This window comes from Stieleria tagensis, from assembly GCF_024129865.1.
GTDB classification, from domain to species: domain Bacteria; phylum Planctomycetota; class Planctomycetia; order Pirellulales; family Pirellulaceae; genus Stieleria; species Stieleria tagensis.
The window spans coordinates 1-49,071 of the sequence record NZ_JAMYFE010000092.1 but is presented as its reverse complement, the minus strand read 5'-3'; the positions used below and the strand labels follow the sequence as shown (position 1 = coordinate 49,071).

Here is a 49,071-nt window from a genome sequence, read left to right as displayed (position 1 = left end):
GAGTCGCGGAGCGACGGGAGTTGATAGCCTGGTGGCGTCAGCCCCAGGCATTGATCGTCAAAGAACATCAACAAGCCCCGGAGGGGCGGTAGAGAATGTCGTCGCTCCGCGACTGCGCGGTATGTCGTCCCTAAATCCAGGGGTTTCACCCCTGGCTAACGAATGACATCGCTCCGCGATTGAGAGCTGGTGGGGAACACGCGTGATTGAGTCGCCGAGCGACGGGAGTTGATAGCCTGGTGGCGTCAGCCCCAGGCATTGATCGTCAAAGAACATCAACAAGCCCCGGAGGGGCGGTAGAGAATATCGTCGCTCCGCGACTGCGCGGTATGTCGTCCCTAAATCCAGGGGTTTCACCCCTGGCTAACGAATGACATCGCTCCGCGATTGAGAGCTGGCGGGGAACACGCGCGATTGAGTCGCCGAGTGACGGGAGTTGGTTCAATCCGCCGCATGGCCAATCTCGACTTGCTGAAATTGTGCAGCGGTGGAAACAACAGAATCCAGAATCAATTATCATGGCGCCCCATACTCTGCACCCGTTTGAGAGACCAGGAAACAGCGACTTATGACAAAGTATTTTCTTTCGGCCCTCTTTTTGATGTTGGCGTCTACCGCCAAGGCCGATTCGCCACAAACGCCGACGACATCTCAAGAATCCAGTTCGTTCCAGCCGCTTATCTATGAAGGCGACAAGGGATTCGGCAAAGGCAAAGAGATCGTGTTGATTGCGAACGATCACGAGTATCGATCCGAGCAGACCTGTCCGGAATTGGGGAAGATGCTGGCCAAGCATTTCGGTTTTCGCTGCACGGTGATTTTTGGTTTGGATGACAACGGCGAAATCAAAGCCGGCGCGGGCGACATGCCGGGCATGGAAGCTCTGAAAACGGCGGACATGCTGTTCTTCTTCACACGCTTCATGAACCTGCCGGATCAACAGGTTGATTTGTTGGCGGACTACTTTGAACGCGGCGGCCCGGTCGTTGGCGTTCGCACTTCGACTCACTGTTTCAACGGACAACGCGGTAAGTGGTCCAAGTTGAATTACAACTACGGCGGCGCGGACTACCCCGGTGGTTTAGGCAAACAGGTCTTCGGCAACACTTGGGAAAAGGAGAACGGGCAAAGCCATTACGGTCAAAACCATGTGATGGGCAGTCGCATCACTGCTGTCGGATCCGCATTGGATCACCCGACCCTGCGCGGGGTCGGACCAATTCACGCCTATTCCGGTGCTTACAAATCACAGCCGCCGGCCGACGCGACTCCGCTGCTGGAAGTCCAAGTGTTGGATACCTTTCACCCCAGTGATCAACTGCGGACCGAGCTGCCGGTGGTCAACGCCGGTTGGAGCCGTGACGAGTATGTCGCGCCCTCGGGCGAGACCAAACAGGCACGTGTCGTGTACACATCGTTTGGTGCTTCGGAAGATCTGTTGGATGAAAACGCGCGACGGTTCTTGGTCAACGCCTGCCTGTGGGCTGGTGGCTGGGAAGACCAAATCACTGCCGATTTGGACGTCAGTCTGGTCGGCGAGTATCGCCCCAGTCCCTACACCAACACGACGTTTTCCTATGCCGGCGTCAAACCAGCCGACCTGTCCGGATTCGACAGCCAGATCATGCCCGACGACGCGACATTGATCGGCGTCGACGATGCAAAGTCCGCCAAGAAGCGAGCCAGCGTGTTGGCCAATCGACCAGAGTTCCGCAAGTTCCTGGAACTGAAGTATCCCAAGATCTATGGCACCGATGTCTTGAAGAAATAGTTGCCGCTGGGATCAATCACCCAGCGGCCGCAGATTCGTGCGGCCTGGGCTGGGCGGCACGGAAAATTCAGTCCACCGATCGGGCGCTGCGGGATCAAATTCATCGACGTCGTGTACTCGATGATCAGCCAACGTGACTCCGGCCCGACCGAGTCCTGTCATCACACAGTGTGCTAATTCATAGGCGCCGTACGAACTGTGGTGCGTGGCGTCAAAGTTCGGGTCGCCTTCATACCCGATGGCCGGGTCGTAGTGTTGGTCGGCCGGGACCAGCATGGCGCCAGGCACTGTCAGGTCCGCCCCAAACTGGATCTTCAATGGTGTCTTGCCGGCGGCATCTCCCGCGTTGGTTACAAACGCACCACAGTGATCCAGACCTCGATCGACCAAGCTGTTGCCAGCTGCAAGATGCAAAAACGCCATTTCCGGCAATCCGCCATCAGGCCGTCGGGGACCGAGCAGTTGGCTTTCTTCCAAACTTAGGAAATCAGCCGCGGTCAGCTCAATGTCGCTGTCGAACGAATTGCCGATGACATCGCAAGCCGTTCGATCCAACTTGGTCACCAAAGCTCGACTTCGATGACTCAAGTTGTTCCGCAACAGGTGGCCATACCCATCGACGTCCGTGACGTTGTCGTCTAACCGCGAGAGCATGTTGAAGTTGGCGCCGTTGGCATACGCGGTGTTATTGATCCAGTCGCTTCCGCCGATGTGATGGTTTGCATAAAAGCCACTGTTCTTGTTGTGCACCGCGACACAGAATCGCGTGGTATGACGTGGAATTGGAACAGGCAATCGATTCACCGAACGCGAACCGTAGCCACCGACTTTAAATCCATTGCCATCAGCGCGGCGTTTGAATTCGGGAGAATATCCATTCCAAAATGCCCAGCAGTTTTCAAAGGTCACCGATTCAAACGCGGAGATACAGTCGAAACCATCATCGCTGTTGAACCACGCGCGGCATCCGCGAAAGACATTTCCAGTGCTGCCTTTGTCTGGATGGCATCCGAAACCATCAACGTTGCCACCATGCCCGCCTTCGGAAACCGGATCGTCGTTGCGATAGGCATCACAATTTAGAAACAGGTTGTCGGAACCTTTCACGCTGTACAGACCAATTGCCTGGCCGTCATGCATGCTCAGTTGTTCATACAGGTTGTGGCTGCCGTCATTGGCAAAACAGATCGATTGGGTGTGACTTTTGATCGTGACCTGCACACCGACCACCTCCAATCCCTTGAGATGAATCCAAGATCCGCTGACGGAAAAAGCATGGACGCGCAATCCCGCTGGTTTGACGTTCGAAAAATCAAACACGGGCTGTTCGTCTGGATAGGCCCAATAGTTAATTCGCTTTCCCGGCGATCCACTCTTATCCAATCGAATGACATGTGCCCAGATTCGTCGCTTGAGCGCAATCTGAAAGGGCTGGATGATATAGCGCCCGCCGCGGATGAAGACCGTGTCGCCCGGGGAAACGTGCTGCTGAGCATGCTGGATCGTGGCGAACGGACGTTCGACGGTTCCCTCGAAACGGTCATCGCCATCGGTTGCGACGTAATAGGTTTCGGCGTTGGCAGCGGTCTTGAACCCTGCCAACACAATGAGAATCAGAACCAGCCATTGGGAAAGTGTGTATTTTGATGTTGGCATCATGGTCGAATTCATTCCTGCATTCACAATGGGGGCGACAGCCCCGTTTCAGCAGCCGTGCAAGACGGAGGGCTGACGCTTTGGTCGTAAAGGGGAAGTCGCGACTTGGCAGGGAGGGGAGGAAATGTGGCTGGACAATGTACCATTTCCGCAACAGGCCAACGCCACCGTCGCGAATGAGGCCCAGACATCGATTCGGGAAAGCCCGGTGGTGGAGCGTCACGCGGGGCGCTGCGACTTCTCGCGTTGCTGCAAATCTGATTCACCGCTTCGGCGTTCACAATTGTTATGACCGGAACTGCGACAGTCACGCGATGGTTGGTCATCGCAGACTTGGGGGGGGCTTGTCGTCGATTCGGCGATGATGGACTACAATCGTGGCGTGCAGTACGCTCTGGTACAGCACGCTGAGAATGCCTGCGGCTCTCGATCAAAGATTTCAGACACAGCCGCGTCTGGCAGCTTTCATCAGCTGAAACTCTTTTTCCCTGCAACGAATTGGTCACGAGAAACAACGTCATGTATGACGGCGCTACCTATTTTGCATGGTTCGTTATCGCACTGCTGTGCTCGATCGCAGTCGGCATGATTGTTTGGCTTGGATCACTGCCAAAGAAAATTGCAGATCGTCGCAATCACCCCCAAGCGGAAGCGATCAATGCACTCAGTTGGTTCGGGTTGTTTTTGGGTGGTTTCGGCTGGGTGGTCGCATTCGTCTGGGCTTTGTTGCGCTCGGACTCTTGGGGACATGCTGCGACACCCAACCCGCTGATTTCCAACAGCCGTGCCGATGCCCTGGCAAGTGAAAATGCGACGTTGCATGCCAAGATTGCTGAACTTGAAAAACGGCTCGCTGATGCCGAACGGACGGAGGATCAAACGTGATTGCTGTTGTCACCATTCTGTATATTTCGCTGATCATCCTGATCTACAAAATTTTGAAGATCCGTCCCAGACCCACCAACATTGCCGCGATGGTGGTGTTGGGCGTGCTGATGATTGGGGCCATCGTGATTGTCTGGCGTTTTTCTTCACCGATGGCAAACCGCTTGGTTGTTGGAAGGTACACCGTCGCCTTGGTCTCACAGGTCAAAGGCCCAATCACCAATATTTACGCTGAACCGAACACTCCGCTGAAAGCCGGCGTGGACAAACTGTACGATATCCAGCCCGATCTCTATCAATACACCGTCGACCAGATAGGCGAGCGACTCAAGGCAGCGGAACTCAATATTGACGCGCTCGAGGCAGCCGCCATCGCCGCTGACGCCGCGGTGAAACGAGCCGAGGCCAATCGGGCCGCCGCCGATGCCGAGCTGGCGGTGGCCAATGAGACGGCAGCAACGAATGCCGACGCCATTAGCAAACTTGCGATTCAACAGCTGACGCAGCAGTTGAACTCCGCCAGCGCGGCGGTCGACCAAGCCAACGCGACCGCCGTCCAAGCCAAAATCAGCCAGCGGGCTGCGAAGGACACGGCGGCCAGTATCAAGGCCGAATTGGCCGATGCCCAATTCGATTTGCAGCAGTGCACCGTTTACGCCCCGGCCGATGGCTTCGTCACCAACTGGGCGGTCCGCGAAGGCACGATGGCGGTGCCGCTTCCGCTGGCGCCGCTGGGAACATTTGTTGACACCAGTCGTGTTCTGATCGTCGCCAGTTTTCCTCAGAACCTGACCAAAAACGTGCAGCCGGGCGACGCCGCCGAGCTGACATTCAAAACCCGGCCCGGCGAAATATTTTCGGCCACTGTCGAATCGATTGTCGAAGCGACCGGCGAAGGGCAATTGAGTTTGGGCGGCACAGTCCCAAAGGCGACCGAAATCGGATCGAATGGATATCTGGCTGTCAAGTTCCGACTCGATGATGAATCGTTGGCCGATCAGTTGGCGATGGGGACCGCTGGTACCGTTGCCGTCTACACGCAAACCGGAAAGATGTTTCACGTGATCAGCAAAGTCACTGTGAGAATCAATGCCTGGATGTATTATCTGATTCCAGCCTAAATTTCGATGGCCTCCTGGCGAATTGAAAACGCAAATACAACAACGGAATTTGAACCTTCGGTTCTCTCAACAGGTGGTCAAATGCGAGTCGAATCCTTGCTGCGAAACAATGTCTGGCTGGGATGGTTGTTCTCGCTGCTAATATCTGCCAGCGGTTGCGATCGGCTCAAATCGGACACTGATCCATCCCAGCAACCGCCGCCTGCGCCGCCACTGGTCGACGTCATCAAGGCGCAAATGACATCGGTCCAGCCGAAATTCACAGTTCCCGGGGTCATCGAATCGATTGAAAACTCGCGGCTTCGCCCACGCGTTTCTGCGACGGTCATAGAGCGGACCATCATTCCTGGGAAAATCGTTGCCAAGGATGAATTGCTCTACAAATTGGATGATTCCGATTATGTGCTGGCGCTGAAACAGGCGGAGTCCAAGATGGCCCAGGCGCAAGCCAACCTGACCGACGCCAACGGCGAATGGGAGCGGGCGCAACGGTTGAAAGAAAAAGACGCGATCGCCCTGGCCGACTACGACGCCGCCAAAGCTGCTGCTCAGGTTGCTGCCGCGACGATCATGGAAATTGAATCGGAAATCGACCGCGCCAAACTTGATCAGCAACGGACTGAGATCCACGCGCCCTTCGCCGGGAAAATTAGCGTCGCCGGCTATGCCAAAGGTGACTACGTCACACCCAGTTCACCGGATCCGCTGTGCGAAATTGTTCGGCTTGACCCGATCTATGGCACCGCTCAAGTCAACCAAGACATGTATTTCAATTACCTCAGCCGTCATGAGGAATTGGAAGCGGCCGGACAGGACATCCCCGATTTGGTTTTGGATTTGTTGTTGCCGTCGGGAAAACCCTTCGCACACCAAGGCGTGTTCGAAAACTGGGACAACGCGGCAACCGCTAGCACGGGGACCATCTCCGCCCGGATTCGGTTCCCCAACCCCGACGGAACTTTACTGCCCGGGACCAATGTGATTCTGTCCGGCAGCATGATCTTCCAGGTACAGCGTGTCGTCGTTCCCCAGGCGGCGGTCGGCCAGGACCAACAGGGACACTATGTGATGGTCGTTGACGAAAATAGCGTTGTCCAACGGAAGAATGTCGACGTCGGACTTCGTATCGAATCCAATTGGGCGATTCGCTCGGGGTTGGACGAAGGCGAACAGGTCATCGTCCAGGGACTGCAAAAAGTCCGTCCCGGCGTCACCGTCCAAGTTCGATCCGAACCACAATCTGATCCGAAAATGGAATCGCCGGCCGCGGTGCCCGCAACGATCGATTCCCCGTCCAGACCGGCCGATGCCTCGTGACCCAGCCCCGATGACCAATTTGCTTTTCGTCCGTCGTCCACGATTCGCGTTTGTCATCTCATTGGTGATCACGCTGATGGGGCTGTTGGCAATGGGCGTCATCCCTATCGACCAATACCCAGACATCACCCCACCCAAGGTCACGGTCCGCGCGCTGTACCCCGGGGCGACCGCAGAAACACTCAACGACACAGTCGCTTCGCCGATTGAAAACGAAGTCAACGGCGCCGAGGGCATGGTCTACATGGACTCCAAATCGTCCAGCGACGGCGTCTACCTGCTGACCGTCACCTTCGATATCAGTCGAGACTCCGAACTGGCTCAGGTCGATGTGCAAAACCGCGTCCAGTTGGCTCTGCCGGAACTACCCGAAGACGTTCGCAAACGTGGCGTCGTCGTCAAAAAACAGTCGCCCGACCTGTTGATGGTTGCCAATCTGTTTTCACCGGACAATCGCTTTGACGAAATCTTTCTGTCCAATTATGCCACCCTTCAACTCGAAGGTGAACTCAGCCGCGTTCCGGGAGTCGGCGACGCCAGAGTCCTGGGGGCACTCGACTACGGCATGCGGGTTTGGTTGGATCCGTTGAAATTGAAAAGCCACCATGTCTCAGTTGCCGATGTGATCGGGGCGGTCGAGGAGCAAAATTTGCAAGCTGCGGTGGGTCAGCTTGGCGGGCCTCCCAACCCGGATTCGACACAGTTTCAATACGCACTGACGACCAAAGGCCGTTTGGACTCGCCCGAAGAATTTGGCGACATCGTAATCCGGGCCGACTCGGCTGGCGCAGTGACTCGACTGCGCGACGTCGCCCGTATCGAACTGGGCGCCGAATCCTACAAAGGATTTGGGGAATTCAATAACCAGCCGGGCGTCCTATTGGGCGTTTTTAAATTGGCCGAAGCCAATGCGGTCGACGTCGCCGCTGCGGTCCGTGCAAGAATCGCCGAGCTGGAGAAATATTTTCCCGACGGACTGGAATACACCATCGGTCACGACACCACCTTGTTCATCAAGGAATCGTTGCGCGAAACGGTGCTCACGTTGCTATTCACGATCGCGCTGGTGATCGTTGTGACCTATTTGTTCCTCGGCAGCGTCCGCGCGACGGTTATTCCAGCAATCGCTGTACCGGTCTCTCTGATTGGGACGGTCGCGGTGCTCTACGCCTTTGGCATGTCCATCAATACGATCACTCTTTTTGCGCTGCTACTGGCGATCGCGATCGTGGTCGATGACGCGATCATTGTGGTCGAGAATGTGGAGCGGTTGATCGAAGAAAATCAACTCGACGCCAAAGAAGCCACTCGCCGAGCGATGAAAGAAGTTTCAGCGCCGATCATTGCCACGTCGTTGGTGTTGGCCGCCGTGTTCGTTCCCACCATGTTTTTGCCTGGCATCACCGGCCAGATGTTCAAACAGTTTGGTGTGACGATTGTGGTGTCAGTCATCATTTCGATGATCAACGCAATGACGCTTAGCCCTGCCCTGGCATCAATCATTTTAAAACCCGGCTCACATCGAAAGAACTTGCTGGTTCGCGGATTTGACGCGGTGTTTGCCAAAATCACACAGGGATACTTGGCAACAGTGACCTGCATGACCAACCATTTGGTGGTGAGCTCTGCGCTCGTGTGCGGGCTATTTGCGCTCCTGTATGGACTGGCTTCTCTAACACCGGCTAGTTTCCTGCCCGATGAAGACAAGGGATTCTTTTTGGTCGATGTGCAGTTGCCGCCGGCTGCATCACTCAATCGGACCACCTTGGTGATGGACGAGATCACGGAAACATTGAAGAAAGACCCACACATCGAAAACGTGCTGTCGGTCAACGGCGTCAGTGCCGTCAATCATGCAATGCAGCCCAACACGGGGCTGGTGATCGTCAAATTAAAGCCGTGGTCCGAACGAACGACACCCGATGCCACACAGGCCTTTTTACAAAACAAATACCAACATCTGTTCAACAAGATTCCTGCCTGTCGCACACTGGTCTTTGGTGCCCCCGCCATCCCCGGGATGGGCGTGATCGCCGGGAACGCCTTTGTCATCGAAGACACCACCAGCCAGGGAGCCGAAAAGTTGGGCGAGACTATGAATCAGATGATTGCTGAATCAACGGCGCGTCCCGAAATCAGCCAAATCCTCAGTACCTTTCAATCCGCAACGCCGCAGATCGCGCTGGAAATCGATCGCATCAAAGCCAAGACGCTCGGCGTGGCGATTAGCGACGTGTTCACCGTCTTGCAGACGCAACTGGGTGGTTACTACGTCAATGATTTTAACCTTTACAACATGTCCTATCACGTCATGTTGCAAGCCGATTCGCAATTCCGGCAAACCGAACAAGACCTGAGTTCGCTGTATGTACAAAACAATTTGGGCAATCAAGTCCCGCTCAGCGTTTTTGTCACGGCGAAACCGTCGTTTGGACCAGACATCCTCTACAAGTACAACACCTATGACTCGGTGACAATCACCGGCGTCACCAATGCCGCCGACGGATACAGTTCCGGCGACGCGATGGACGCTATGCAGCAGGTTGCCGATTCTAACCTGCCGGATGGATACAAGTACGAGTGGACGGGGCAGAGCTACGAGGAACGCAAATCAGGGAACATGGCACCGATCGCGTTTGCACTCTCGTTGGTTTTCTCCTTCTTGTTTCTAGCCGCGTTGTACGAATCGTTTGTGACTCCCATTGCCATTTTGTTGTCGATTCCGGTCGCCATGTTCGGAGCCTTCTTGGCACTCACGTTAAGTGGGCAAGCACTCAGTCTGTACGGACAGATCGGGCTCGTGCTGCTGGTCGGGCTGTCCGCCAAAACCGCGATCTTGATCGTCGAGTTCGGCAAGATGCTCCGCGAACGCGACCAGCTTGATCTACAAGCGGCGACCGTCAAAGCCGCGCGATTGCGATTCCGTCCGGTGATGATGACCAGCATTGCATTCATCGTCGGCGTCTTCCCCTTAGTCACCGCTACGGGCGCTGGTGCCGGAGGCCGTGTTTCGCTGGGACTGGTGATCTTTGGCGGCACTCTCATGCTGGCCCTCGTCGGCACGCTGTTGATCCCAATCTTCTTTCGCCTGGTCCAATCCCTCCGCGAAGCCATCCACCGCGGCCCAACCACCGCTCCCTAAAAAGGGGAAAGGGGTTTTATTGCTGTTGCGAGGCCGATATCGTGGTGTCAATTCGATTGACCTCGATTGGAGAGTATCACCATGCCGCGTACCAAACGGCCGGATGAGGCCGGGAAGATCTATCACGTCGTCAACCGCGGGAATAATCGACAAGAGATTTTTCACAAGGCCGAGGACTACGAAGCATTTCTGCGAACTCTCGCCGAAGGACTGGGGAAATACCCGGTCGATTTATTCGCGTTTTGCTTACTACCAAATCATTGGCACCTCGTACTACGGCCGCGGAAAGACGGTAGCATGGGAAGACTTGGTGGATGGCTGGCGTCGACTCATACGCTGCTGTTACCACGCGCACAACCAGACGCGTGGGCGCGGTCACCTGTATCAGGGACCTTTCAAGAGCTTTCCCGTTCAAGACGATGCCCACTTTTTGACCGTTTGCCGTTACGTGGAACGCAATGCCCTGCGTGCCAAGCTCGTTAAACGTGCTGAAGACTGGAAGTTTGGCTCGCTTCACCGCTGGCAACACCATTGTGACCGAGAGCCAAAGTTGATTTCTACTTGGCCGATTCGACGGACCCAAGCGTGGACCACTCGGGTCAACACGCCGCTTTCCGTGCAAGAGATCAAGGCAATTCGAATGTCTGTCAAGCGAGGCCGTCCGTTCGGGAGTGAAGAGTGGGTTGAAGAGACTTGCGAACGTACCGGAACGTGGTCGACTATCCGTCCTCGAGGGCGTCCGAGGAAGCAACCGAAAACACCGCGGGTGCAACCTTTACCGACTGGCGATCAATAAAACCCCCTTCCCCTTTTTTTATGCTCGAGATTCACCAACCGATTCGATCGTTCATTCAAGCGAAGCTCGAGCAACAGCTTGGACTCTCGGAACAGCTTGCTTCGTTGTTGACCGCCGCGACCGGCTTTCTGGTCGTCTTGCTGATCGCGTTCGCAGTGGATCGCATGGCGAGTTGGGCCATTCGATCGCTGGTGCCATCGATCATTGCTCGACTCGCCGTCGAAAAGCATATCCAATGGGTCCAAGCGATTCGTCAACGCTTGGTCGCTCGCCGCAGTGCCCATGTGATCGCTGCTTTGACCGTTTACGCGTTGGTTCCGTATGCGCTCGATCAGCACCCCGATTTCCTGGCGCTCGTCAAGAATCTAATCGAATCCTATATGGTGATCGTGGTTGTGATCGCCCTCAACGCGATGCTGCGGGCTGGAAGTGACGTGATCGTTGACGAACGGTTGCCGTCTGGTGTCTCGTTGCGATTCGCCAGCCAGGCGGCTCAAATCGTGCTGTGGGTTGTCGGCTGCATCTTCATTGTTTCGGTCCTGTTCGATGTCTCGGTCACCGTGCTGCTAAGCGGTATGGCGGGAATGACCGCCATCCTCGTGCTGGTCTTCCGAGATTCGATCCTGGGATTTGTGGCCGGGATTCAACTCGCTGGCAATGATTTGTTGCGGATCGGCGACTGGATCGAAATGCCACAATTCGGAACCGATGGCGTGGTCACCGACATCGGCCTCACCACGGTCAAGGTCCAAAATTTTGACAAGACGATTTCAACCATCCCCTCCTATGCGTTGGTTAGTGAAAGCTTTCGCAACTGGAGGGGCATGAAAGAATCCGGCTCGCGACGAATCATGCGTTCGATCGCCATCGACATGGATGGGATTCGATTCTTAGATGACCAGATGCATGCCAGACTTAGCAAAATGCAACTGTTGCGTGACTATTTTGCGGCTAAAGAAAATCAGCTGACCGACTTCAACACTCAACTTGGAAGCACTCAACCCGATGGCTCCGAATGGTCAGCAGCCGACAAACGTCGACTGACCAATCTGGGGACATTTCGTGCCTATCTCGAACAGTACCTCCTGCACCATCCCGACATGCGAAGCGACATGACGGTGATTGTCCGCCAACTCCCACCCGGCCCCGATGGGTTGCCGATCCAGTTGTACGTGTTTTCCAAAGTCCAAGACTGGAACGAATACGAACGGATACAGGCCGATGTGTTTGATCACGTCATCGCCATCATGCCCGAGTTTGGACTACGTCACTTTCAATGGCCTAAAAGCAATCCCGTTACGCCATCAACCGACCAATAAAACCCCCTTCCCCTTTTACAGGTCTTGTTCGAGTAGCTCTTTGAGGCGCTGTTGGTCGTCGCTGGGGGAACTGGGTTTGTCGTTGACGTCAGCGTCCAATAATTCTTTGAGACGCTGGTTTTCCGGTTGGGTTGATTTGGGTGGCGCAGTGGTGGTCGGCGGTGCATCACTGGGATTTTTAGGTTCAACCCCTATGTCGCTTCGCGAATCATCCTCTTCAATCTCGGGGATCTCGCCGATCATTCCGCCATCGGCTTGGTCGGAGTAGGCTGCCAACGGGACATTGTCCTGCCCCGTGGGGCAACGGATTTGCCAGCCGCCGCCGAGTGATTTGTAGAGATTGATCAGGTTGAAAACGACACTGGCACGGCTGACCACAAGATCATCTTGCTGCGCGAACTGGAACGCCTGGATCACGAACACTCGGTTGAAATCCGTTGCTCCCGTTTGGTACAGCGTCTCGGCAATCTTTTCAGCTTCGTTGACCTGCGCGACCGCATCAGCCAATTCATCAGCTTGTTCCTGGGCTTTGAGAAAGCCGATCATGGCATCTTCGACTTCTTGCTGGGCCGTCAATACTGTCTGTTGATAGTTGTAGACGCTTTCCCGAAACCGCTGCTGTTCAAACTCGATGCCGTTGCGCAGTCTGCCATAATTCAAAACATTCCAACTGAAACCGGGGCCAATCAATCCGAAAATGCTACCGGAGTCGAACAAGTCGTCTGACGATTCGGCTTCCCACTCAAATGATCCGACCAGTGAAATGTGCGGATACAACTCGGCTTCGGCGATACCAATTTGCTCACTCTGAGCCTTCATCAAACGTTCCGTGCGCCGGACGTCGGGCCGCCTTCGCAACAAGTCCGCCGGAACGCCGACTTGAACGGAACGCGAGACCGTGGGGATCGAACCCGGCGACAACTCGGCAACCAAATCTTGAGGGGGGATTCCCAGCAAGACACACAGTCGGTTATTCGCCATCCGCAATTGTGATTCCAACGCCGGGATTGCTGCTTGAGTGACGTCGATATTGTTTTGGGCTTGAAGCACATCTAGCTTGTTCGTTTGATTTGCGGCGTAGCGGGCCTGAGCAATCGCCAAACTTCCCTGCTGGAACTCAATGATGGTTCGGGCGATCTGCAATCGTTCTTGAACGGTGCGGATTTCTACATAGCTGGCGGCGACGTTGGCCAGCAACAACACGGTGATTTCGTCATAGCCGGCGATGGACGCATCGAGTTGGGCATCGGCGACTTCGACACTGCGACGAAAGCGGCCCCAGAAATCCAGCTCCCATCCGGCCTGCATTCCCAGATCATGTTGGCCGAACCGCCGTACCGGCGATGGGACGGCAATGTTTTCACTGGTTCGAATCGATTGGATATCACCAACAGCTTGTTGAACCTGGGGAAACAGGTTGCCAACCGCGATGCCGCGGATCGCTTCCGCCTGTTGAATTCGTGTGCCAGCCTGACGGATTGTCAGGTTTTGCGCATAGGCCATTTCGATCAGACCATTCAGCGTCGGGTCGCCCAGCTGACGCCACCAGTTGGCGATGTCGGCCGTTTCGTCGATCAAACGTGGCTCGGATTGCATGTCGATCCATTGTGGCTCCAGCGGTGCCGAAGGACGACAGTATTCGGGACCGACTTTCAGACCGTTCTTCACCCAGCTGCTGCAAGTGGTCATCTGCGTGCAGGCCATGCTAGTGAACAAGCACAGGCTGAATAGCATCAACATTGCACCGCGCAGAGTCGCTGTGCGAACGGTTGCCCTGGCTTGAGCTGGCTGCATGAGACTTTCCCTCCCTGGAGAGTCCAACGGTGATTTTCTCAGACAATGAGTTTAATCGTCGTATCCGGTGCAGCAGTGCATTCCGACAGAACCATTCGCCAGCACCGTCACAACTGGTCTAGTTTACCAATTTCATTGCTCCCATCGAAATCGGATGTCATGTCGCTGCCAGGAAACACATCAAGTGGGTCAACGGATCCAGTCGATATCTGCCACTATTGGTGAACGAAAACTTCTGCCACCGGACCACAAGAGACACGATTCAAATGTCCGCTCTGTCAACCAGAATCACACTCGTTTTCAGCTGCTTGTGCCTGTTGTGTGGCATGCAACCCCGCTGCCTGGCACAGGGGGAGGGATTTGGTGGAACGGCAACGGACGAGATCGAAACGGACCGGGATTCGTTCACACCGGCGACCACCACCGCCGGTCCGGGACGCTGGATTCTCGAAGCGGCTTATTCGTTCATCGACAACCGCAGTGTTCCGGAAACGCACAGCTTTCCTGAAGTGCTGCTGCGACGCGGTATCGGCGAGAATCTGGAATTACGGTTTGGCTGGAACTACGAAGTCGGCGGCGCCGGCAACCCGGTGTCAGGCAACTCGGTCATTGTGCTACCCGACGAAGCGGAACTCGAACGTGAATCGAGAATGCTGTATGGAATGAAGGCACTGTTGCTGGATCAGGAGGGCTGGGTCCCGGCGAGTTCAGTGTTGCTGCAGGGGTTTACACCGACCAGCGGTGACACCAGCGACACCCAGATCTCGGCGACCTACATCTTTGGTTGGGAATTGCCCAGCAGCCTGTTGCTCGACTCCGCGATCCGCTACAGCACCAGCAGTTTGGACGAAGACCAGTTCAATGTCTGGTCACCCTCGACAGTCGTGAAAATTCCAATCGGTGATCAATGGAAAGCACACCTGGAGTACTTTGGCATTTACTCCGAAGGTCGCGCTCAGGAGACGGCTCAGTATTTTATCAGTCCCGGTGCACATTACTTGATCACATCCGATGTCGAAGTCGGTGTGCGAGTCGGCTGGGGACTCAACCAACAGTCACCCAACTTTTTCTCCAATGCCGGTTTGGGTTGGCGTTTCTAGACGGCAATCGGCATGGCTATGGCCAGCGACAAAGGCGACTGCAGGAGGCAGACAAATCGTCTAAACTTTAGCTTTTGATCGGCATGTGAATTTTCCATCACGATTGGGAGCAGCTTGAATGAATAGCCATCGTCTTTTCATCGCCACATTGATTTTTGTTGGGTTGCAATCGGTTGCCAGCGCGCAAACGGCTTGGAAAGACTACTATCAACGACGCGCGGAGCAGGACTATGAACTGGTTCTGGCCGACCAGCAGTCGCCGTTGGTCTTGAAACCGGAAGCGATCGTGAATTGGACAAATCCGTTGGAGCAAGGGCAAATCAACGGTTCCACATTCGTCTGGGAGAACGAGGGAAGGCCGATTGTTGTCGGACAACTCTTTTCCTACCTGATCGGTGACGACATCCGCAGTTTGTGTCACGTGTTCACAACGCTGTCGGACCGGCAGGTGACTGGGCGCCGAAACGGTGAGGTGTTCTGGCAACCGACTCCCAGTGAAAAATCCAGTTGGCACGCCTTCGAAACGGCTCCCGCGCCGGCATCCAATCGCGCCGCCAGGCTATTGCAAATGCGCAATCTTGCTCGCCAGTTCAGCGCTTACACCGACGAAGCGAGTCGAGGCAAACGCGACCTGCGGTTGTTGCCCCAACCGCTCTACCGCAGTGACGAGACGATAACGGACTACGACGCTGGCCTGTTCGCGTATGTGGTTGGCACCGACCCCGAGCTACTGATTTTGATCGAATGCGCTGCGACGCAGAAAGAATCGTCGTGGCGATATCGCTTCGTCCAGTCGACTCAAAGCACGACCGTCGCGACGCTGAAAAATGAACAGGTGTATCATTATGAAAAATCACGTCACGATCCTGGGTCTCCAAACGCAAGCTATCTGTCGCGTCACGGCATTGAAATCATTGATGCGGAGCTAAAATAGCAAAGGCCCGAATCAAGACTGATCCTCAACTAACCAACCAGGCGTTCTATGTGCGACCAAGACCACTTTGAAGAAGACCTAAAAAAGTACTCTCGCCGAGACATCGGCGCGCTCGCCGCGGTGGGTGTCGGTGCAGCCATGCTGCCCCGTTCCGCCAATGCGGCCGAAGTCAGCGAAAGCGATGTGAACATCACCACTCCCGACGGCGACTGCGATGCCTATTTTGTGACGCCCTCCAGCGGCGCTCACGCAGCCGTGCTGGTTTGGCCGGATATCTTTGGATTGCGACCGGCATTTCGCCAGATGGGTAAACGGCTGGCTGAATCAGGCTACAGCGTGTTGGTAGTCAACCCGTTTTATCGAACCAAGCGAGCGCCCACCGCGGCCAATGGTGCCAACACGCCGATTTCAGACGTACGTCCGTTGGCACAATCATTGACGCCGGCCACACAGACGACAGACGCCAAAGCGTTTATTGCTTGGTTGGACACCCAGCCGCAGGTCGACAAAAACAAAAAAGTCGGCACGACGGGCTACTGCATGGGCGGTCCGATCGTCTTTCGTACCGCGGCGGCTGTCGCTGACCGCGTCGGCGCCGCGGCGACGTTTCACGGTGGCGGATTGGTGAGCGATGCTCCGGACAGCCCTCACCTGTTGATCCCCGAGATGAAAGCGCAGTTCCTGATCGCGATCGCGGAAAACGATGATCAGCGTGACCCCGATGCAAAGGACGTGCTGAAACAATCGTTCGCACAAGCCAACCTGTCGGCCGAAATCGAGGTCTACCCGGCGGGGCATGGCTGGTGCCCGCCGGACACGCGGGTGCACAACCCGGATCAAGCCGAAAAGGCTTGGGGGCGGCAGTTGGCACTGTTTTCAAAAGCACTCGCCTAGCGGTCAGCCAGCTAGAGCGTGGTTGGACAGTCGCTAAACCGTCAGCACGATGACCGGCCCCAGCAGTGTCAACAGCACGTTGGAAATGGCATAGGGAACCGTGTAGCCCAACACCGGCATCTCACTCTCTGCCTCCGCCGCAGCCGCGTTAAGCGCTGCGGTGCAGGTCAACAGCCCACCCAGAGCGCCGGTGACCAGGACGGGGTCCATCCCAACGACCTTTCGGGCATAAATCATCGAAGCAATCATCGGCACCATCACGACGATGATCGATAGCACTGGCAACATCAGGCCCCTCTCACCGATGACATCCCACGCTTGGGGACCCGCCGCCAAACCGACGCTGGCGATGAAAATTGCCAATCCGAAATCACGCAAGTGCAACGCGGTGGCCGGTGGCAAGTTTCCAATCGACCGAATCCGGGACTGGAACCATCCGAAGACCAGTCCCGATATCAAACAACCGCCGCCGATTCCCAATGAAATCGGTGATCCGGCGATCGAGACAGTGCAGTCACCAACAAGTATTCCGGCGATGATCCCCAACGCCAAAAAGACATAATCCACCGCGTCGCTCGGCTCGAGGGCATACCCGAGTTCCTCGGTGACTCGGTCCACTGATTGCGGCAGTCCGATCAAGCGCACCACGTCGCCCCGCTGAACTTCCGTGCGGGGGTGAATGGGAATCTCGCGATTCAAACGAGTCAGTCGAATTGCAAAGGCACCGTGCGGTGCTACGGGCGAGATTTCTTCGCGCAGCATCGACACCGTTTTACCGCTTCGGTCCTCGCGGGTGACGACGACATCACGAATCTCGCCGACCAGTCCCTCGGCCAACCGCGTGTCGGTCGATTCACTGCCGAGCATCCTGCCGGCGGCCACCACGGCGGACGGCAGCCCGACCAAACTGATCAAATCGCCGGCCTGCAATCGCAACGAACCCGTGACCACCAGTGTCTGTCCCCCACGATCAATCGCTTGGATCGACACCGCCTGTTTGAACCGTCCGCTCACATCATCGATCGACAGGGAAGCCCCGGATCCCTCGTCGACCCGATAGACTCGCACCACCATGTCACGCAAAAATTCGAATTGCCCCGGCTCAAGCTGCGTCGACGCACCAAGTTTCTGCTCCAACGCCGCGGCCGCCTGCTTCAGGTCACCAACGCCCATCAACCGGGGCGCGATGCGGCTGGAAAAAGTGACAACCAGAATCAGGCCAAACAGGTACGTGACGGCATAGGTGACAGCGATGTTGTTTTGCAATTGTCGCACCTGGTCATCATCAAGACCCAGATTTTGCAACGCTTCGCTGGCGGTTCCGATCGATGCCGATTCTGTGGTCGCGCCCGCCAGCAGCCCCGCTGCGGTTCCCTTGTCCAGATCAAAGATCTGCGCCAACGTCCAAATGGTGAGGAAGATGACGAGGGTCGAAAACAGGGCAAGGTGGACCTGCCCCAAGGTCTCTCTGCCCAGGCTGCCAAAGAACTGTGGACCGCTGACATAGCCAAGTGAATAGATAAACAGAGCAAACGCAATCGTCTTGATGTTTTCGTCGACGTCGACACCCACCAAGCCAATCAAGATGGCTGCCACCAAGGTCCCGCCCAGACCGCCGAGTGAAAAGGGACCGATGCGAATTCGACCAATCCCGTAGCCGATCGCAACGGCCAAAAAGAGAGGCAGAATCGGGCTGTCGGCAATCAAATCGCGAATCAATTCCATCAGTTGCATCACCTCGGCTGGTTTCCTTTCCCGCTAGTTTACGAAAAAGTTGCCGTCGGAGGGGACGCGAGGTCACTGACGATCCGATTAGGTGATCCTGGGAAGCTCAAAGCGTTCACGACGCGGTCGATCCAGCAATGAATCAGCTTCCCTGTCGTCGACAAACTGTTCTTGATCCGGATCCCATTGGAGCGCGCGATCAAGTTCTCGGGCGATGTTGACCAGATGACACACGGTTACCGTACGGTGCCCGATTTCGACCGATGCATGTGGTTTTTGGCGAGACGCGATACAGTCGATCCAGTTCTGTAGGTGCGGCCGGGCAACGATTCCCTCTCCTTCCCACAGCGTTGCGGCGGATGGATCCGGCTCGTTCTTGACCAGACCCTGTGGATCACATTTGAAACGATTGCGGCTGATCCGCATTGATCCGCGTTCTCCGTAAAAAGTGGTTTCCTTAATGCCGGGCAAAAGACGGAGCGTGACTCCATTGGCATAAGTGACTTTCACGGGCATGAAACGTCGATCGTCGGCGAATCGTCCGCTTGGATAGGGAGTCTTGCGAAACCATTTCGTTTTCCAATCGGATGCCAATGCGGGTTCCGAAATGTTTCGAATCGGTTCAATGCGGACCGGTCCCGAACGATCCATACCCAGCGCGTATTGCACCATGTCGATGTTGTGGGCGCCCCAATTGGTCATTAAATGTCCCGAATAGTCGCGAAACAAATCCCATCCACGCCACATCAAATCACCGACTTTGAATTCGTCTTTGACCCATAGCTTTCGGTGATGTGGTCGCTGCGCCGTGGGACCCAGGAACAATTCCCAGTCCAATCCGTTCGGAATGGGTTGCGCGTCAAAGGATGGCGCAGTCATCGGCCCTGGGAAATTGGGAAAGTCGACATGCGAAACCTTTCCCAAGCCACCATCACGAATGAATTCACATGCAAACCGGTTCATTTCCATCGATCGTTGTTGACTGCCCACTTGCAACACTCGCCCGGTCGCTTGGACGGCATCGGCCAGCAAACGTCCTTCGCGAATCGTGACCGACAGCGGTTTCTCCAGATAGACATCCAGACCCGCTTGCAATGCCAACATCGCCGCCTGGACATGATGATGATCGGGTGTCGCGATGATGACGGCATCAAGTTGGGCGACGTCCAACATGCGGCGATAGTCTTGGTGCGTCGAACAATCAGCGGCCCGTTCCGATTGAAAGCTGGCCAACACCGTTTTGAATTTCCCGGTCGGTTGCAGCGTTTCCGCCATGCGCGAGGTCGCACAATCACAAATCGCTTGCACCTGCGCCGACGCTGGCAGGTCGCCGATCAATGACTTGCCGCGAACCCCCGTTCCGATCACACCGACACGAATCCGACTGGCGGGACTGTCGCCCCGAACCAGTGACGTCCAACCTTTAGCAGACAACCCGGCACCGGCGACAAAGCCGGATGAAAGCCACTGTCGACGGGAGAGTTTCATAGTCCAAGCTCCTGAGCCGCATACTGCAAACTTGCGCTGATATTGGTGTCTTCGATTTCGACCTGTTTTGGCAATGGCAGCGAACTGATCGTCTGTCCGCCCGCCTGGTGATCACGTGCAAACCGCAATGTGCGTGCTAAATCACTACCGCTCGCCTCGGGAACCGATTGCCAGTATTGGTCGGTCAGACACGGCACCTTCAATGCGTCGCGGGTGATGACCTCAAGCGAAAAATACAGTTCCGGTTTCTTCGCTTTCAGGATCGCGGCCATTCGTTTCAAATCGAAACTTCCTTGGCCGAGCGGAATATCGCCTAACAAGAAACCATCGTCATAGTGGGTGATTGCTTGATCTTTGAAGTGAACTGAAAATGCGTAGGGAGCGAGTGCTTCGATCGATCCGTAAAGATCATCGAGCAAGGCAAAGCTGTTTCCGGTGTCAACGCAGGCACCAACGAATTCACTGTCGATGTGTTCGTACAGACGCAAGCGATCCTCGATTCGTTGGTCCTTATGGTTTTCAATCGCCAACCGAACACGATGACGCTCGACAATCGGTGTCGCAATTTCGACCATCCGCCGGCCACGACGCTCAAACTCCTGAAACGCTTCAAAGGTCTTGAATCGTTCGTAACGGCGTCCGGGAATGATGACGGTCCTGGCGGATTGCACGCCCACCTCGCTGGCGGTTTTGATCTCTGCCTCGAAACGTTGCAGATCGTTTTCGTCGCCAGGTGGGCTCACGATTGCGTCCACAAACATTCCATACTGCTCGGCCTGCTCGCGAAATCTCCCGGCCTCAACCGGACTCATCACGCCCAGTGCCAGATGGGCGCCGCCGGCACCTAGCGACCGACAGTGGCTGAGAAATGAAAATGGGTGGTAGAGATCAAACGAACCGTCCTGCTCTTTCATTAAACTGCGCCGCAATTTGCAGTCGTACATCACGATCCCCAGTCCGGTCGTGGGTTTCGAATCAGCGGCCAGTGTTTTGTCAGCCCATGTTTCCTCAGCCAGTGTTTCATCAGCCAATGCGACCCCGGCGGTCAGAGCGCCCAACTGTGTGATGGCTGAGCGTCGGTCGATTTTGTTCATCGTGCTTCGTCGCCTAAGGTTAAAGTTGCAATCGCAGGGGCTTGGTCGATTGATCGGATCTCTACCGTGCCGTCCAGCCTCCATCCACGGTCAACAGGCTGCCGGTCATGTAACTTGACGCCGGACTGGCCAAGAAGATGGCGGCGCCTTGAATTTCATTCAGTTCGCCCCAGCGTTCCAACGCCGTGGCGCCAACAATGAACTTCTTTGCCTCTTCGCTCTCCGCAATCGGCACATTCATGGGGGTCAAAAAGGGGCCTGGGCAAATGGCATTGACCGTGATGTTGTCGGTAGCGAGTTCCAAACCCAAGGCCCGGGTCATCTGTACGACCGCACCTTTGCTGGTTGCGTACGGAGTCCGATTGGCCAAACCGACTAACCCAAGTGTGCTGGCCATGTTGATGATTCGGCCGTACCGGCGTTCTTTCATCACCGCGGAGACGTGTTTACAGCACAGCCACATCGCATCGACATTGATGCGTTGCACGCTACGAAAATCTTCCAATGAGAGTTCGTCGATCGGACCGCGGATATTGATTCCCGCGTTGTTGATCAGGATGTCGATGCGACCAAATTCTTCCATGCAACGTGCCACCATGCCCGTGACTTGATCTTCGCAGGAGACGTCCGCGGCCATGCCAGTCGCGTTGACGGCGTATTCATCGCTGATCGTCGCTGCAGCCGCTTTCGCTTCGTCTTCGTTGCGACTGACCAGCAATAGATTTGCACCAGCGGACGCCAACCCGGCGGCCATCGTCTCCCCCAGTCCTTTGGAACCACCGGTGACGATCGCGACGTTGCCGTCCAGTCGAAATTGAGAAATACCAGGCCATCGATTCATAACGGGTTTTTTGTTGAAAGGAAGTTCATCGGTTGCCACACACAGTCAAGCGGGCGCAATCATTCCGGGGAAATACAGCTGCTTCCCAGCGGATGACAGCCCGCTGAGCTGATCTCATGCAAATTCCAATCCCCGCATCGTGCCGGTACTGGTTGCGAACTGGTCGGTCTCGATTCCCATGCGTTGCAACACGCTGACGAACAGGTTTGGCAGCGGGTAGTCGTATCTGCCACCAAGGGCAAGATGCTGGGCGTGGCGAAAACCGCCGCCGGCAATCAGCACCGGCAAATTATTGTTCGCGTGTGAGTTGCCATTGCCAAGCGAAGTGCCATAGATCACGGACGTTTGATCCAGCAGCGATCCGGATCCGGCATCTGAATCTGCCAATCCGCCTAACAGGTTTGCGAGCTCTCTGAACTGAGCCTCCTCGATGCGACGAAGCTGATCCAGTTTCTCCGGTTGGTTGCCATGGTGGGTTAACGGATGAGTCCCCGTGTCGACTCCGGCAATGTTTGGTTTGGCATCGTTTTGATGGATGTAGATCGAGATCAAGCGAGTGGAATCGGTCTGCATCGCGATCCGAGCAAGGTCGAACATCACGCGTGTTCGCTCGATCAACGCGCCGGGGTCGTCATAGTCTCGCGGCGGTTGCATCGCGACGGAAGTCTTCGGTTGCTGTTCCCACTGTTCGGACTTGTGCAGACGCTTTTCCAAATCGCGCACTCCTGCGAAAAACTGGTCCAGTTTCTCGCGGTCCGAGGGCCCCACGCGGCGACCCAACTGGCGGGCCCGTTCACCGACAGAATCCAAAATACTGCGTCCGCTTCGCAGCTTGGCGACCTGTGCTTCGACCTCCTGTTTTGAACCTTGCACGAACAGCTTGCGAAATAATTGCGACGGCGACTCCTCGCCCGGTATCTGAACGCCGGACTGCGTGTACGAGAGGCTCTGCTTTGTACCGACCGCCAGAGAGAGCGATGGAAATCGTGTCAGGTGTCCGATCCGCGACGCGGCGTACTGGTCGACCGAGATAGAATTGCGAAATCCGCCAATCCCCGGGTGTGGGGCTGCGGTCAAAAAACACTTCTCAGCAGCATGTCCGCCATCGACCTGCGGGTGCGAGACGCCTGAAAGAACAGTCATTGAACGACGGAACTTGTCCAGGATTTTCAGGTACGGCGATGGTTCGTATTCAGCCCCTTCTCCCACCGGAAAGAAGTACTTCGGCAAAATCCCTTGGTTGGTTTGGATCGCGATCAATCGCTGTGGACTGACCGCTGCGTCAGGTCCGGCCAATGCCGGCGTCATTGCATCAAGCAGTGGCAAGCTGACGCCAACGCCTAGACCACGTAAAACAGCACGCCGGCTGAGATGACGCTGTGAAAGTTTCATAGATAAGTCTCTGTGGCTTAGTCGGTTGGTTGGTGCTTGTTATTTGTTGCGAAACAGTTCGCTTAACACGACCGCTTGAAACAGGGAACGTATCGGATAGCCCTGTTCGGAATTTTCATCCAGAATCGATTCAATGACATCACGATCAGCGAACGACACGCCCGCACCAGTGGCGAACGTCAGCAAACGTCGGGTCAGGTTTCGAGCAAGCTGTTCGTCTTGGTTGGCCAGGTAGTCACGGAACTCGTAGATGTTCTCAAACACCTGTCCTTCCTTTGTGACGCCCGAAGCGTCGACCGGCGGGCCTTGTTTGTACTTCACTTTTCGCAAGGCAACCTCTGCGTCTACGTCATCACCCGTGCCAAGACTGCGGTAGTGATCGCGCCAACTGCCCATCACGTCGAAACATTCAAGCGCAAATCCCGGTGGATCAATCGACGCATGGCAACCGGCACACGACTCGGATTGACTGTGTTTGGCCAGTTGCTCGCGGACAGTCGTCGCACCGCGTGTGTCAGGTTCGATCGACCCGGCGCCCGGTGGCGGAGGAGCCGGCGGCATGCCCAAAATTCGATCGATGACCCAGACGCCACGAAGCACTGGCGATGTGGTCAACCCGTTGGCGGTCACCTTCATGATGCTGGATTGAGTCAACAGTCCACAGCGTGGTGTGTCCGCGGAAAGTCTGACAGGCCGAATCTGCATCCCATGCACGTCCTTGATGCCATACAACTCGGCCAGCCGTTCGTTGACCATCGCAAATTCGGATCGCACAATCGTCTGGATCGGCTGGTTAGCGCGGATCATCTCGGCAAACGTCTGTTCGGTTTCCGCGACACCGGATTCAACCAGATGATTGTCACAAAAGTATTCTGGAAACATCAACGGGTCCGGCGAGGTGTCATGGACATTGCGCAGATCCAGCCATTGACCGGTGAAGTCGCGGATGAAACGCTGTGATTTTGAATCGCGGAGCATTCGGTCGAACTGATGCTTCAATCCTGTGTCGGTCAACAGTTCACCGGAATCTGCGGCAGCGATCAATTCGTCATCCGGAAGCGATCGCCAAAGCAGATAGGAGAGCCGCGATGCCAGAGAGCGCCCATCCAACTTGCCTGGCATCTCTTGCAGATACAAAAAATCCGGTGAACAGAGCGCGGCCTTGTAACCCAATCGCATGGCATCTTGAAAACACGCTTTGCGCTCGATTGCTTCACTGGAAAATGCCAAACAGCGCTGTACTTCAGATTCTTCCGGCACCCGCCTGTAGGCTCGTTCTAAAAAGCTTCGTAGTAATCGCTCGGCATCCTCGTGCGGATTTGCAGAAACCACCATCATCATCTCAGGCGGCAGCTGAAACGTTTCCCGCAGCCCGCGTTTATTGGCTGTCAGATCGGGCAAATTCAGCGGTTCCGGAGGTCGCAACCCACTGGCTTTGGTCCAAGGCTGCATCGGCAGATCACCAAACAATCGTCGATAGCTGTCTGCTGGCCAAGGTTGTGGATCGGCATCGCGGTCGCACGATTCGTCCGCAAAGGGACCTTCGATTTCAAACCAATCCACCGCGATGCCATGCCCGCGATAGGTCGCCATGAATTCTTCATGAGCCTTGCGTTTCGAGACAGCGTCTTTCTTTTGGGTGCGATTGGAAACCTGTCGATCGTCCATCGTCGCACAGAAAAATTCCAGCAATTCATCTTGTCGTTGCCAGGCAATGAATTCCACGATTCCGCCATCTTCTGCCTCTGGCACATCGAATTTCGCGAGCACACGTTTGGCGGCGGTGTTGACCCACGCGACCTGGCCTTTTTGCGGCGGCAACAACTGGCCGTTGTCCCAAAGTGCGGCACGGCAGCGGACACGAAAGCGATACCATCCGGGAACTTGCTGCGACGTGTTGCGAATTCGCCGCGGCGCTTGCGCACTATTGGGTTGTTGCCAAAACCACGTCCATTCGGGACGATTGTCTAGGCTTCCCAGACGCTCCTTCCAGTCTCTGCCAAGATAACGCCCCTCCTCAGAAAACCAAGTTCGCAGGGTCGTTGGCTTTGGCGCGGGCCGCAATCGCATCGCGCCGTCAATTGCGACTTCGGCTGCGTCCAGATAGCGTGCGAGCTGCACATACGAGATCTCTTGTGCTTCGGCGACGTTGTCGAATCCGTGAGCTTCCGGGTCGGGCGGCAGCATCTCTTTCAATTCCAACCAGGGCGCTGCCAACAAATCACGCAGTGTGTATTCATACTCCACCGGGTTCAGCCGTCGACCACCGACACGGCCCCGCGTGGCGTAACGTTGTTTCCATATGTCTCTCAGCGTTGCTCGGGTCAGAGCAACAAATTCAGACACCTCGCTGTCGTCCGGTCGTGGTTCGTCTGCTGGGGGCATTTCACCAGCATCCACTCGGTCGTGAATTCGCGCCCACTTGGCAAGGTTCGCCGGATCATCGGCATCCAGTTTCAAGTTCGCCAGATCCAATCCGCCCTCGGCCGTTGCATCGTCATGACAGTGATTGCAATGCTGCTGCAAGAATGCACCGCCAATCGCCGGTTGTAGCGACTGGTCGCCGCGCGCCGGCAACGCAGACGCACACTGTGCCGCCGCCACCATCACAAAAACGAACGTTGAAAGGTTTCTCATTCTTTGCTCTCCAATATCGGAGCCACGCTACGCCACGTCGGACCAATCCGTAGTTCATCGATCAATCGAGCGGTTTTTCCGACGCTGCTAAGTAGCACCAAATCCAGATGGGCGTCCAAATTCACGCCCCGAGTGACGACATGCCAGGTTGCCGGTTCGGCATAGTCCAACACGTCGGATTCGCCATAGACCCGGAAATAGATTTCGTCTTCACCCTGTTTTCGTGAAACGATTTTTCCGATCCACAGCGTGGTCTGTTCGGCCGGCAACAGGATTGGACTGGTGTGGGCCACCCCGTCGCCGGTTTGGACCGTGGGACGGTAACCCGGGCCATGGCCAAAACTGATCGCCTGGGTCCGGTAGTCACGCGATGAGCGAAATGTCAGACGCAAACGTTCCTTGGGTTGATCGGAGTCCATGCGCCGCTGGGTTTCCCGAACCATCAGACAGAAAAATGTCACGCCATCGTGATCTAGGTCGATGGTCCGCTTGAGAGGCCGCACGTAGTAGACGTTGTCACCTGGCAGCTTCAACATCCCCAGTCGCCCACCCGGCACCGGCCAGGTCACGTTCATCTGGCCATGCACAATTTCAAGATCATCGGGTGAATCATCGGTGCTTGGAATGGTTCGTTCTTGGTCGCTGCGTTTTCGCCACGGTCCCGCCCATCCTTTGCCGACAGTGCTCTCCGTCAGCGGCAACACGCCGGGCGAATAATTAAATCCCTCGTAGGCAATCAGCAGGTCAGCCCGTGAGCCTGGATTCACACGATTGACGAAATCCTGGAACCGCGGCGAGTTCATCGGTACGGCGGTGGGACGGCCCTGAGGATCGATCATGACTCCCTGGCCGGCATGCAAGATCTCGGTCAGTTCTTGTGCCGCGTTGATTCCGCGATAACTGACTTCCCCGTCCATCACATGAACCTCCGTTGCCCCACTGCGACGGACCTTGACCGCGAATTCGGTACCAAGATCAATCACTTCGCTGGTCGGCGTCAGCACAACGAACCCCTCGGCCCCGTCGGTTGCCCGGACCACCACGTCACCCAAGTGCACCAGCACACTGGTCGACGTCTGCAAATCGATCGTAGCCGGTCCCACCAATACCAATTCCGCGCCACCATCAAAACGCAATACCGCTGTCCCCTGATCGAGTCCGACACGACCGGGGTTTAGTCGTTGGCCTTCGCTAAATCCCCCGCCCTGCCAGCGGCAATCATCCGACAGTAGCATCGTCGCGATCGCGGGCACCGCCGCAACGGTAACGCTATTGCGATTGGGCATTTCCACCGCCGGGCGACGGAGCGCCAGAAAGCCGAATCCAACTGCAATCAGGATCGCCGCCGCAGTAGCAATCCAACCGAGCGCCGCTCTTGTCTCGCTGTGATTGTGGCTGCCTGTTTGCGCCAGGACACCGCGGTGTAGATCAGTGCGGTGCGGATCAGTGCGGTAGTCGACAATGTCTGATTCAAAGGTCGGCAACGCTTCGTCGCAAAGCGCCGCGTGCAGGTCGACATATCGCAGGTATTCGTCGCGGGCGCTGACGTCGCTTCGCAACCGCTGGGCCAACTGAGCCAGCTCGGATTCGGTCGCCTGGTGATCGCAAACTCGCGAAATTAGATTCTGCAAATCTTCGTTCATCTCTCCGCTCCCAACGCAGCGTCTTGCCGTCGCTGAACACATTGCATCAGCGATGACCGAATGCGTTGCAAGGCCTTGTAGATCGCCTGCACACTCCGCTGTGTTGACTCGGCGAGTTGTTCGATGGAGTGATCGCCAAAGTAGTAGTTGTCCACGATCGACCGCTGGTGCGGCGGCAGTTTCCGCACACATTCGCGCAAATGAATCCGCCGTTCATCCAATTCGTTCGCCAATTCCCGGCGACGACTGGCCAGCACATTCATTGTTTCGTCGTCCAGAAAATGCTTCCAACGCTGGTCGGTCCGCATGAACATCCGCGTCTCGTTGAGCGCAAACCGACAGGCCCAGGGCATGAAGGGCTCGGCGGCGTCGTATTGGTCGTGCTTCTTCCAAAGCGCGACGGCCGTGTTCTGCACAATGTCACGCGCATCATGGGCATTGGGTACAAAGCACATCACATACCGCAACAACCCCCGCTGGCATTCCAAAAAACGCCGCATGAATTCTTCATGGCTATCGATTTTGTTGGTTTCAATCGTCATCACATATCAGGTCTGCCGTCCCGCTCGCGAATTGGACAACCATTTCAAAAAAATTCGCAATCACTCATCAACTCGGTGGTGGCACTGTGAATGGAGGCCCCTGCACCAAGGCACACCGGCCGCAGCGCATCGACACCGCCCACAGGTTCAGTTTTAACAATTGATTTTGTGGTTTCGCGTCAGGCACTGGTTTGGGGAAACTTGACGCGTCAGTTTTGAAGCCAGCGTTTACTTAAGCCCAGCGGGCGACAAAATGACTATCTACTTTGGCACCAAAGGGGTTGGTTTTTGTTAGCGGCAGGGCGAGCCCTCCGGTATTTCACGGTGTTTTTGCATCGCGTCACCGGACGGCTCGCGCCGTACCGCTACAAAGTAGATGGCATTGAGCTCACTCCGCCGGCACTTCGTGTAGCGCCCTCTGAGGCTGGCAAAACCGCTGGCTCCAAAAAGCGCCAGCGAGGGATTTAGTATGTTAACGGGATCCCTCGCGGACACGTCACGCTTGCGATTAAAACGCAGAGCTCAAACGTTTAAACCGGCGAGACGGTCTGTGTGCTATGAAGCCGGTGACGAGAGAGCTTCGATCGCATCGGCAATTTCTGCTGCCACCGTCTGCACACAAGAAACACTCTCGCAGGCCGCCAACTTTCCCCGGTAGCGTGCCACGGTGAGTGCCAGACCGATGTCCTGTTTCCGTGTGTTTCTCAATTCCATCAACAACCAGCCGCCGACGCCGCCGGCGCCACCGACAGCGGACAGCACGCCAATGATTTCGTCGGTGGAATCTTCCCCGGAAACCAACTTGACCAATCCGAAAACAAGGATCAGGACAAACGCGGCGAGAACGATCCAGCGAAGTGCCTGCAAAAGCCGTGTGTCACGCAGCGACAAATCGAACTTCATTTCCAATTGATTGATGGCGGTTTCGACACGCCGCCGCGTGGCTTCAAAATCCATCGGGGGAACCGGCGGCGGCGTGGACTCCGCTCCATCGACGGTTTCAGTGATCTTTGATTCCGGTCGCGAAATCGAATGTAGGTCCTGAACAACATGCTGAAGTTCATGACCTAGCTTCGCCTTCAAACTCTGATTCAAGATGCTCACAACCTGACCTCATGGTACTTGGTTCGTTCCTGCAGAATTACCAGCACTCATTGTATCGCCCAGGTGTCCAGAACTTCTCACCGAAATGCCAGTTCGCACGTGGGCGTCTCAGCCGACCGCTGCGCTAGATCGTTTGCTCGAACCACCTCGCCAACTTTCGATCGTCGATTCCGTCGTAAATCACCAGTGCCTTATCGGTGGTTCGGCCCAGTTCAACTTTCCGATGATCGGATTGCTATCTCGGCAATGAATTCGTCGCATCAATCGACATTCAATGACATGACATCGCGACCATCCAAATGCCAGGCCCCAGGCATTCCTTCATGGTAGAACTATCCCTGCCAACCCATCGCAACGCGTTGCTGTCTGAACGTCGATTGGCAGCGAAAACTCGCAGCGGGGCGTTTCTTTTTTCGAATCTGACCAGGAGAACAACGTGGGAAATGACATGAAAATCGTTCGAGCCGACTCGGAGGCTGCGCGGCAGGGTCCGGCTGACTGGTTCACCGGTGCGGTGCGGATGGTCCCCCAGTTTCAAGCCGAGGAACCATCTTGCGTGTCCTGTGTCCAAGTGTCCTTCGATCCCGGTGCGCGGACGGCATGGCACACACATCCGCTCGGCCAGCACCTGATCATTACCTCTGGGGTCGGCTGGGTGCAGCAGCAAGGCGGGCCGGTCGAAGAGGTTCGTACAGGTGATGTCGTCTGGTTCCCGCCGGGCGTGAAGCACTGGCATGGCGCATCGCCCACCAGCGCCATGTCACACCTTGCGATTCAAGAAGCACAAGATGGCAGCGCTGTCGATTGGCTGGAACACGTCAGTGAACAGCAATACCTGCAATAGCAGTGGATCCATTTACATGGTCGGCTTCTTGCGCTCGATCACCTTCATTTGGTCGACCACGCGACGGATACCCTGGACGGCTGAGACGCAGCGAACAATTGGTTTTCGCTCAAACTCGTTTTTCAGCGTTCCCGTGATGATCGCATCACCACCGCGAACGGTTGCAACCACTTTGGCTCCGGAACATTTCTGCATCAATTTGCGTTCGACATTCTTCAACAGCGTTTTGTCGGGGATTTGATTTCCAAACATCATCGATACTCGGGGTATGAATTCGAAAGGGCATAGGTCGGTTCAACTACTGAACCGAAACGGGAATCAAGACTCTACTCAGCTGGGTTGTGTTTCTGCCGGGCGGCTCGTCACCTGAAATCCTGATGAAATTGGATCCACACGGTAGGTCTGTGAGGATCGATCGAGCGTCAACTGAAACGAGAGCGTCACGTGGGGAGCATTTTTTTGAACTGCTTCCAAAACGGCTTCCATGGTGACCGCAGACAACTGAGCTTCCTGCGGTCCGGAGGCATCAACGACCACCAAATGAATCACCTCTGCTGATTCGGCGATTCGGTTCTTCAAATAGCCTTTGACCAGTGGATAGGGCATCAGCGGACGATCGCATTGGGCGGCAAACCTGTCATAGGGGCCTTTGCCTGAAAACCCATAAATCACTTGGTATTCTTGGTCGCCTTGCTGCTGCGACAGGGGCGGCCCGAGACGCTCTGTGCCGTCTCGCAAGACGTCGCAGGGGGTGTTGGCTGAGAGAGCGTTCATTGAACAGAGCCTTTGTAGGGATCGATTGCAGAGCCAACCAATTGGCTGGCTGCTTATTTCGGTGAGGATTCAATTGAGTTGCGGAGGATTCTCGTAACCGACAATTCTCGATTGGTTGTCTTTGGCAGCGCTGGTCGTTGTCGATCGACGATTTCGGGATCGATTCAAAGCCGCTTGCTGCTGCGCTTTCGACCGCAACTGTCCGCTGCGGAACGCATTGGCCAGTGCCGTGGGCACCTGTGCTTCGACCAGTACCAGTTCGGCGCGGCACTGCGCCGTCTTGGCTCTCATTTTCTGCACCTGCGCCACCGCTTCGGCGCGACGTCCTTCGGCCTGCGCTTGAGCGATTCGAGTGTCGGCTTCCGCCTGGTCCCGTTGCAGTCGAGCACCGATGTTCTCGCCGACATCGATATGAGAAATATCAATCGAGACGACTGAGAATGCGGTGTTGGCATCCAAGCCATGAGCCATCGCACCTTTGGAGATTTGCGATGGCATCTCCAGCACGTCCGTGTGTGAATTCGCTGATCCGACTGCGGAAACGATTCCTTGGCCGACGCGTGCAATGATCGTTTCTTCGGTCGCCCCGCCGATCAGTTGGTCTAGGTTCGTGCGCACCGTTACCTTCGCACCGACCAGCAGCTCGACACCATTTTTAGCGACCGCGCTAAGCCATTTCTTCGCATCGCCATCCTGGCGCGGGCAATGGATCACTTTGGGTGAAACACTGGTCTGCACGGCAAGCAGGACATCGCGTCCGGCAAGGTCGATTGCGGCCGCGCGATCAAAGTCCAAATCGATCCCGGCGCGCTGCGCGGCGATGATCGCCCGCACGACGTTCTTCACATCTCCACCGGCCAAGTGGTGAGCTTGCAAACGATCCGTACTCATTCCGCCCGCGCGGTCGATTCGTAAACCTGCCTGCCGCCCCATGATTTTGGCGGTCACGATCAGCTGATGATCGATCCTCAGAAAGCTCATCACGATCAAGCTTTTCATGCTGACGTCCGCGCCCGACATGTACGCTTGAAACCACAACGCTCCCCACTTGGCGAACACCGCAATCAAAATCAAGACAGCCGCGACCAGGAACAACGCAACACCGACGGCGACTTGCTCCAAACTTGGAAACCAAACACTCAGAATCAGTTCCACTTCGACTGCCTCCTAAAATAGGGCAGAAGCCTTGCGGTTTGCCGAGAAAACAAATGCTCCAGACACAACCCTCATTGCCCCCCATGGGACAGTCATTGAGCCCGACGCAGATCGTCGACGTCTCGTCACCGCGGGGTGCTGTCTTGCGAACAGACCATTTGATCGACGCACCCAACCCGTTTAGAAACCGCGCACAAGAAAAGCCGATGCGGTATGACACTCCAAAGTGCTTCGCCGCATCGGCTTACGTTTTAACGAGCCCTCACACGCATTTCGACGAATCGGAATGCCAGATTGCTCTTTATCTTGTCGTCCGGTTTTCGCGAAGAAGCGGTTGACTGAACCGCCCTTTCAACACCTGTATTGTACCCCGCTGGATTAATAAAACAAGAGACAACAGCTGATTTGGCCTGTACGACATTTGCACACTCACTTCATTCTGCACGCAGGATTTTCTCCATCTTGCGCCCTTTTGCCAACTCATCCACCAACTTGTCTAAGTATCTGGCCTTTTGCGTTAACGGATTTTCAATCTCCTCTACCCGATGGCCACAGATAACACCGGTGATCAAGTGTGAATGCGGATTCAATTTCGCGCGCTTGAAAAACTGTTCATAAGTCACATTGTCGCTGATCTGTTTCTGCAGCATTTTTTCATCGAAGCCCGTCAACCAACGAATCACCTGATGCAATTCTTGTTTGGTTCGGCCCTTCTTTTCAACCTTTGCAAGAAGGTGGGGGTACACCGCGGCAAACGTGATGTTCGCGATGCGTTCATCAGGGTCGTATTGGCGGTTCATCTCAGACGATTCTCCCAGACGCGGTTTTTACTATCAATTTGACATCGGTTGGTCGCATTTGGTCGTGTTGACCAAACAGCAAGATCAGTCGCGAGTTTCTCTCCGATGCCAAACCCTCCCGGCAACTTTTAAAAAAAATCCAGGCCGGTGTCGATTCTACTGATCGCTGTTCGACAAATTCCCAAAGGATTATAGAAGGTGGAATCGTTCGGAGCTACAAATCAACAACGAACCAGTCGATTTCACCGGTGGCCTCCGCGCCGATTCCAATGATTTGTTGGACTGGATTTTACTGTCAGAACCTCGCGATTTGATCACGCTATGAAGAAGAGAACGATTGAGATGAAACCAGCCAAAAACACGATTTGTCTTTGGTACGACCAGGATGCCGAAGCCGCCGCCAGGTTTTACGCCGACACGTTTCCAAATTCCACGGTTGGTGCGGTGCACTATGCACCGAGCGATAACCCATCGAGTCAGGCGGGCAGCGCGTTGACCGTCGAGTTTACGGTGATGGGGATTCCCTGTATCGGGCTCAATGGTGGACCGGGTGTCGAGCATAACTGGGCGTTTTCGTTTCAAGTCGCAACCGAAGACCAAGCTGAAACAGACCGCTATTGGAATGCCATCCTGGCGGGCGGCGGTGAGGAAAGCCAATGCGGCTGGTGCAAGGACCGCTGGGGAGTCAACTGGCAGATCACGCCAACTGTCCTGACAAAAGCATTTACCGGCTCAGACCGCGCCGTCGCCAAGCGTGCCTTCGATGCGATGATGAACATGAAAAAAATTGACATTGCAGCGATTGAAGCAGCGATTCGTGGATGAGCTTGGTCGTGCCACCACAAATGCGTCATCACCATCGGTTCGTCTCCAGCGTGCGTAGGCAGATGGCTAGGACTCGTTGAGTACATGCTGCCCAGTGGTGATTGACCCGGCGATGAAAAAACAAAGTGATCTGATAACAGCGTCTGAACCAAACCCAATCAAGGAGAAATCTGATGTCCAAAATGATTTTTGTGAACTTGCCCGTTGCTGATCTCAAAGCGTCGATGGCATTCTATGAAGCCCTTGGATTTGAGAACAATCCACAGTTCACTGACGACACCGCTGCTTGCATGGTATGGAGCGAGGCGATTTATGTGATGTTGTTGACACACGATAAATGGCGGACGTTCACGAGCCGTCCAATCCCTTCGGCTGATTCAAGCGAAGTGATGTTGGCCCTGTCCTGCGATGACCGAGCAGCGGTCGACAAACTGAATGACATTGCGTCGCAACTTGGTGGCACTGCCGACATCAATCCCAAGCAGGATTTGGGGTTCATGTACAACCGCAATCTGGCTGATCTGGATGGCCACGTTTGGGAAATGATGTGGATGGATCCAAACGCGATGTCAGACCCAGAATCAGCCACCGAGCAATAGCCCTGCACTTAAGCACGCAAAGAACTGGATTAATAAAGGTGACATCAAATTAGCCTGATAGATAATGTCAGAGTCGCGGACGGTCCGGCTCAATCAATCGCAGGCTCACTCGACGGAGTGACCATGATGAAACGTCGTACCCTAAGATCGTGCTTTGACACGGCTAAATGCGTCGCAGAAATCGACGACTCAATTGGCCGTAGTCGAGACTATCGATGTCACCGTCGTCATCAAAATCGAATTGCGAATCGAAGTTGCTGTCTCCGAATTTTGATTGGAACGCCAAACCAAAACTGACAAGATCGTGGCCATCTACGTCCCGATCGCCATCGAAATCGCCGTAGAATCGAAAGAACCGGTCGTTCTGCGTGGCACCAAATTCGAGTTGATCTCCGGTGATTCCGTCTCCGTTGGCATCCAACCCGCCGCCATCGATGCTGACAATTTTGCTGCCGTCGATGCTCAGTTGATAGCTTCCGTCCACTAGTGATCCGGAATGGACGTTGGACCCACTGAAGGTCAGATCGGCGATCGTATGCCCGGCTGCATTCATGCGGGTCGTTAGCGCGACGGTCACCGCGCCGCCGTCCCCATGTTGGATGACGGTGAAGGCCCCTTCGCCAATCGTGACCTCCGCATCAAATTCAATGGACAGCGACTCGACACGCGATCGCTGTGCGGAACCGTCCCCGATGACAATGTTCTCCGAAGAAACTTCGACCAAGTTGTTGACGGCCAGTGTGAGATTCTTTTCAAACATCAGACCAGCAGCGTCGGTGACGCGAATCCGCACTGCGTAGCTGGATTGCGACTCGTGGTCGAGCGATTCGCCCTGCCGTAGATACAGTCCGTTGGCATTGATCGTGAATCGAGCATTGTCAGTGTCACCGCTGCCGGTGACCAACTCAAAGCTATGTGTGTCAGCGGGATCGTTGTCAACGGCGGCCAGGCTTGCAAACAGCAGGTCAGCCGCTGATGTGTCTTGATTCTCGTCGATCGAGTCTTGTGACAGCGTGACGTCCGTTGGCGCATCCGGTGGGTTACTGCCAAAGTCAAGGTTGGCAGCGATGGTGGGAGTGGTGATTGAGACCAGATACTGGGCGGACGCCGGTGCGGTCGCTTGCCAATGGACAGGTACAACTTGACCGACCGCGTAGTCACCCGTCGTCAACGGCTGACCGGGTGATGATTCGGTGAACCGATACGTGCCAGTTTCATCGATCGGCGTGCCGGCATCATCACTGGCAGTGACCAGCGATGGTTCGCCTGCATCGAATTGACCATTACGATTGAGGTCCAGGTAGACCGTCCGGCCCGCAACGCCGGATTCATTTGGATCAAATAGGCCGTTGCTGTTGTCGTCCTGCCACAGAGTTCCCGAAAGCGATGAATTCGGGAACGTGGGCGGTGCCGCGATCACAAAATTTTGTCCGTTGAACTGCGCATCGGGGACGACGTGTAGCGACTGGAATTCGGCGTCCGCAGTATCGGCCGCGACTGCGAATGGACGGTATCCAACCGGCAACGAACGAATCGTATCGCCCGATTCCGTTTGCACGCGGATCGAATTGGTCGAAGAACCGTAGAATTCACCATCTGCCGCAGCGAGTCCCCATGACTGGTTTGTGGCTGGCAGGATCGATTCAATCACTCCCGAGTCCGGATGGATGACTAGCCCTTCGCCGGATCCCGTGCGTGTGAACAACCGTGTGCCATCCAGCGATTGACTTAGGTTGCTACCGAAGACGTGACTGCTGCTGTTGATCGTATTGATGTCCAGCGTGTTCAGCACCACTCCGTTTTGAACATCTAGTCGGGTGATCGTCCCCGCGTCGCGATTGAGAACGAACACGTCGCCAGCTAGCGCGGTCAATCCCTCGTAGGCGGCATCGGGAAGGTCGAAGAAGAGTTCGGTCTCCCCACTGACTGGATCGAGCACCCAAACGCCAGCGGTCGACGAGTAGTACAGTCCACGCTGGTCTACCGCCAAACCGGAAGCGACCGTGGAATCTCCGGGAGCGGCAAAGGACCGTAGCGTTTGCCCGGTGATGGGATCATGTTGCGCAATGGTGGACGTGCCCTCAAAAACCTGCAAGCCGAACAAGCGGGTTGCCTGTGAAGATGCCGTGACCTGCAGCGTTGATTCAACCGCGACCCAGTAGTCGCCTGGCAGCAGTGATTCAAAGGCATAGATTCCACCGGCGTCGGTTTGTGTCCAGGCTTCCCCGGCATTGCGAACGCCATCTCGATTGCTGTCCAAAAAGACAACCGCATCAGCGACTTCTTCGCCGGCATCCACACTGCCGTTGCCGTTCAGATCATGGCTGACAATGCCGCCGACGCGACTGAAAGTGGAACGATGTGCCAGTTCAACTGACGATTGTGTACCAGCGGTGGCGGTGATGGGAACACCGGTCCGTTCAAAGTGCCCACCGATAAAACCATTGACAAACGGATTCCCACCTTGAGAAACGACCTGGAAGTTCGCATCCAGCTTCACTAAACCGCCGCCCGTTCCCAGACCCCGAACAAGGTATTGCCCCTCAAACACAGCAGCTGACCAAACAAATCCGAAGGTGTCCGGGACGTGATGGGCTGCGGTCACGCGGGCTGTCTTGGGGTCGACAACGAAAACGCGATCGTCGTCGCGGGAGAAAACGATCAGCGACGATCCGTCGATGGATTCAGTGACGGAGGTCGACAAGCTGGGCAGCAAAGGGACCGATGGTTGGTCTGGATACGCCGAGATTGGCATCGCACCGTAGAACTGAGAGCTGAGCGGATCGAAGCGTGCCAGTTCATTCGGGCCACCGATCGATAGATAGACCGTTTGGTCAATGACGGCCAATCCATAGCCAGTCACCGTCGCACCGCTGGAATTGACTGGCAACGGTGTTTCGCTGATGAAGGTTCCGTCGAGAGCGACTTGGATCAAGACGCCGCGTCCGTTATCAACCACCAGTAATCGGTTGCCAATTCTTGTGACTGAGTCGGGATAGACGGTTTCAATCTCCGTCGTGATGACTGACTGGACGATCCCTTCCGATGAAACGAATCGTATCTGTAGCAGGTACTCCGGACCGGGGGGGCCATTGGGATTGCTGACCCGAGTCACGCCAATCAGCGATTCTTCCGAACCGCTAACCCCCAATTGCACATATCCGGCCAAAGGTTCAGTGTCGACAAGGTGATTGCCCGGTTGCACACCGGAAATGATGTAACTGCCGTCAACACCACTGACATCAAACGGTTCATCGAGATCACGGAAACCATTCCCGTCGTAGTCGACAAAGACAGTGACGCCTGCGAGCGGCGCTTCGCCGGTGTCAAAGATCCCGTTCTGGTTGCTGTCGATGTACTGGGTTCCGCTGACCGTATGTGTATCTGCGGTAATGCCAAAATCCATTCCGGCCAGATCCTTGCCAGCCTGCACACGAACACGATGCGAACTGGCCGTGACTTCGGCAGCCCCCAGCCCGTAGACGTATCCATAGCCCGGGGCCGGAATTATACGAACGAACGAACCGAATGGATCACGCACGGCGTGACTAAGCTGATCCTGGCCACTGATGGAATTCGGTTCGTACAACTCGCCTGCTGCACCTGCGGCACCGGATCCCATGTAGATGTTGCTGAACGTTTGCAGGATCAATCCGGTGTCGGGATCGACAATCAACATGTCTCCGTTGGTGACGTTGACGGCCAAGTTTTCGCCGTCCGCGGCTTCCGCCAAGGACCAGCCGATGTTGTATAGACCGGGAATGCCCTCGTTGATTTCACCAAGATCCCACGTCGTCACCAAACGCCGCCGCGTGAGGTCGACAACGTCGATCGTATTGGCCGCCGAGTCGACGACAAAGGCTCGCTGGCCGATGATTGCCAAGCCATCGTTTGTACCACCGGGAACATTGATGGAATCGACGATTTCACCCGTCTGTTTGGACAAGATGTCGATCGTGGACCTGTTGACCAAGTACAACCAATTGGCGTCCACTGCCAAACCAACTGCGATGTCGGTGGGATAGGGCGATGGAAACTGGTGCAGCAACTCTCCGGTTAGCGGATCGATCTGTTGGATCACCGCGTCTTCGCTAGCAGGCTTCAGATACTCAAACAATTCGACCGTGTCGTCTGTCCAAGCATGGGCCATCACATCGGCTGTCGGGACGACCCTGACGTCATACTCGCCGGGTCCGAGTCCGCTGAAAGCGTAGGTTCCCGTCGCGTCCGTCACCTGCTGCGGTTCATTGATGTCCAGTGACCCGTTGCGATTGAGGTCCAAATAAACTTCGACGCCGGCCAGAGTGGTTTCCCCACCGTCGAGGATTCGATTGCTATTCGCATCGCCGATGATCGTTCCGGAAATGGTCGAGTGGGTCGAAAGCATTTGGAATTCGACCGAGACGGCTTGGTTTTCAGAAACAGAAACGCTGGCGCGGGCCACTCGGTGTTCACCGCCGGCCAGGCTGTATTGACGGTGTGGAACGTTGAAAACGCGATTCAGGTTCAGTGCCGAATCAAACACGTGGATGTTGAAATCACGATCGGCAACATAGATCTCGCCGCCTAGTGTCGCGGCCGCAATTTTATCCAGTGGTCCGTTTGCGCCAGGCGCCGGCGAAAAGGTCGCCGTTGCTGATGTCGGGTCTAGAGTGAACCATTGATCGTCGTCGGTGGCGATCAGGATCGAATTTCCATCCGCCGACTCGGTCACCGCCTTGAGTGCCGTTGGAACTTCGATTGCATGCGTTAGCGGGGGAGGTGGGTACTGGATTGTTACCGGGCGGACACTCAAAAACGCATTGGCGTGGGGATCGTATTCCGCCAGCGACAACCAGCCGCCCACTCCGGTCTGAATGTAAAACACCGACCCGCCCACCACGGCGGGACCAAACCCATTGACCGGCGAGTATTCGAGCTGACCGTTGGTTGGGTTGATGAACGGCTCGCCGAGCGGCAGACTCTGAATCAACCGACCATCCGTTGTCAATTGATACATGATGTCATCGACATCATCGACTAGCAGCAATCGGGTCCCGTCAAACGCCAGTCCCACGGCGCCAGTGGTCAAGGGGATGTCCGTCAGCACATGTTGTAAGACGTCGCCATTGATCGGATTGAATTCCCAAAACTCCGCGTACAGCCCGGTCGGCGAACTGCCATCGGGATAGGGTTCGACACCGAACAAACGCCCGTCGGGCGTGTAAACATCGCTGGCTCGATAGCCTGCCGGTGCCAGCGTACTGATCTGGTAGTTGCCGGGCGCGAGATTCTCTAGCGTGTAGGAACCGTCGGCGGCACTGACCGTGGAGACTTCGCCGGCATCGGGCCAGTCGTTGCCGTTGGTGTCGATGAACACCGTCACGCCTGGAATCAACGTGTCGTCGCCGTCAATGATTCCATTGCCATTGGCATCTTCGCCGATCACGCCAAAGATCGTTCCGCCAAACGACTGATATCCCTGGTCCAAAGTAATGTCAGAGGATCCTGTGATCGGTGTGCCGTATTCCACAAATGATGCGGCCCCCAAACCGGGTGCGTTTGGGTTGGCGATCGTCCGCACTAAGTTCAGGTTCTGGTCAAAAACCTGAAGCGATCCATTGGTGCTTGCATTGCGGAGAAACAGTTCGCCGCTGAAGCTTGCCGCGGACCAGATGCCATTGGCGGTCAGCGGGAAATGGAACACGTCAACGATCTCCGCGGACAATGGGTCCAAGACCAGGACCCGGTCGTCCTGGTTGACGAACATCCATATCGATAGACCGTCCGGCGATTCAACGAGATTTCCCGAAGATGGGATCGACGCCAGTTCGCTGGTCAGGGCGGAAGCGATCGTAATCGGACGCTCGTGGAACAGGTTTCCGGTCACCGGATCCAAAGTACGAATCTTAAATTCGTTGCCCGTGATCCAATACACCTTGCCACCGACCACAGCCGGGCCTTGGCTGTAGGGTATCCCACCGGTACTGAGCGGCGGGATCGGCAATTCTCGAACCAGACCGCCTTGGGGCGTGAGTTGAATCAGCACGTCTCGGTCGTTGTCGATGGTGTAGATGTAGCGACCATCAGTGGTTGACAGATTCGGCGATAGGACCGGGATTTCGGTTTGGACCTCACGAACCATCGAACCGGTTTGTGGATCGAAGTATTTGATCAACATCGATTCGCCCGTCGGGCTCGATGAATCAGCCACGTCGCTGGGGCCAACCAACAAATCGCTCACCGAATCGAACGACGTCGGACTGATCGTCGACGGCCAGATGCGGCGGATCCAAACGTCGTCCTGCGGCACATGGTTTAAAACGTAGGTCCCGTCCACTCCGCTCACGTCTGCTGGTTCCCCAGCGTCCAGCAATCCGTTGTCGTTCACGTCGGCATAGACCGTGATTCCAGCCAGTGGAGCCTCACCTGCATCAAACTGCCCGTCAGCATCTGTATCTTGAAATTGGATGCCAGAAACCGTGCGAACTTGCAGTAACACGCCAAAATCGTTGCCGACAGACGATTGATCGAGAGCCAGCGTAAGCTGGTACGAATGATCGATGAAAAAGTTTGCTGCCGCAGAGTTGGGCGCAACACTTAGATTCTCAGTCTGCAGCACATTGCCACTGGCATCCAAAGTCGACAACTGCCCGGGAGCATCATGCGAGAGAAAGACTTGGCCTTCCGCTCCCGCCATGCCTAGGTGCCGTAGCGATCCGGATGGGACGGGAAAATCATCCAAGACGATCCCGGTCTGCGGATCGACAACCAGCACGCTGTCCGACAGATTGCGTACCAAGAGCGCCGCGCCGTCAGCCGATTCCCCCAGCGAATACGCCAGATCCAGTTCGCTGGACGTGTAGCCCGACGTCGCATTGATATCTGGAATCGAAAATGCAGCGTTCTGCGATCGCGTTGTCAGATCATAGCTGTAGATAATGTTGTCGATCGCATTGAGCAGATACAGATTGTTTCCCAACACAGCGGCTCCCTCGGCAGGCAGATTTCCTGTAGCCACCGCGAAGCGATCGATTGCCTGAAAGGAAAAGGGATCAATCACGATGACCGCCGGCGCGCCGGTGTTCATCTTCCCTGCAGCGTAAATCCAGTCCCCGTCAAATGCCAAGGCACCGCTGACCACATAGGACCCCAATGGACCGCCGACCGCCGATTCGCGAATCACGCCCCCTGTGGTCGGGTCGACTTGCTGGATTTGATTGCTGCCATGCATCACAAAGACTTGCGTTTGATGCACATTCGGCAAGGTGATTGCCGCTGAAATCGGCAATGAGATCCGAATCGCCGTTTGCCCCGGAATCACATCCTGTAGCAAATAGCTGCCATCGCCAGCGGACACGGTCGACAACTCGCCTGGATCCAACTGCCTGTTGTTGTTCGCGTCCACATAGACCGTCGCACCGGGATATCCGAGCTCGCCTGGATTTTGCACACCATCCAAGTTCAAGTCATCAAAAACAACTCCCGCGACCTGGGTTTGGTTCGCATGGATGGCAAAGTCGACTTCGACTTGAGCGGTGTGTTCGGCCAACTCGACCACCACCGGCGATGCGCTCGTCACGACCGATCCCGGTTGTTGCTCGATCACCACCCGGTGAAATCCCAGCTGCAACTGATCGAAATGATACTCACCGGTGCCCGCAGCGGATGTCGTAAATGGCTCCCCCGCATCACGAACTCCATCCGCATCGGCATCCAAGAACACGGTCCATCCAGCCACGGGCAACTCGCCGCTGTCCTGTGTCCCGTTCCCATCCAAGTCATCAAACACTGTGCCGAAGATCGATGTCGCATTGGTAACCAAGCCGACATCAAACGTTTCGACCTGGTCCGGAGTTTCATAAAGTCGACCGGTTTCGACAGGCGACGTCGTGATCCAGGCAGGGTACATGTCATATCGGAAAGTGAAAAAATCAGAGGACAGCGGATTCCAATCAAACGGCACCGGTGTGATCTCGTATTGCCCGTCCGACGATGTCAGCACGTTGGTTTCAAACGAATCAAACGTGTTGTTGCTGTTGGAATCGCGATAGATGCGTTGATTGGCAACACCCGGTTCACCAATATCTCGGACGCCATTCTGGTTTAAGTCCTCAAACACGAAGCCGCGAATCGCCGTTCGGTTCCGCGTTGCGGGAATCTCAACCTCGAGCGACTCGTTCTCAAACCCAAGTTCCGCTGTCACGAGATGACCGGGGGAACTCAGATAGCTGAACCAGTAGTCCGCGACGACGACATCAAAGGTTCCCAGCGGAACGTCGGTGAACGTGAACACGCCACCTTCGTCGATGCCCTCTGTACTTGCATCGTCGTAAGGCGTCCTCAATAGCGGTTCACCTGTATTGCGAACTCCGTTTTGGTTGTAGTCCAAGTAGACGCCCGCGTTCTCCGCACCGACTTCACCGGCATCTCGGATTCCATTGTTGTTGACATCGTCAAACACAACGCCGGTGACACTGCGCCGCGGATCGCGTTCCACTGGAACCGCGCTTGAGGATGCGTCTCCGTTGCCGATCCCCATCCCGCCAAGGGGGCGTCCCGAGGAGTCGACGATTGAATCATCGTCTGCCAAACGCAACGCGATCGTGCCGTCGCCCGTTCCGGTATCGACCAGGATGTCAAAAACCGTGGCATTGCCGCGGTCAGTGATGCTAGAGATCGTGGCGTCGGTAACGCCGATCGAATCGAGCAAAAAATCACTCCCGTCGACACCGCTCACGGGCTCGGTGAAAGTGACCACAAACGGAAGCTGTTCCGTTCCAATCACATACGGTAGGGTGCTGGCGATCGAGGCGACATTGGGTGACGTGGAATCCACCGGCAGTTGCTGGGCGGTGTTCTGCCCCTCCAATACTTGGACGTCGGCCACCCGATCAAACGCAAGCTTTGCATGCACCAATTCTGCGGCGCGGCTATTGACCCGCAGCACCGATGTCGATCCTAGCGCGATCATCATCGACGAGGACGATTCATTGATCCCCAAACCGGATGGATCCTGCGTGCCATAGATTTCACCGACAGTCAGATCACCGGTTACCTGGTCACGATCGAGCACCAGCACGGAGTCGGTCAGCCCCATCGATACAAACACTCGCTCGCCATCCGCACTGCTCGCAAAGTCCAGCGGATAGGTTCGGTCGGTACTCGTCCCCACGGTCAAATCTTGAGCGTATTGAAGACTCCCGTCAGGCTGAATGCGATAGTGCCAAATTTTTTGCTCCGTCCAGTTGTTGGCAAAGTAGAGATCGTTGCCGTCCGCTGAAAGTTCCGCTGCAAACATTCCAGAGAAGGACTCACCCGTGGGCGCTCCAATCTCCTCCAGTTGGCTCAGTAGACCGCTGCTCAAGTCACGCTGAAAGACACGAAGTCGGACGTTACCGGAATCAACCGCGTACAACCGAGTGCCGTCGGCACTTAACTCCATATCCTTGACTCTTGCTACGCCACCGGTCGCCCCAACAAAGGACAGTGTGCCGTCGACCGGATCGATGTCATAGCGACTGATGTGATCGATCCCTCCCACATACAGTTGATCACCGGCTGGCGTTGCCTGCAGACTGTACGAGTACGTGTAGGGAATGTTGGTCGTTCCAACAGCGGTCAACATTCCAGTCGAACTGTCGCGAGAGTAGACCCGGATGGATCGCGTTTGATGCTCCAGGATGTACAGGAACGCTCCGTTGGGTGAGAACGTCAGGTCGCCAGACTTGTTGGTTGTATCGCCGAACTGATCGGGTAAAACTTGGATTTGGCTGACCGTGCCGGTCGCAGATGAAGGCAGCTGGTAAACGATGACATTGTTCGTCAAATGATCAAAGACGACCGCATGTTGATTGTCCGGACTCTTGGCAATCGACTTGTTATCGCTGGACAGATTGACGGGATCGGGAACACTGTGAGAGCTAGTGGCACTCCAGCCGGCGGCTTGTATGACCAAGTCGTAGGTTGGATCCTGAAGTCGGATGCGGTAGTCACCCGGTGGCAGCGCAGCAAAATCATAGTTGCCCGACTCGTCCACTTCCGTGGTGGCCGGATCATCAAAATCGGATTCGACCGTTGGCTCGCTGCCGACATCCAGCACACCGTTGTCGTTGATGTCCAGGTAAACGGTGACGCCACCGACGCCCGGTTCACCGCTGTCCTGCTGGGCATTGCGATTCGCGTCTTCATAGACGTGTCCTGAAATCGAACCGGGCAGCACTTCATGGATCCCAAAATTCGCCAACGAGATGCCATTTGCAACCGCGACCGGAACGGTTTGAGGCCCACCGGAAAACGGTAGCGTTTGGATCCAGGGAGCGACCGGTTCCCAACGCACCTGGTAGGTTCCATCGACGAGATCAGAGAGCGTGTATCGTCCAGACTCGTCGGTTGCGACGGTCACCGGATCATCGCTGGTGGTGATCGCACTGGGTTCGCCGGGATCGAAAACGGCGTTTTGATTCAAGTCCAAATAGAGTGTCATTCCGCCGACACCCGGTTCCGCAGCGTCTTGGAAACCATCGTCATTCAGATCCGAAAACACAAACCCTTGGATCTGACTCAATTCAATCGTGAATATGCCCAGCGCCGTCGTTGCCACTCCGACGCCATCAAGCGGAAGGCCGACCGCATCGAGGATACTGTCATCATCGTCCAGTGACAGCTCGATGGTGCCCTGGCCCGATGCATACGAAACCGTGACCGTCCAATCGGTGCCTGATCCCGCGACCGAATCGACTTGCCCGCCGGTCAAACCATTTGTGACCACCGAAAAGTCGTCCGTGGTGATTCCGGAAACCGGTTCACTGAAAGTCAGCAAGTAGCGAAGCGACGTTTGATTGGTTGGACTGGTATCGAGCATTGTTGCGGATACAAGGGTCGGATTTGCGCGATCCACTTCGACGACGTCGATCACCGCCGATCCATTTCCCATCAGCGGTTGGCCTTCGGAATCGGTGATGGAATTTCCCGTCTGGATTTGCAGCGACAGGCTGCCTTGGTGGCCCAACGCCAAGTCGACCGTCACCGTATACGTTGCCCCACTGCCGCTGACTTCGCTGACCGTCGCGCCGGCAAGTGAACCACCGAATCCAAAATCGCTAGCGTCCACGCCCAGCACAGGCTCGCTGAAGACGACCTCAAATTCGATCGAGTCGGCTGTGACGGGGGTTGAACCGGAGTAAGTCATCGACTCCAACATCGGAAACAGATTCGCCGCGGCAAAGGTGTTCATGGTGGTGGTGACTCCGGCGCTCACCGACGCCGAAACCTGCGTCGGAACCCAATCACCGACTTGGCGATCAAATGCGTACACCGCGTCATCGTAGGCCGCGACCAAATACAGTGACCGGCCGTCGTTGGAGAACTCAACATCCCAAGCCCCAAACAGCTGATTAAATCCGCCGACGTTGTTTTTGTAGGACTCGACCAGCGAAAGCGCACCAGTCGTGGGATTTCGGCTGTAGATCGCCAAGCCACCGGCGGTTTGATACGTCACCGCCACATGGTGCCCGTCTGGACTGACCAACACGGAAACAGGATCGGGGTTGCTGGTAACAAACGGATGTGACACGAATTGGTTGAACGAAACATGCCCCGTCACTTCGTCGCGGTTGAGCACCGCGACGCCTTGACTCAACCGCGAAGCGACGTACACATTTTGTCCGTCGGGGCTGACCGAAATGCCCCATGGTTGACTCAGTCCCGAAAAACCAGGTGTCGCATTGCTGACCGTTTGTGTCAGCGTCAGAAGCCCGGTCGCTAGATCACGTTGGTAAACATGGACCGCGTTTGAATTGCCAGAGGATAGATAAACGTGTCGCTGGTCGGCGCTTAAATCGACCGAAAACGATCCGCCGGTAGAACCGCTTAGCTTCTGTGCAAACGTCACCAAACCCGTCGCAGGATCACGGTTAAAAACCGCCAGCGAATTGCTGGACACGGCGGCCACGTATAGATTCTTGCCATCGGCACTGGCACGAACCGCCGTCGCTTCATTCAAACCGTCGACGCCGCCAACACCCTGTTTTAGCTGCCCTAGATAATCCAGTAGCCCAGTGACTTGGTCGCGGGCAAACATCACCAAGGTATCGTCGAGCGCCGACACCACGTACAGATGCTGGCTGTCCTGAGTGATTGCGATCGACTGTGCCCCAATCAATCCCGATACGCCGCCGCTGCCGTTGGCGACGGTTTGAACCCGAGTCAGTGCGCCGGTTGACGCGTCGCGCGAGTAAACGGTCACGGCGTTGTCCGCATAGGCCGCGATGTAGACAAAGTTTCCGTCAGGACTTTCGGTGACCCCAGCAACTTCTTCTAAAAAGTTGTTGCCACCGACGTTGTCCTGGAGCAATTGAATCTGCGACAACTGCCCACTTCCGGCGGTTCGTAGCGCCGGGTTCGTCTGCTGCCATCCCACCGGCTGTACCATCCGAACGCTATGAGGACCGGGCGCCACGTCAGCGATCAAATAGTTTCCCGACTCATCCATTCCGGTTGTTCCCGGATCGTCGGTTTGGGTCAGCGCTGATGGCTCGCCAACGTCAAACTGCTCGTTGAGATTCTGGTCAACATAGACCGTGACACCCGCAATCCCTGGTTCACCAAGATCGGCATACCCGTCGCTGTCGAGATCATTGATGACCTGTCCCGCAATGCTGCCGGTCGTGACCACTTCGAAACTGCCCGAAGCGAAATCGCCGTTGTTGTTGCCGACTCCACCCAACGGATTGAGCGATGCATCGACGATGGAATCATCATCAATCACCGACAAGCTGATCATGCCGCTGCCGCCGGAATTTGTGACCGTCACCACATAGTCAGCGCCGTCCCCGGTCACTGAATCGATGGTCGGCGTCACGTCTCCGGTCGTCGCAAATGCAAACCGTTCGGCCACAACACCGCTCACCGGATCACTAAAGACAACTTCAAAACGGAACGTAGGAGCAACGATTGGCGCAGGATCGATCAGTGAAATCGATTGCACGTCGGGTCCTGCCCCGGCCAGCAGATGCCGGGGCTCCAAGCTTTCAAAACGGCGTGCAGGCCGCCGTTGAGACCGCGAAATGAGATGATCGCGAAATCGCTGCCGTTTCGCTTTCCGTCGAAAGCCTGTGGATTGCGTAGATCCCATGTGGTCACTAATTGCGTGTGAGTCACCTTCGAATTACCACCAAGGGACATCAGGATACCCTAACCTTGCCCACTGATGGTGCACAAATGGCAACTTCGCCCGCTGCTTCGAGAAACCCAACTGCCCTCGAATTGGGATCCAAAGCGGGGCCCCCCTCTACGAGTGGGGTGCTGGATGCACCCTCGGTGAAGCTTGAATGACGCGAGACTGGGGTGTGAAGGCTGTGCCAGGACAATGGAGCGGTTATTGCTGACCGGCCGCCCATACTTGCGTTGCCGATTGTTGAGCGCTAGAAGTAAAGGAGTCGCAAATGCAATTCACTTGCGGCTTTCATCATGCCAGCGGTTACTGCATCCATGGCAGTTGAGTTGCAGCGCAACTGACGAAATCCCAGCATCAACGCAGTGTTCAATGAGAGACGCAATGAAGAAGATTCAACGCATCATCCGCAATGTTCCACTGCACTGGGTCGGTGATGGCTTTCCCGTCCGAAGTCTTTTTTCGTACGGCAGCGGGAACGAGTTCGATCCGTTTCTGTTGCTCGACTATGCAGGGCCACATCAGTTCTCTGCATCTAATGAAAAACGGGGTGTGGATGTGCATCCACACAAGGGATTTGAGACGGTCACGATTCTTTATCAAGGCGAACTGGCCCACCGTGATTCCAGCGGTGGCAGCGGACATCTCGGTCCCGGGGATGTTCAGTGGATGACAGCGGGAAATGGCATCGTTCACGAAGAGTATCACAGCGAGGCATTCACACGGCGGGGCGGCACACTCGAAATGGTGCAGCTTTGGGTCAATCTCCGCAGTGCCGACAAAGCAACGCCAGCAAAGTACCAGGACTTGCGTGACAGCCAATTTCCGCGCGTCGACATTGACGGTGGTGCGGGATCGGTTCGTGTGATTGCAGGACAATTCGGGGACGCCGTGGGAGCAGCCAGCACGTTCTCCCCGATCAATGTCTGGGATTTGAAATTCAGATCGGGTGCGAACGCCACACTAAAAGTGCCAGTCGGACACACGACGATCGTGATTGCTCAATCAGGCAACGTGAAAGTCAACGAATCACCCCTGAAAGCCGTCGAGTTAGCCTTGTTCGATCGCGACGGCGACTCGATCACAATCGAATCGGAAACCGAATCGCAACTGCTGGTCTTAACCGGCGAGCCCCTCGAAGAACCCGTTGTGGGGCAAGGTCCATTTGTGATGAACTCTCGCGAGGAAATTCATCAAGCAATTCGAGATTACCAAGCGGGAAAGATGGGACACCTGGCTTAATCATCGTCTACGCAATCAACCCCAGATCTGACTCCCGCCACTGCGCCTGCGGCCAATTTAAATGAGTTGCGTTAGCATCGGTGGCGAAACCATCCGAACGCTGCACCGACGACGATAGGAACGGGTAACACGCCGAAAAGGTAGACGAAAAAAACACCGATGAAATGACCCGCACTAGGACCAATTCCAGCTCCACCTACGTCGGCACCAGGAGGCGAGGTCAAACCGCCGACTAAAAACGTCACCACAGCGGAAAGAATCGAGAGAGTGATTGCAGCGCCGAGTGCACCGTAAAGCGGGCCGATTTTTTGACGCGTCACAGTGAGCCACAGTCCAACGCCTGCAACGGCGCCCAACCATGCTCCATTGAACGCAGGGCCGATGATCATCCACAAAATGTCATCGAAGTGGTCGAACCAATCTGTCCATTGTCCCGCTTGAAACAAGCTCCGGTCCAGCTTAGCCCGGGGTCACTGTCGAACCT

31 protein-coding genes are annotated in these 49,071 nt (G+C 55.7%); 14 read left to right on the top strand and 17 right to left on the bottom strand.

All coding sequences use genetic code 11. The features are described 5' to 3' along the window. Positions 1–568 precede the first annotated feature (568 nt). A complete protein-coding gene (locus NHH03_RS20710; RefSeq protein ID WP_253159214.1) occupies positions 569–1,771 on the top strand; it encodes a ThuA domain-containing protein in 1,203 nt (400 codons plus the stop codon). A 12-nt stretch (positions 1,772–1,783) separates the two neighbouring features. Here NHH03_RS20710 and NHH03_RS20705 read toward each other — a convergent pair whose 3' ends face one another. Beyond that, positions 1,784–3,430, bottom strand: coding sequence for a right-handed parallel beta-helix repeat-containing protein (locus NHH03_RS20705; protein WP_253159212.1), 1,647 nt, complete (start codon positions 3,428–3,430; stop codon positions 1,784–1,786). A gap of 516 nt (positions 3,431–3,946) precedes the next feature. On the opposite strand from NHH03_RS20705, the gene NHH03_RS20700 reads away from it, so the two are divergent. The 6 genes from NHH03_RS20700 to NHH03_RS20675 all read left to right on the top strand — a co-directional run bounded on the left by NHH03_RS20700 (position 3,947) and on the right by NHH03_RS20675 (position 12,007). Continuing rightward, a complete protein-coding gene (locus tag NHH03_RS20700) occupies positions 3,947–4,312 on the top strand; it encodes a DUF3302 domain-containing protein (protein WP_261364380.1) in 366 nt (121 codons plus the stop codon). Then, complete coding sequence (locus tag NHH03_RS20695) at positions 4,309–5,433, top strand: HlyD family secretion protein (protein WP_253159208.1); 1,125 nt, start codon at positions 4,309–4,311, stop codon at positions 5,431–5,433. The genes NHH03_RS20700 and NHH03_RS20695 overlap by 4 nt, the downstream gene beginning before the upstream one ends. A gap of 81 nt (positions 5,434–5,514) precedes the next feature. Then, the gene (locus NHH03_RS20690) at positions 5,515–6,750 is read left to right on the top strand and encodes an efflux RND transporter periplasmic adaptor subunit (protein ID WP_253159207.1); all 1,236 of its coding nucleotides are present in this window, start codon (positions 5,515–5,517) and stop codon (positions 6,748–6,750) included. Between the two features lie 10 nt (positions 6,751–6,760). Beyond that, a complete protein-coding gene (locus tag NHH03_RS20685; protein ID WP_253159205.1) occupies positions 6,761–9,892 on the top strand; it encodes an efflux RND transporter permease subunit in 3,132 nt (1,043 codons plus the stop codon). An 81-nt stretch (positions 9,893–9,973) separates the two neighbouring features. Beyond that, positions 9,974–10,375 carry a transposase gene (locus NHH03_RS28240; RefSeq protein WP_315861476.1) on the top strand — a complete coding sequence of 134 codons (402 nt, stop codon included), beginning with the start codon at positions 9,974–9,976 and terminating at the stop codon, positions 10,373–10,375. Positions 10,376–10,708: 333 nt separating this feature from the next. Continuing rightward, positions 10,709–12,007 carry a mechanosensitive ion channel family protein gene (locus NHH03_RS20675; protein ID WP_253159203.1) on the top strand — a complete coding sequence of 433 codons (1,299 nt, stop codon included), beginning with the start codon at positions 10,709–10,711 and terminating at the stop codon, positions 12,005–12,007. A gap of 15 nt (positions 12,008–12,022) precedes the next feature. Here NHH03_RS20675 and NHH03_RS20670 read toward each other — a convergent pair whose 3' ends face one another. Continuing rightward, a complete protein-coding gene (locus NHH03_RS20670) occupies positions 12,023–13,801 on the bottom strand; it encodes an efflux transporter outer membrane subunit (RefSeq protein WP_253159201.1) in 1,779 nt (592 codons plus the stop codon). Positions 13,802–14,067: 266 nt separating this feature from the next. Between NHH03_RS20670 and NHH03_RS20665 the strand changes: the two genes are divergently transcribed. The 3 genes from NHH03_RS20665 to NHH03_RS20655 all read left to right on the top strand — a co-directional run bounded on the left by NHH03_RS20665 (position 14,068) and on the right by NHH03_RS20655 (position 16,729). Further along, complete coding sequence (locus NHH03_RS20665; RefSeq protein ID WP_253159199.1) at positions 14,068–14,901, top strand: transporter; 834 nt, start codon at positions 14,068–14,070, stop codon at positions 14,899–14,901. Positions 14,902–15,019: 118 nt separating this feature from the next. Next, positions 15,020–15,835: a hypothetical protein gene (locus tag NHH03_RS20660; RefSeq protein WP_253159197.1), complete on the top strand. Its 816-nt coding sequence runs from the start codon at positions 15,020–15,022 to the stop codon at positions 15,833–15,835. Between the two features lie 48 nt (positions 15,836–15,883). Further along, positions 15,884–16,729: a dienelactone hydrolase family protein gene (locus tag NHH03_RS20655; RefSeq protein ID WP_253159195.1), complete on the top strand. Its 846-nt coding sequence runs from the start codon at positions 15,884–15,886 to the stop codon at positions 16,727–16,729. A gap of 33 nt (positions 16,730–16,762) precedes the next feature. On the opposite strand, the gene aspT is transcribed toward NHH03_RS20655, so the two are convergent. From aspT to NHH03_RS20610, 9 genes are all read right to left on the bottom strand, one after another. Further along, positions 16,763–18,463 carry an aspartate-alanine antiporter gene (gene aspT / locus NHH03_RS20650; protein WP_253159218.1) on the bottom strand — a complete coding sequence of 567 codons (1,701 nt, stop codon included), beginning with the start codon at positions 18,461–18,463 and terminating at the stop codon, positions 16,763–16,765. 78 nt (positions 18,464–18,541) lie between these two features. Beyond that, positions 18,542–19,942, bottom strand: a complete 1,401-nt coding sequence (locus NHH03_RS20645; protein ID WP_253159193.1) for a Gfo/Idh/MocA family protein — start codon at positions 19,940–19,942, stop codon at positions 18,542–18,544. Continuing rightward, complete coding sequence (locus tag NHH03_RS20640; RefSeq protein ID WP_253159191.1) at positions 19,939–21,036, bottom strand: sugar phosphate isomerase/epimerase family protein; 1,098 nt, start codon at positions 21,034–21,036, stop codon at positions 19,939–19,941. Before NHH03_RS20640 ends, NHH03_RS20645 begins: the two co-directional genes overlap by 4 nt. 61 nt (positions 21,037–21,097) lie before the next feature. Next, positions 21,098–21,877: an SDR family NAD(P)-dependent oxidoreductase gene (locus tag NHH03_RS20635; RefSeq protein WP_253159189.1), complete on the bottom strand. Its 780-nt coding sequence runs from the start codon at positions 21,875–21,877 to the stop codon at positions 21,098–21,100. 114 nt (positions 21,878–21,991) lie between these two features. Continuing rightward, positions 21,992–23,269: a DUF1552 domain-containing protein gene (locus NHH03_RS20630; RefSeq protein ID WP_253159187.1), complete on the bottom strand. Its 1,278-nt coding sequence runs from the start codon at positions 23,267–23,269 to the stop codon at positions 21,992–21,994. 39 nt (positions 23,270–23,308) lie between these two features. Further along, complete coding sequence (locus NHH03_RS20625; RefSeq protein WP_253159185.1) at positions 23,309–25,906, bottom strand: DUF1592 domain-containing protein; 2,598 nt, start codon at positions 25,904–25,906, stop codon at positions 23,309–23,311. Next, on the bottom strand, positions 25,903–27,549 hold the full coding sequence (locus tag NHH03_RS20620; protein WP_253159183.1) for a FecR family protein: 1,647 nt from the start codon (positions 27,547–27,549) through the stop codon (positions 25,903–25,905). The genes NHH03_RS20625 and NHH03_RS20620 overlap by 4 nt, the downstream gene beginning before the upstream one ends. Beyond that, positions 27,546–28,091 (bottom strand): sigma-70 family RNA polymerase sigma factor, encoded by a 546-nt coding sequence (locus tag NHH03_RS20615; protein WP_253159181.1) that lies wholly within the window; start codon positions 28,089–28,091, stop codon positions 27,546–27,548. The genes NHH03_RS20620 and NHH03_RS20615 overlap by 4 nt, the downstream gene beginning before the upstream one ends. A 555-nt stretch (positions 28,092–28,646) precedes the next feature. Continuing rightward, complete coding sequence (locus NHH03_RS20610; RefSeq protein ID WP_253159179.1) at positions 28,647–29,195, bottom strand: hypothetical protein; 549 nt, start codon at positions 29,193–29,195, stop codon at positions 28,647–28,649. Positions 29,196–29,643: 448 nt separating this feature from the next. Between NHH03_RS20610 and NHH03_RS20605 the strand changes: the two genes are divergently transcribed. Next, a complete protein-coding gene (locus NHH03_RS20605) occupies positions 29,644–30,039 on the top strand; it encodes a (R)-mandelonitrile lyase (RefSeq protein WP_253159177.1) in 396 nt (131 codons plus the stop codon). 12 nt (positions 30,040–30,051) lie between these two features. On the opposite strand, the gene NHH03_RS20600 is transcribed toward NHH03_RS20605, so the two are convergent. The 4 genes from NHH03_RS20600 to NHH03_RS20585 all read right to left on the bottom strand — a co-directional run bounded on the left by NHH03_RS20600 (position 30,052) and on the right by NHH03_RS20585 (position 32,768). After that, positions 30,052–30,294: a BON domain-containing protein gene (locus NHH03_RS20600; protein ID WP_253159175.1), complete on the bottom strand. Its 243-nt coding sequence runs from the start codon at positions 30,292–30,294 to the stop codon at positions 30,052–30,054. 75 nt (positions 30,295–30,369) lie between these two features. After that, on the bottom strand, positions 30,370–30,813 hold the full coding sequence (locus NHH03_RS20595) for a hypothetical protein (RefSeq protein WP_253159173.1): 444 nt from the start codon (positions 30,811–30,813) through the stop codon (positions 30,370–30,372). A 69-nt stretch (positions 30,814–30,882) separates the two neighbouring features. Beyond that, positions 30,883–31,968, bottom strand: coding sequence for a flotillin-like protein FloA (floA, locus tag NHH03_RS20590; protein ID WP_390895600.1), 1,086 nt, complete (start codon positions 31,966–31,968; stop codon positions 30,883–30,885). Between the two features lie 434 nt (positions 31,969–32,402). Then, a complete protein-coding gene (locus NHH03_RS20585) occupies positions 32,403–32,768 on the bottom strand; it encodes a DUF2200 domain-containing protein (RefSeq protein WP_253159171.1) in 366 nt (121 codons plus the stop codon). Positions 32,769–33,110: 342 nt separating this feature from the next. Here NHH03_RS20585 and NHH03_RS20580 point away from each other — a divergent pair, with 342 nt between their 5' ends. Then, positions 33,111–33,593 (top strand): VOC family protein, encoded by a 483-nt coding sequence (locus tag NHH03_RS20580; RefSeq protein WP_253159169.1) that lies wholly within the window; start codon positions 33,111–33,113, stop codon positions 33,591–33,593. 173 nt (positions 33,594–33,766) lie between these two features. Beyond that, positions 33,767–34,192 (top strand): VOC family protein, encoded by a 426-nt coding sequence (locus NHH03_RS20575; RefSeq protein WP_253159168.1) that lies wholly within the window; start codon positions 33,767–33,769, stop codon positions 34,190–34,192. Positions 34,193–34,355: 163 nt separating this feature from the next. Here NHH03_RS20575 and NHH03_RS20570 read toward each other — a convergent pair whose 3' ends face one another. Beyond that, positions 34,356–47,159 (bottom strand): SdrD B-like domain-containing protein, encoded by a 12,804-nt coding sequence (locus NHH03_RS20570; RefSeq protein WP_253159166.1) that lies wholly within the window; start codon positions 47,157–47,159, stop codon positions 34,356–34,358. Between the two features lie 570 nt (positions 47,160–47,729). Here NHH03_RS20570 and NHH03_RS20565 point away from each other — a divergent pair. Beyond that, the gene (locus NHH03_RS20565) at positions 47,730–48,587 is read left to right on the top strand and encodes a pirin family protein (RefSeq protein WP_253159164.1); all 858 of its coding nucleotides are present in this window, start codon (positions 47,730–47,732) and stop codon (positions 48,585–48,587) included. Between the two features lie 71 nt (positions 48,588–48,658). Here NHH03_RS20565 and NHH03_RS20560 read toward each other — a convergent pair whose 3' ends face one another. Beyond that, a complete protein-coding gene (locus tag NHH03_RS20560; RefSeq protein WP_253159162.1) occupies positions 48,659–48,976 on the bottom strand; it encodes a hypothetical protein in 318 nt (105 codons plus the stop codon). Positions 48,977–49,071 lie beyond the last annotated feature (95 nt).

Excerpts from the sequence above, each read along its gene's own strand:
- NHH03_RS20660 (WP_253159197.1), top strand. The coding sequence starts at position 15,020 with ATGAATAGCCATCGTCTTTTCATCGCCACATTGATTTTTGTTGGGTTG.
- NHH03_RS20710 (WP_253159214.1), top strand. The coding sequence starts at position 569 with ATGACAAAGTATTTTCTTTCGGCCCTCTTTTTGATGTTGGCGTCTACC.
- NHH03_RS20575 (WP_253159168.1), top strand. The coding sequence starts at position 33,767 with ATGTCCAAAATGATTTTTGTGAACTTGCCCGTTGCTGATCTCAAAGCG.
- NHH03_RS28240 (WP_315861476.1), top strand. The coding sequence starts at position 9,974 with ATGCCGCGTACCAAACGGCCGGATGAGGCCGGGAAGATCTATCACGTC.
- NHH03_RS20690 (WP_253159207.1), top strand. The coding sequence starts at position 5,515 with ATGCGAGTCGAATCCTTGCTGCGAAACAATGTCTGGCTGGGATGGTTG.
- NHH03_RS20585 (WP_253159171.1), bottom strand. The coding sequence starts at position 32,768 with ATGAACCGCCAATACGACCCTGATGAACGCATCGCGAACATCACGTTT.
- NHH03_RS20620 (WP_253159183.1), bottom strand. The coding sequence starts at position 27,549 with ATGAACGAAGATTTGCAGAATCTAATTTCGCGAGTTTGCGATCACCAG.
- NHH03_RS20595 (WP_253159173.1), bottom strand. The coding sequence starts at position 30,813 with ATGAACGCTCTCTCAGCCAACACCCCCTGCGACGTCTTGCGAGACGGC.
- NHH03_RS20625 (WP_253159185.1), bottom strand. The coding sequence starts at position 25,906 with ATGAGAAACCTTTCAACGTTCGTTTTTGTGATGGTGGCGGCGGCACAG.
- NHH03_RS20640 (WP_253159191.1), bottom strand. The coding sequence starts at position 21,036 with ATGAACAAAATCGACCGACGCTCAGCCATCACACAGTTGGGCGCTCTG.
- NHH03_RS20705 (WP_253159212.1), bottom strand. The coding sequence starts at position 3,430 with ATGATGCCAACATCAAAATACACACTTTCCCAATGGCTGGTTCTGATT.
- NHH03_RS20615 (WP_253159181.1), bottom strand. The coding sequence starts at position 28,091 with ATGACGATTGAAACCAACAAAATCGATAGCCATGAAGAATTCATGCGG.
- NHH03_RS20630 (WP_253159187.1), bottom strand. The coding sequence starts at position 23,269 with ATGAAACTTTCACAGCGTCATCTCAGCCGGCGTGCTGTTTTACGTGGT.
- NHH03_RS20685 (WP_253159205.1), top strand. The coding sequence starts at position 6,761 with ATGACCAATTTGCTTTTCGTCCGTCGTCCACGATTCGCGTTTGTCATC.
- NHH03_RS20645 (WP_253159193.1), bottom strand. The coding sequence starts at position 19,942 with ATGAAACTCTCCCGTCGACAGTGGCTTTCATCCGGCTTTGTCGCCGGT.
- NHH03_RS20675 (WP_253159203.1), top strand. The coding sequence starts at position 10,709 with ATGCTCGAGATTCACCAACCGATTCGATCGTTCATTCAAGCGAAGCTC.
- NHH03_RS20670 (WP_253159201.1), bottom strand. The coding sequence starts at position 13,801 with ATGCAGCCAGCTCAAGCCAGGGCAACCGTTCGCACAGCGACTCTGCGC.
- NHH03_RS20665 (WP_253159199.1), top strand. The coding sequence starts at position 14,068 with ATGTCCGCTCTGTCAACCAGAATCACACTCGTTTTCAGCTGCTTGTGC.
- NHH03_RS20605 (WP_253159177.1), top strand. The coding sequence starts at position 29,644 with ATGAAAATCGTTCGAGCCGACTCGGAGGCTGCGCGGCAGGGTCCGGCT.
- aspT (WP_253159218.1), bottom strand. The coding sequence starts at position 18,463 with ATGCAACTGATGGAATTGATTCGCGATTTGATTGCCGACAGCCCGATT.
- NHH03_RS20655 (WP_253159195.1), top strand. The coding sequence starts at position 15,884 with ATGTGCGACCAAGACCACTTTGAAGAAGACCTAAAAAAGTACTCTCGC.
- NHH03_RS20565 (WP_253159164.1), top strand. The coding sequence starts at position 47,730 with ATGAAGAAGATTCAACGCATCATCCGCAATGTTCCACTGCACTGGGTC.
- NHH03_RS20700 (WP_261364380.1), top strand. The coding sequence starts at position 3,947 with ATGTATGACGGCGCTACCTATTTTGCATGGTTCGTTATCGCACTGCTG.
- NHH03_RS20635 (WP_253159189.1), bottom strand. The coding sequence starts at position 21,877 with ATGAATCGATGGCCTGGTATTTCTCAATTTCGACTGGACGGCAACGTC.
- NHH03_RS20580 (WP_253159169.1), top strand. The coding sequence starts at position 33,111 with ATGAAACCAGCCAAAAACACGATTTGTCTTTGGTACGACCAGGATGCC.
- NHH03_RS20560 (WP_253159162.1), bottom strand. The coding sequence starts at position 48,976 with ATGATCATCGGCCCTGCGTTCAATGGAGCATGGTTGGGCGCCGTTGCA.
- NHH03_RS20600 (WP_253159175.1), bottom strand. The coding sequence starts at position 30,294 with ATGATGTTTGGAAATCAAATCCCCGACAAAACGCTGTTGAAGAATGTC.